Origin of the sequence: Burkholderia guangdongensis, from assembly GCF_013403875.1 — a bacterium.
Lineage (GTDB): Bacteria > Pseudomonadota > Gammaproteobacteria > Burkholderiales > Burkholderiaceae > Burkholderia > Burkholderia guangdongensis.
In genome coordinates, this window is sequence record NZ_JACBNX010000001.1 from 514,109 (window position 1) to 571,090 (window position 56,982).

At 68.5% G+C, this 56,982-nt stretch carries 49 protein-coding genes and 1 pseudogene (2 of these 50 only partly in view); 32 read left to right on the forward strand and 18 right to left on the reverse strand.

Annotated elements, in window-relative coordinates:
* From HZI36_RS02225 to HZI36_RS02235, 3 genes are all read left to right on the forward strand, one after another.
* Positions 1-311, forward strand: partial view of an acetamidase/formamidase family protein gene (locus tag HZI36_RS02225; RefSeq protein WP_246326930.1) — the end only. 916 nt of this gene lie to the left of the window's left edge; 311 of the gene's 1,227 nt are visible here — the last part of the coding sequence; the start codon falls outside the window, past its left edge; the stop codon is at positions 309-311.
* 93 nt (positions 312-404) lie between these two features.
* Positions 405-1,745, forward strand: coding sequence for an MFS transporter (locus HZI36_RS02230; RefSeq protein ID WP_179400961.1), 1,341 nt, complete (start codon positions 405-407; stop codon positions 1,743-1,745).
* Between the two features lie 62 nt (positions 1,746-1,807).
* Positions 1,808-2,740 (forward strand): fumarylacetoacetate hydrolase family protein, encoded by a 933-nt coding sequence (locus HZI36_RS02235; protein ID WP_179400962.1) that lies wholly within the window; start codon positions 1,808-1,810, stop codon positions 2,738-2,740.
* A 69-nt stretch (positions 2,741-2,809) separates the two neighbouring features.
* On the opposite strand, the gene HZI36_RS02240 is transcribed toward HZI36_RS02235, so the two are convergent.
* Positions 2,810-3,664 (reverse strand): helix-turn-helix transcriptional regulator, encoded by an 855-nt coding sequence (locus tag HZI36_RS02240; RefSeq protein ID WP_179400963.1) that lies wholly within the window; start codon positions 3,662-3,664, stop codon positions 2,810-2,812.
* Positions 3,665-3,893: 229 nt separating this feature from the next.
* Here HZI36_RS02240 and HZI36_RS02245 point away from each other — a divergent pair, with 229 nt between their 5' ends.
* Positions 3,894-4,685: an alpha/beta fold hydrolase gene (locus HZI36_RS02245; protein WP_179400964.1), complete on the forward strand. Its 792-nt coding sequence runs from the start codon at positions 3,894-3,896 to the stop codon at positions 4,683-4,685.
* Here HZI36_RS02245 and HZI36_RS02250 read toward each other — a convergent pair.
* On the reverse strand, positions 4,642-6,522 hold the full coding sequence (locus HZI36_RS02250) for a sensor histidine kinase (protein ID WP_179400965.1): 1,881 nt from the start codon (positions 6,520-6,522) through the stop codon (positions 4,642-4,644). The genes HZI36_RS02245 and HZI36_RS02250 overlap by 44 nt on opposite strands.
* 29 nt (positions 6,523-6,551) lie before the next feature.
* A complete protein-coding gene (locus HZI36_RS02255) occupies positions 6,552-7,232 on the reverse strand; it encodes a response regulator (RefSeq protein ID WP_179400966.1) in 681 nt (226 codons plus the stop codon).
* Positions 7,233-7,813: 581 nt separating this feature from the next.
* Here HZI36_RS02255 and HZI36_RS02260 point away from each other — a divergent pair.
* The gene (locus HZI36_RS02260) at positions 7,814-8,068 is read left to right on the forward strand and encodes a hypothetical protein (RefSeq protein WP_179400967.1); all 255 of its coding nucleotides are present in this window, start codon (positions 7,814-7,816) and stop codon (positions 8,066-8,068) included.
* Between the two features lie 22 nt (positions 8,069-8,090).
* On the opposite strand, the gene HZI36_RS02265 is transcribed toward HZI36_RS02260, so the two are convergent.
* Genes HZI36_RS02265 through HZI36_RS02280 form a run of 4 tightly spaced genes read right to left on the reverse strand, consistent with a single transcriptional unit; the run spans position 8,091 to position 13,141 of the window.
* Complete coding sequence (locus HZI36_RS02265) at positions 8,091-8,444, reverse strand: DUF3579 domain-containing protein (protein ID WP_179400968.1); 354 nt, start codon at positions 8,442-8,444, stop codon at positions 8,091-8,093.
* Positions 8,445-8,455: 11 nt separating this feature from the next.
* On the reverse strand, positions 8,456-9,829 hold the full coding sequence (locus HZI36_RS02270; protein ID WP_179400969.1) for a sigma-54-dependent transcriptional regulator: 1,374 nt from the start codon (positions 9,827-9,829) through the stop codon (positions 8,456-8,458).
* A complete protein-coding gene (locus HZI36_RS02275; RefSeq protein ID WP_179401063.1) occupies positions 9,819-11,816 on the reverse strand; it encodes an ATP-binding protein in 1,998 nt (665 codons plus the stop codon). The genes HZI36_RS02270 and HZI36_RS02275 overlap by 11 nt, the downstream gene beginning before the upstream one ends.
* A complete protein-coding gene (locus tag HZI36_RS02280; protein WP_218883571.1) occupies positions 11,813-13,141 on the reverse strand; it encodes a 2-hydroxycarboxylate transporter family protein in 1,329 nt (442 codons plus the stop codon). Before HZI36_RS02280 ends, HZI36_RS02275 begins: the two co-directional genes overlap by 4 nt.
* Positions 13,142-13,533: 392 nt before the next feature.
* Between HZI36_RS02280 and HZI36_RS02285 the strand changes: the two genes are divergently transcribed.
* The 8 genes and pseudogenes from HZI36_RS02285 (at position 13,534) to HZI36_RS02320 (ending at position 23,286) form a co-directional block, all read left to right on the forward strand.
* A complete protein-coding gene (locus HZI36_RS02285; RefSeq protein WP_179400971.1) occupies positions 13,534-14,475 on the forward strand; it encodes a MurR/RpiR family transcriptional regulator in 942 nt (313 codons plus the stop codon).
* Positions 14,472-15,470, forward strand: a pseudogene (locus HZI36_RS02290) (isoaspartyl peptidase/L-asparaginase family protein); the annotation flags it as partial. The gene HZI36_RS02285 and the pseudogene HZI36_RS02290, both read left to right, overlap by 4 nt.
* 110 nt (positions 15,471-15,580) lie before the next feature.
* Positions 15,581-17,608, forward strand: coding sequence for a dipeptide ABC transporter ATP-binding protein (locus HZI36_RS02295; RefSeq protein ID WP_246326931.1), 2,028 nt, complete (start codon positions 15,581-15,583; stop codon positions 17,606-17,608).
* Between the two features lie 127 nt (positions 17,609-17,735).
* On the forward strand, positions 17,736-19,298 hold the full coding sequence (gene gsiB, locus HZI36_RS02300; protein WP_179400973.1) for a glutathione ABC transporter substrate-binding protein GsiB: 1,563 nt from the start codon (positions 17,736-17,738) through the stop codon (positions 19,296-19,298).
* A gap of 116 nt (positions 19,299-19,414) precedes the next feature.
* Positions 19,415-20,335 (forward strand): glutathione ABC transporter permease GsiC, encoded by a 921-nt coding sequence (gene gsiC / locus HZI36_RS02305; RefSeq protein ID WP_179400974.1) that lies wholly within the window; start codon positions 19,415-19,417, stop codon positions 20,333-20,335.
* A gap of 79 nt (positions 20,336-20,414) precedes the next feature.
* Entirely contained in the window at positions 20,415-21,314 is a 900-nt protein-coding gene (gene gsiD, locus HZI36_RS02310) for a glutathione ABC transporter permease GsiD (RefSeq protein WP_179400975.1), read from the forward strand.
* Entirely contained in the window at positions 21,314-22,462 is a 1,149-nt protein-coding gene (locus HZI36_RS02315) for a P1 family peptidase (RefSeq protein ID WP_179400976.1), read from the forward strand. Before gsiD ends, HZI36_RS02315 begins: the two co-directional genes overlap by 1 nt.
* A complete protein-coding gene (locus HZI36_RS02320; RefSeq protein WP_179400977.1) occupies positions 22,459-23,286 on the forward strand; it encodes a M55 family metallopeptidase in 828 nt (275 codons plus the stop codon). The genes HZI36_RS02315 and HZI36_RS02320 overlap by 4 nt, the downstream gene beginning before the upstream one ends.
* Positions 23,287-23,615: 329 nt before the next feature.
* Here HZI36_RS02320 and pcaG read toward each other — a convergent pair whose 3' ends face one another.
* Together pcaG and pcaH are read right to left on the reverse strand one after the other, a co-directional pair.
* Positions 23,616-24,209: a protocatechuate 3,4-dioxygenase subunit alpha gene (gene pcaG, locus HZI36_RS02325; RefSeq protein WP_179400978.1), complete on the reverse strand. Its 594-nt coding sequence runs from the start codon at positions 24,207-24,209 to the stop codon at positions 23,616-23,618.
* Positions 24,210-24,212: 3 nt separating this feature from the next.
* Complete coding sequence (pcaH, locus tag HZI36_RS02330) at positions 24,213-24,920, reverse strand: protocatechuate 3,4-dioxygenase subunit beta (protein ID WP_179400979.1); 708 nt, start codon at positions 24,918-24,920, stop codon at positions 24,213-24,215.
* A gap of 103 nt (positions 24,921-25,023) precedes the next feature.
* On the opposite strand from pcaH, the gene pcaQ reads away from it, so the two are divergent.
* From pcaQ to HZI36_RS02345, 3 genes are all read left to right on the forward strand, one after another.
* The gene (gene pcaQ / locus HZI36_RS02335; protein WP_179400980.1) at positions 25,024-26,013 is read left to right on the forward strand and encodes a pca operon transcription factor PcaQ; all 990 of its coding nucleotides are present in this window, start codon (positions 25,024-25,026) and stop codon (positions 26,011-26,013) included.
* 130 nt (positions 26,014-26,143) lie between these two features.
* Positions 26,144-26,392 (forward strand): type II toxin-antitoxin system Phd/YefM family antitoxin, encoded by a 249-nt coding sequence (locus HZI36_RS02340; protein ID WP_179400981.1) that lies wholly within the window; start codon positions 26,144-26,146, stop codon positions 26,390-26,392.
* Positions 26,382-26,663: a type II toxin-antitoxin system RelE family toxin gene (locus tag HZI36_RS02345; RefSeq protein ID WP_179400982.1), complete on the forward strand. Its 282-nt coding sequence runs from the start codon at positions 26,382-26,384 to the stop codon at positions 26,661-26,663. The genes HZI36_RS02340 and HZI36_RS02345 overlap by 11 nt, the downstream gene beginning before the upstream one ends.
* A gap of 13 nt (positions 26,664-26,676) precedes the next feature.
* Here HZI36_RS02345 and HZI36_RS02350 read toward each other — a convergent pair whose 3' ends face one another.
* Both HZI36_RS02350 and HZI36_RS02355 read right to left on the reverse strand, forming a co-directional pair.
* Positions 26,677-31,116 (reverse strand): DEAD/DEAH box helicase, encoded by a 4,440-nt coding sequence (locus tag HZI36_RS02350; RefSeq protein WP_179400983.1) that lies wholly within the window; start codon positions 31,114-31,116, stop codon positions 26,677-26,679.
* A gap of 146 nt (positions 31,117-31,262) precedes the next feature.
* Positions 31,263-31,787: a metal-dependent hydrolase gene (locus tag HZI36_RS02355; RefSeq protein WP_179400984.1), complete on the reverse strand. Its 525-nt coding sequence runs from the start codon at positions 31,785-31,787 to the stop codon at positions 31,263-31,265.
* 124 nt (positions 31,788-31,911) lie between these two features.
* Between HZI36_RS02355 and HZI36_RS02360 the strand changes: the two genes are divergently transcribed.
* The 4 genes from HZI36_RS02360 to HZI36_RS02375 all read left to right on the forward strand — a co-directional run bounded on the left by HZI36_RS02360 (position 31,912) and on the right by HZI36_RS02375 (position 34,956).
* Positions 31,912-32,166: a type II toxin-antitoxin system HicA family toxin gene (locus tag HZI36_RS02360; RefSeq protein WP_179400985.1), complete on the forward strand. Its 255-nt coding sequence runs from the start codon at positions 31,912-31,914 to the stop codon at positions 32,164-32,166.
* Positions 32,163-32,501, forward strand: a complete 339-nt coding sequence (locus tag HZI36_RS02365; protein ID WP_179400986.1) for a toxin-antitoxin system HicB family antitoxin — start codon at positions 32,163-32,165, stop codon at positions 32,499-32,501. The genes HZI36_RS02360 and HZI36_RS02365 overlap by 4 nt, the downstream gene beginning before the upstream one ends.
* A 165-nt stretch (positions 32,502-32,666) precedes the next feature.
* Positions 32,667-33,587, forward strand: coding sequence for a polyphosphate kinase 2 (gene ppk2 / locus HZI36_RS02370; RefSeq protein ID WP_179400987.1), 921 nt, complete (start codon positions 32,667-32,669; stop codon positions 33,585-33,587).
* 76 nt (positions 33,588-33,663) lie between these two features.
* A complete protein-coding gene (locus tag HZI36_RS02375) occupies positions 33,664-34,956 on the forward strand; it encodes a D-amino acid dehydrogenase (RefSeq protein ID WP_179400988.1) in 1,293 nt (430 codons plus the stop codon).
* A gap of 91 nt (positions 34,957-35,047) precedes the next feature.
* Here HZI36_RS02375 and HZI36_RS02380 read toward each other — a convergent pair whose 3' ends face one another.
* Both HZI36_RS02380 and HZI36_RS02385 read right to left on the reverse strand, forming a co-directional pair.
* Complete coding sequence (locus HZI36_RS02380; protein ID WP_179400989.1) at positions 35,048-35,638, reverse strand: YigZ family protein; 591 nt, start codon at positions 35,636-35,638, stop codon at positions 35,048-35,050.
* Positions 35,639-35,721: 83 nt separating this feature from the next.
* On the reverse strand, positions 35,722-36,897 hold the full coding sequence (locus tag HZI36_RS02385) for a porin (protein WP_179400990.1): 1,176 nt from the start codon (positions 36,895-36,897) through the stop codon (positions 35,722-35,724).
* Positions 36,898-37,217: 320 nt separating this feature from the next.
* Between HZI36_RS02385 and HZI36_RS02390 the strand changes: the two genes are divergently transcribed.
* From HZI36_RS02390 to HZI36_RS02400, 3 genes are all read left to right on the forward strand, one after another.
* Positions 37,218-38,078 carry a MurR/RpiR family transcriptional regulator gene (locus tag HZI36_RS02390; protein WP_179400991.1) on the forward strand — a complete coding sequence of 287 codons (861 nt, stop codon included), beginning with the start codon at positions 37,218-37,220 and terminating at the stop codon, positions 38,076-38,078.
* Positions 38,079-38,269: 191 nt separating this feature from the next.
* Positions 38,270-39,622, forward strand: coding sequence for an aspartate aminotransferase family protein (locus HZI36_RS02395; RefSeq protein WP_179400992.1), 1,353 nt, complete (start codon positions 38,270-38,272; stop codon positions 39,620-39,622).
* 45 nt (positions 39,623-39,667) lie between these two features.
* Positions 39,668-40,222 carry a carboxymuconolactone decarboxylase family protein gene (locus HZI36_RS02400; RefSeq protein WP_179400993.1) on the forward strand — a complete coding sequence of 185 codons (555 nt, stop codon included), beginning with the start codon at positions 39,668-39,670 and terminating at the stop codon, positions 40,220-40,222.
* Positions 40,223-40,273: 51 nt separating this feature from the next.
* Here HZI36_RS02400 and HZI36_RS02405 read toward each other — a convergent pair whose 3' ends face one another.
* Positions 40,274-41,194 (reverse strand): LysR family transcriptional regulator, encoded by a 921-nt coding sequence (locus tag HZI36_RS02405; RefSeq protein WP_179400994.1) that lies wholly within the window; start codon positions 41,192-41,194, stop codon positions 40,274-40,276.
* A 494-nt stretch (positions 41,195-41,688) separates the two neighbouring features.
* On the opposite strand from HZI36_RS02405, the gene HZI36_RS02410 reads away from it, so the two are divergent.
* On the forward strand, positions 41,689-43,008 hold the full coding sequence (locus HZI36_RS02410; RefSeq protein ID WP_179400995.1) for a citrate-proton symporter: 1,320 nt from the start codon (positions 41,689-41,691) through the stop codon (positions 43,006-43,008).
* A gap of 15 nt (positions 43,009-43,023) precedes the next feature.
* On the opposite strand, the gene HZI36_RS02415 is transcribed toward HZI36_RS02410, so the two are convergent.
* The 3 genes from HZI36_RS02415 to HZI36_RS02425 all read right to left on the reverse strand — a co-directional run bounded on the left by HZI36_RS02415 (position 43,024) and on the right by HZI36_RS02425 (position 47,355).
* Entirely contained in the window at positions 43,024-44,037 is a 1,014-nt protein-coding gene (locus HZI36_RS02415) for a zinc-dependent alcohol dehydrogenase family protein (RefSeq protein WP_179400996.1), read from the reverse strand.
* 177 nt (positions 44,038-44,214) lie between these two features.
* The gene (locus tag HZI36_RS02420) at positions 44,215-45,852 is read right to left on the reverse strand and encodes an amidohydrolase (protein WP_179400997.1); all 1,638 of its coding nucleotides are present in this window, start codon (positions 45,850-45,852) and stop codon (positions 44,215-44,217) included.
* Positions 45,853-46,047: 195 nt separating this feature from the next.
* Positions 46,048-47,355 carry an ArgE/DapE family deacylase gene (locus tag HZI36_RS02425; protein ID WP_179400998.1) on the reverse strand — a complete coding sequence of 436 codons (1,308 nt, stop codon included), beginning with the start codon at positions 47,353-47,355 and terminating at the stop codon, positions 46,048-46,050.
* Positions 47,356-47,507: 152 nt separating this feature from the next.
* On the opposite strand from HZI36_RS02425, the gene HZI36_RS02430 reads away from it, so the two are divergent.
* The 4 genes from HZI36_RS02430 (at position 47,508) to HZI36_RS02445 (ending at position 50,929) form a co-directional block, all read left to right on the forward strand.
* Positions 47,508-48,434, forward strand: coding sequence for a LysR family transcriptional regulator (locus HZI36_RS02430; RefSeq protein ID WP_179400999.1), 927 nt, complete (start codon positions 47,508-47,510; stop codon positions 48,432-48,434).
* 145 nt (positions 48,435-48,579) lie between these two features.
* Positions 48,580-48,861, forward strand: coding sequence for a hypothetical protein (locus tag HZI36_RS02435; RefSeq protein ID WP_179401000.1), 282 nt, complete (start codon positions 48,580-48,582; stop codon positions 48,859-48,861).
* A gap of 185 nt (positions 48,862-49,046) precedes the next feature.
* Positions 49,047-49,442: a TraR/DksA family transcriptional regulator gene (locus tag HZI36_RS02440; RefSeq protein ID WP_179401001.1), complete on the forward strand. Its 396-nt coding sequence runs from the start codon at positions 49,047-49,049 to the stop codon at positions 49,440-49,442.
* A 119-nt stretch (positions 49,443-49,561) separates the two neighbouring features.
* Positions 49,562-50,929, forward strand: a complete 1,368-nt coding sequence (locus tag HZI36_RS02445; RefSeq protein ID WP_179401002.1) for a nicotinate phosphoribosyltransferase — start codon at positions 49,562-49,564, stop codon at positions 50,927-50,929.
* Here HZI36_RS02445 and ald read toward each other — a convergent pair.
* Positions 50,926-52,053 carry an alanine dehydrogenase gene (ald, locus tag HZI36_RS02450; protein WP_179401003.1) on the reverse strand — a complete coding sequence of 376 codons (1,128 nt, stop codon included), beginning with the start codon at positions 52,051-52,053 and terminating at the stop codon, positions 50,926-50,928. The two genes, HZI36_RS02445 and ald, sit on opposite strands and share 4 nt — an antisense overlap.
* Before the next feature lie 317 nt (positions 52,054-52,370).
* On the opposite strand from ald, the gene HZI36_RS02455 reads away from it, so the two are divergent.
* The 4 genes from HZI36_RS02455 to HZI36_RS02470 form a co-directional block, all read left to right on the forward strand.
* Positions 52,371-53,114, forward strand: a complete 744-nt coding sequence (locus HZI36_RS02455; protein WP_179401004.1) for a gluconate 2-dehydrogenase subunit 3 family protein — start codon at positions 52,371-52,373, stop codon at positions 53,112-53,114.
* Positions 53,114-54,892 (forward strand): GMC family oxidoreductase, encoded by a 1,779-nt coding sequence (locus HZI36_RS02460; RefSeq protein ID WP_179401005.1) that lies wholly within the window; start codon positions 53,114-53,116, stop codon positions 54,890-54,892. Before HZI36_RS02455 ends, HZI36_RS02460 begins: the two co-directional genes overlap by 1 nt.
* The gene (locus tag HZI36_RS02465; protein WP_179401006.1) at positions 54,889-56,343 is read left to right on the forward strand and encodes a c-type cytochrome; all 1,455 of its coding nucleotides are present in this window, start codon (positions 54,889-54,891) and stop codon (positions 56,341-56,343) included. Before HZI36_RS02460 ends, HZI36_RS02465 begins: the two co-directional genes overlap by 4 nt.
* Before the next feature lie 133 nt (positions 56,344-56,476).
* Positions 56,477-56,982: the beginning of a cation:proton antiporter domain-containing protein gene (locus HZI36_RS02470; protein WP_179401007.1), read on the forward strand. Its footprint extends 1,231 nt past the window's final position; 506 of the gene's 1,737 nt are visible here — the first part of the coding sequence; its start codon is at positions 56,477-56,479; its stop codon lies beyond the right edge, outside the window.

Genomic DNA, 56,982 nt, shown 5'->3' on the forward strand with positions numbered 1-56,982 from the left:
AGCTCGACGGCCCGATGGCGGAGACGCCCGAGCACTGGATCGGCTTCGGCTTCGCTGACGGCAGCCTCGACGCCGCGCTCGTAGCATGCATCCGGCAGATGATCGGCTGGATGTCGGCCGCGACCGGCATCGAGCCGGTGGACTGCTATGGAATCCTGAGCGTGTCGGGTAGCTTCCGCATCACGCAGTACGCGCACCAGACGCGCACCGTCTACGCGACGGAGCCGCCGAAGGGCGTGCACTGCATGCTGCCGAAGGAGATTTTCACGGCCGAGATGCTGCAGCGCCTGTCGGCTTACACGCGCGCGTGACGGCGCGCTCTTTCCGGTATTCACAAGGCGCGGCCGCGCCGGCGTTTCGCCGCTTCGGCGAGCCGCCCGGCGCACGCCGCAGGAGATGAAGTGATGGAATTCAAGGATCGAAAGGCCCCCGTTGCCGAGGACCTGTCGCCGGCCGGCGGCGCGAGCCGGATCGTCGCGCTCGTGGTCTGCTTTCTCGTCGTCGTGCTCGACGGCTTCAACACGACGTCGATCTCGTTCGTCGTGCCGACGCTCGCGCGCGACTGGCATCTCGCGCCGGCCGCGTTCACGCCGGTGTTCGTCGCGACGAACGTCGGCGCCGCGATCGGCTTCATCGTCACCGGGCCGCTCGCGAACCGCTTCGGCCACCGCGCGGTCGGGCTCGCGAGCGTCGCGCTGTTCGGCGCCAGCACGCTGCTGACGATGTATGCGGGCAGCGTCGCGCTGCTATCGGCGATGCGCGTGCTGGCCGCGATCGGCCTCGGCGCCGCGCTGCCGATCGCGATCACCGCGTCGGCGTCGATTATCGGCGCGAAGCACAAGGTTGCCGCATCGGTGCTCGTGACGACCGGCATGTCGGTTGGCGCGGTGATCGGCGGCGTGATTGGCGGCCCGCTGATGCACGACTTCGGCTGGCGGTCGGTGTTCGTGATCGGCGGCGTGCTGCCGTTCGCGGTCGCGCCCGCGTTCTACCGGATCCTGCCCGCGACGGCGGCAACAGCGGCCACCGCGGCAACAGCGGCCGCGGGCGGCCCGCACGCGGCACCGCGCGTCGCGAATCCGCTGCGCGCGCTGTTCGCGAACGGTTTCGCCGGCTACACGTGCGTGCTCTGGCTGTTCTCGTTCCTGATCTTCATGGATGTCTACGCGCTGATGTTCTGGTTCCCGACGCTGCTGCTCGCGTTCGGCTTCTCGCTCGAGCAGGCGCCGGCCGGAATGGCCGCGTTCAGCATCGGCGGCCTGAGCGGCAATCTGCTGATGACGGCCGCGGTGGCCGCGATGACGGTCGCCGGCCGGCTGCGCGTGAAGTCGGCGCTGACGGTCGGGATCGTCTGCGTGATCGCGAGCATCGCGGCGCTGAGCCGGGTCGCGTTGCCGGCGCCGGCCGTGCTGCTCGCGATCGGCGTGATCGGCGCGGGGCTCGTGAACGGGATCATGGGACAGACCGCGCTCGCCGTCGCGTTCTATCCGTCGAGCCTGCGCGCGACCGGCGTCGGCTGGGGCCATGCGATCGGGCGCGTCGGCTCGTTCGTCGGTCCGGCGATCGGCGGCGCGCTGCTCGCGACCGGCTGGGCGCCGCGCAGCATCGTGCTCGTCGCGATCGGGCCGGCACTCGCCGCGATCGTCGTGCTCGGCGCGCTGGCGCTCGTCGGGCGCCGGGCGGGCGAGCCCGACGCGCAATCGGATGTGCAAGCGGACGCGCAAGCCGCGCCGGCCGGCCATTGAAGCGGCGACGAAATGTGCTCAATCACCTGATCACCCAATCAACCGAAGGAATCACCTGAATCATGAAAATCATCGCTTACTCGGACGCGGGCAAGATCGCGCTTGGCGTCGTCACCAGCGACCTGCATTTCCTCGCCGTCGCGGACGTCGCGCCGGATCTGCCCGCGCGCCTGATCGAGATCCTCGAGATGGACGGCGGCCTCGACCGGCTGCGCGCCGCGGTCGCGGGCAAGGTGGGCGACCGCCTGCTCGCGGACGTGACGCTGAAGCCGTTCCTCGACCGCCCGAACGCGATGTGGGCGCTCGCGCTGAACTTCAAGAGCCACATCGCCGAGACCGGCCTGCACACGAACCCCGACTATCCGCATCTGTTCATGCGCACGCCGGCGTCGTACGTCGGCGCGCTCGAGCCGATCGTCGCGCCGCCGGAAGCGGTCGCGCGCGCGTTCGACTACGAAGGGGAGCTCGGCGTGATCGTCGGCAAGTCGGGGCGCTACATCCCCGTCGAGCGCGCGATGGAGTACGTCGCCGGCTACACGTGCCTGAACGAAGGCTCGGTGCGCGAGTATCAGATGCACAACCGGCAGTTCGGACTCGGCAAGAACTTCGAGGCGTCGGGGTCGTACGGGCCGTGGCTGATGACGCCGGACGAGTTCGGCGACCCCGGCAAGCACTGGGTGCTCACGCGGATCAACGGCGTCGTGCGGCAGCGCGCGCCGCTCGACGACATGCTGATCGATGTTGCACGCACGATCAGCTATCTGAGCCAGGGCTACCACCTGCGGCCCGGCGACCTGATCGCGATGGGCACGCCGGGCGCGCTGCCGCCGCAGCCGGACGACGCCGAGGGCCGCGACCTGTCGCGCCAGTACGGCCCGTTCCCGACGCCCGGCCTCGTGCACATGCGGCCCGGCGACTGGGTCGAGGTCGAGATCGACGGGCTTGGCGTGCTGCGCAATCCGGTGATCGCGGATCCGGCGCACCTGCTCGGCTGATCGGCGCCGGGCACTTCGGGCGCGTCTGGCGCGTCGGTCCTGTCAGTTCCGTCGGTTCTGTCAGCCCCGTCAGTCGCGCCGCTCGGGGTCGAGCATCACCGAATGCCGGCGGAACTCGCTCGGCGGCACGCCCATGTGCTGCGCGAAAAAGCGCGTGAAGTGGCTGTGCTCCTCGAAGCCGAGTTCGTACGCGATATCGGCGAGCGGCCGGTCGCTCGCCGCGAGCAGGCGGATCGCATGCGACATCCGCACCCAGTCGATGTAATGCTGCGGCGAGATGCCCATGCACTGTCGGAACTGCTCGAAGAAGCGCGAGCGCGACAGCCCGACCTCGGCGGCGACCTCGGCGACCGTCGGGTTCGCGGTCGGCGCGCGCTTGATGAAGTCGAGCGCCTTGCGGATCCGGAAGTCGACCTGGCGTGTCGTCAGCGCGATGCGCGTCGTCAGCGCGGGATCGGCGAAATCGCGGCCGAGCGCGACGATCAGATCCTCGAGGATCGGCAGGCAGCCGGCGTCCTGCGCGACGAGATGGTTCGTGATCGCGGCCGACAGGCGGTCGACGTGGTGCCGCACTTCGGGCGTGACGACGACGAGCCGGTGCGCAAAGATGTCGGCCGGGCTGCCGTCGGCGAGCCCGAGCCGCGTGCGCAGCCACGGTGGTTCGATCACGAGCGACAGGATCAGCGACGGCGTGTCGTCGTTCGCGCCTTTCGCATGCTCGATCCAAGGGTTCAGGCAGATCGCGCGGTCGTCGGTCAGCATCAGCTCCTCGGCGCCGACGCGGAACCGGCAGTCGCTGCCGCCGAGCTTGAACAGGAACTGGTATTGCGAGTGCGCGTGGGCGACGAGCGGCCTGCTGATGAAGTTCACCGTGGCCCGGCCGAATTCCCCCTGCAGAATCCAGACGGGCTTGTCTGCTTCCATTGCTGTCGCCATGTCGACCGGTCTCCGACGTCGCTGTGATCCACGCGAAACGCGTACTTCATCAAACGCGCGGCGGCGCGTCAATTGGGGAAAAACGCACGACAAATCCGGACGATCGGGTAAGCCGCCGCTGCATTCGATCATCGCGGCCGCCGCCCGCTCCAGTAGAGTAAGGCAACCGGGCGCGCATCGCGCGGCCCTGACGATCGAGAACGACGAGAGGCGATAGATGACAGCATGGTTTGAACGCGAAGGTATCCGCTTCGCATACGAAGAGTCCGGCCCGACACATGCGCCGGTGATCGTTTTCAGTCACGGGTTTCTGATGGACGGCGCGATGTTCCGGCCGAACGTCGACAAGCTGAACGACGTATTCCGCTGCATCGTATGGGATCAGCGCGGCTTTGGCGCGACCGGGCCGACCGATCGTGCGTTCAGCTACTGGGATTCCGCGCGCGATCTGATCGCGCTGCTCGATCATGCCGAGATCGCGTCCGCGTCGCTCGTCGGCATGTCGCAGGGCGGGTTCGTGTCGATGCGCGCCGCGCTGCTCGAGCCGGACCGGTTCCGTGCACTCTCGCTGATCGCGACGCGCAGCGATCTCGACGACGCGTCGGTCACGGCGTCGTTCGAGCAGCTGAAGGCGGAGTGGGCGCGCAACGGCGCGACCCACGTCGCCGCGAATCTCGCCGCGTTCCTGCTCGGGCCGGACTATCCGGCATCCGCATGGACCGACAAGTGGCTGGCGATGTCGCGCGAGCACTTCGCGCAGCCGGTCGACGCATTGACGTCGCGCGACGACATCACCGCCAGGCTCGGCGAAATCACGCATGCGTCGCTCGTGTTCCATGGCACCGCCGACGCGGCGATCAGCCCGCGATGCGGCGCCGAACTCGCCGAGCGGCTGCCGAACTGCAAGGGGCTCGTCCACGTGGAAGGGGCGGGGCACACGCCGAACCTCACGCATCCGGACGGCGTCAATCCGGCGCTGCGGGATTTTCTGATGCGGTATGCGCGCTGACATAACGCGTCCGTGGAATCGTGAGCGTCACGACCGTCTCGCCCGGCGCCGAGCGAACCTCGAGCGTCGCGCCGAGCCGGCTGGCGCGCGCGCGCATGCTCGTCATGCCGATGCCGGCGTGCGATGCGTCGCCGCTCTCGACGAAACCGATGCCGTTGTCGCGCACGACCAGCACGAGGCCGTCGTCCGCGCGAATCTCCACGTCGACGCGGCTCGCGCCGCTGTGCTTGAACACGTTGGTCAGCGCCTCCTGCAGGATGCGTATCAGGTCCAGGATGCGCGACGACGGCAGCATGCATTGCTCGAGCCCGGACAGCCGCCACGTGCAAGCCGCGTCCTGCGTCTCGAACAGCCGCGTGAAGCGATGGCGCAGCGACGCGATCTGATCCGCGAGCGTCATGTTGCCGTGCTGCTCGCTCGTCGTCGAATCGATGATCAGGCGCAGGTCGTCGCGCAGTTCCTTCAGAATCGACAGGAATCGATGCGGCGGAATTGCATGCGGCGTCCGCTCGAGCGCGATGATGCTGCCGACGAGCGTCGGGCCGAGCCCGTCGTGAAGATTGTGCGCGAAGCTCAGGCGTTCGCCGAGCCGCGCGTGCGCGACCTCGAGCTGATGCTGGCGCTGCAGCGTCTCGGTGAGTTCGCGGCGTGTCGTTTCGACGGTGCGAGTCAGATCGTCATTGAACGCCTCGATCCGCCGCAGGTTTATCAGGTGCCGGCGGCCGAGCACGAGCGCCATGCAGATCGTCAGGATCTGGATCGTCAGGCCTCCATAATAGACGTTGTCGCGGAAAATCCCGAGAAGCGTCAGCAGATCGTGACCGCCCGCCAGCACGAAGATGGCGACGCAGGCGGCGAGAATCCGGTGCTCGGTGTTGCCGTTGCGGTACGCGTAAACGAGAAACGTCAGCGAGGTCGCGAAGTAGTGCAGTGCCTGTCCGACGACGAGCGCATCGCGCACGTTTTCGACGCGCGCATGCGGTGTCGCGAGCAGCACGCCGCTCGCCAGCACGACGGCGCCCCACAGCGCACGTTCGTAGCGCGGCCACCGCCGGCCGCAGAGACGCAGGATGAAGATCGTGTAGAGCGCGCTGTAAGCGAGCAACGCAATCGTGTTCGCGATTTCCCAGCCGTCGGTGCTCGATAGCGGCCAGGTGCTGGTTGCCGTCTGGTTGATCTGCACCGCGCTCCACGCGAGCAGCATCGCCCCGAACCAGCCGTAAAGCGTTTCCCGGCGGCGCATCAGCCACATCGCCAGGAAAAAGCAGCTGAGCGTCACGGAGATCGCGAGACTGAACCAGTGCGATGCGAGCCGCATCCGTTCCGCGCGCTCGTAGCGCGCCTGTATCTCCATGGGCGATCCGAGCGTGACGGGGCCGAGGCCGCCCTGATACTCGGCCATGCCCGACACGCGAAACAGCAGCGTGTTCTCGCCGTCGTGCAGCAGCGCGGCCGGCAGCAGCAGATAGCGCGGCGTGTTCCACTCGCGGGACAGCGGCTCGGCGAGGTCGGCATCGCGCCGCATCAGCGTGCCGTTCAGATAGATCGCGCCCGCCATGTTCAGGTAGTCGAGCATCATCGCGACGGGCCGGCCGTCGCTCGGCCGTCGCCAGGTCAGCCGGTACCAGACGACGCCGTCGAACGCCGGCCAGCGCGCGGACCAGATATCGGGCAGCGCAACCGGGCCCCAGCCGCTCGCCGGCGGCAGGTCGTCGCGCAGGTCCGGCGGCGCCCAGCCGGCCGGCGTCTGTGCGCGCGCGGCTTCGACCCTGACGATCGCGGGCATGCTGTCGGCGCCTGCTGCGTGCGCGACCGTCCACGGCGCGAAGAGGAGCATGAAGAGCAGCGCGCAGATCAGCGCGCAGATCAGAACAGCAAGCCCTGCGAGCGCGCTTCGTAGACGGCCTGCGTGCGCGAATTCACGGCAAGCTTCTTGTAAATGTTCTTGATGTGGCATCCGACGGTCAGTCTGGAAAGAGAGAGCACTTCCGCGATTTCGCGGTTCGTCAAACCTTTGGATACGAGCGTCAGGATTTCGATTTCCCGCCGGCTCAGCGGCGGGGGAGCGGTCTTGGGCGGCGCGGCCGGCGGCGACGGCTTCACGTCGATCAGCGCGAGAATGCGCCGCGCGATGAACGGGTCGATCGGCGCGCCGCCGCGCAGTGCGCTGCGAATCGACAGCGAGATCTCGAGTTCGTCGCGTTCCTTGAGCACGTAGCCGGTCGCGCCGGCCTGCAGCGCCGTCATGATCGCCTGCTCGGTGCTCCACGTCGACACGACCAGGATCGGCAGCGCCGGATCGTGCTCGTGCAGCAGGCGGATCAGGTCGATGCCGCTGCCGTCCGGCAGGCCGATGTCGATCAGCGCGATCGCGAACGCCTGGTCGGCGAACAGCGCCCGCGCTGATGCGAAGCGATCGGTGAACACGAGGGCGTCTTCGGCATAGCCGAGAGACACCAGAACGTCGCGCAGCCGCGTCTGGGCAAGCGGCTCGTCTTCGACGACGAGCACGGGGCTGGGCAGCAACGAATCGTGGTGGTCGGACATCGTGGCGTGTGGTGCGCTGAAAGTGCGCTGAAATATTGCGGCGGAGGCTCGGGGTGTGGCCCGGCTGCTGCCCTGCCGGCCGGTATTCGCGTGCTCATACCGGTTCTTTCCGGAAGAATACAGGCAAAACCTCGGGCCGCGAAAGTAGGCAGCAACCGGGAGAGCCGCCGGGGGCCGCCGCTCGGCGAGCCGCCGGGAGAGCCGCCGGGAGAGCCGCGATAGGGGAATTACCTCATTCGCGGTATTCCCGACGCCGGACCCGGCGCGTAGATTGGCTCGCGAATGGTGAACGACCGTCGAGGGTGACGTAAAGACGATCGGGCCGGTTCGTCGTCGATACCGAATTTATTTCGGAAAACAAATTAATCACTCGATGCCGGCGCCTGAAGTGCGCTGAGATCGAGCCATGCCACGGTGTCCGTCGCGGAGCCGGTGGCGCGAGTCTTGCGTGCATTCCTGGTAATCCGTGCTGGCGGGCGCTCAGTTCGTGACCGTACAGGAAAAAAGCGCCGCGCTTTGCCGCAAGGCAAGGATCGCCAGCCGCAGCGCCGCCGACGCGGCGAGACAGGAGGGGCGAGGCCATGAACGATCGCAGCCATTTCGCGCCATGCCGGGGGCGCCTGCACCGGTTCGCCCGAGCGGCGATCGCCGTCGGCATCGCGTGCGTCGTGCTGGTCGTCGTTTTCTGGCCGCGTGGAAGTTCGGACGGCACACTGGCCGTCGATCTGGCCGGCGAGCGTTGCGAACTCACCAACATGTTCGTCGGCGACCAACTGATTCGCACCTACTCGGCCTGCCGTCCACTCGCAACTCGCGACGCCGGCGCGCCGAGATGAGCGGCACGGCGAACCGCGCGCGTCAGGCCTGCGCCCGCGCCAGCGATGGCGAAACGGAGAACAGCGGGGCGGTCTGCTCGTCGACCGGCAGTTCGTTGTCCGCGGCGAAGCGCATCACGAACTCGAACGCGTCCGGGCAGATCGACCGCAGCTCGTCCGACACGAACAGGCATTTGATCCCGCCGGACACGATCGGCATCGCGAGCCGCGTCGACGCGATGTGAAGCCCCGGCCGCCGTTCGCCGACGAACAGCGTGATGACGCCCATCAGCCGCTCGCCCCAGTCTCCGGGGCGGAATACCTTCTGGCGGTGCGTGATTCCTTTGATCAGATAGCCGGAAATCTGGCCTTGCGTCGTGAGATTGATGCGATCCATGTGTGCGCTGGTTATGCGTCCCCGTCTTCGCGTTGCGAATCCCGGGCCGCGATCTTCAATTGGCGGAGCTTGTGATAGAGCGTCTTCTTCGGCATCCCGAGGTCGACGCTTGCGTCGGCGACGTTGCCGTGATGGCGGCGCAGCATGTCCTCGATCAGCATCCGCTCGAAATACGCGAGCTGCTCCGCGAGCGTGCCGCCTTTCGCGGCACCCGCGCCCGCGCTCGTGCCGGCCGACAACAGGCTGTCGCCGGTCAGCCCGAGCACGAAGCGGTCCGCGACGTTCTGCAACTCGCGCACGTTGCCGGGCCATGGGTGCGTCATCAGCTCGGACACCTGCGCGGCGGACACGACCGGCGCCGTCGTGCCGAAGCGGCGCGCGGCCGCGAGCACGAAGTGCTCGAACAGCAGCGGCACGTCCTCGCGCCGCTCGCGCAGCGGCGGCAGCTCGATCTGCGCGACGTTCAGCCGATACAGCAGGTCCGCGCGGAAGCGCCCGTCGGCCGACAGCTCGGCCAGGTCGGCCTTCGACGCGGCGACGATCCGGCAGTCGACCGGAATCAGCTCGTTCGCGCCGAGCCGCTCGACCACGCGCTCCTGCAGCACGCGCAGCATCTTGATCTGCAGCGGAATCGGCATCGTCTCGATCTCGTCGAGAAACAGCGTGCCGCCGTTCGCCCACTCGACCTTGCCGACGCGTTTCTTGATCGCGCCGGTGAACGCGCCCGCCTCGTGGCCGAACAGCTCGCTCTCGAACACCTGTTCCGGCAGGCCGCCGCAGTTGAGCGCGACGAAATGCGCGTCGCGCCGCCCGCCGAAATCGTGCAGGCTGCGCGCGATCAGCTCCTTGCCGGTGCCGGTTTCGCCGGTGATCAGCACCGACACGGACGTATCCGCGAGCCGCAGGATCTTCTTGCGGACGTCCGCGATCGCCGGCGACTTGCCGAGCACCAGCGCCTCGATGCCCTGCCAGTTGCGCAGCGACGCCCGCAGCCCCTCGACCTCGAGCGTCAGGCGGCGCTTCTCGACCGCGCGGGCCACGCGGCCCGCGATCACGTCGGACGAGAACGGCTTCTCGATAAAATCGTATGCGCCGACGCGCATCGCGCCGACCGCCGTCGAAATGTCCGCGTGCCCGCTGATCAGCACGACCGGGATCTGCGCGTCGATCGCCATCACGCGATCGAGCAGCTGCAAGCCATCGATGCCGGGCATCCGCACGTCCGACACGATCACGATCGGCGCGCCCGGCGCGACGTCGGCGAGCGCGTCGGACGCCGACGCGTACGCGCTCACCGCGAACCCGGCCAGCGCGACGGCCTGTTCGACGCCGATCCGGACGTTTTCGTCGTCCTCGACGACCAGCACCCGAATCTCATCTTCCATGCTCTGTCCTTTGCGGCTCGGCCGCCGCGAATTCGATAGTGAAGCGGGCGCCGCCGTCGTCGAGGTTGGTCGCGGAGATCTTCGCGCCGAACCCTTCGACGATCCGCGACGTGATCGCGAGCCCGAGCCCGAGGCCTTGTCCGCGCGGCTTCGTCGTGACGAACGGCTCGAACAGGTGCGCGAGCATGTCCGGCGCGATGCCCGACCCGCTGTCGTCGATCGTGAAGCGCACGCGGCCGTGCGAATCGGGCTCGCTCGCATCGCTCGCATTGATCGTGATCACGCGCGTGCTCGCGTCGCGAACCGCGTCGAGCGCGTTGCCGAGCAGATTGACGATGACCTGTTGCAACTGGCTCGATTCCGCATAGACGGTCGTGCCGGGCGGAATCCGCACGTCGAGCCGCACCGCCTCGTCGCGGATCCGCGATTCGTAGATGAGCCGCGCGTGCGACACCGCTTCGGCGAGCGACACCGCGACCCGCTCGATGTCCGGCTTGCGCGCGAACGTCTTCAGCTCGCCGGTGAGCACCGCCATGCTGTCGACGAGGCGGCCGATGCGCTCGAGATTCGCGAGCGCCTGCGCGGGCTGATTGCGCTCGAAGAACGTGCGCGCATTGTCGCAAAGGGTGCGGATCGCGACGAGCGGCTGGTTCAGCTCGTGCGTGAGGCCGGCCGCCATCTGGCCGAGCACCGCGAGCTTGCCCGCGTGCACGACTTCCTGCTGCGTCGCGCGCAGCCGTTGCTCAGTGCGCTCGCGCTCGGCGATCTCCCGCTGCATCCGCTCGTTCGCGGACGTCAGCGCGGCGGTGCGCTGCGCGACGGTCGTCTCGAGCTGGTCGTTCGCGCGACGCAGCGCATCCTGCGCGTTGAGCTTCTCCGCGATCGTCCGGCGGCGCTGAACCGCGTACAGCGCATAGAGCGCGGCGATCAGGAACGCGCCCGTCACGAACAGGAACGCGACGCGCTGCTGTCGCCGCGCGCCGGCGGTGTCGAGCAGCACCATGATCGTGTCGCCGCCCTGCGGCGCCGGGCGCGACATCACCAGATAGCGGGCGGTGCGGCCCGCGCGGCGCAGGTCCGGGAACACGCCGAGCCACGCGACGGCGTTCCAGTCGCCGACCCGCCGATGCGCGAGCGCCTCGACCGTGCGGCCCGCGTATTGGCGCGACGCCTGGATGTCGTGCTGCTGCTGCGCGGTCATCGCGCGCAGCGCGGTGAATTTCCATTCCGGCTCGGTCGAGATCACGATCACGCCGTTGCCGTCGACGACCATCGCCGCCTCCCCCGGCATTCGCCACGCGGATTCGAGCGCATCGACGCTGACCTTGACGGCCGCCGCGCCGATTGCCTTGCCGCCGTCGCGCACGACGCTCGCGAAGTACAGCCCGGGGATGCCGGTGTTGGTGCCGATCCCGAAGAAGCGGCCGCTGCCGTGCGCGAGCGCGTCCTGGAAGTAAGGGCGGTACGACACGTTGGTGCCGACGAAGCTGACCGGCTGGTTCCAGTTGCTCGCGGCGATCACCGAGCCGCGCGCGTCGATCACGTCGACGGCGCCGCTGCCGGCATCGCGGTTCACGGCTTCGAGATAGGTGTCGACCGTGTGGGTCAGGTCGGGCGCGTCGTGTGGCGACGCGTTCGCGTCATGTGGCGACGCGTTCGCGTCATGTGGCGACGCCTGCGCGTCATGCGGCGACGCCTGCGCATCATGTGGCGACGCCTCCGCGTCGTGCTCCGACGCCTTCAGCAACGCGCGCACGCTGTCCTGGCGCGCGACGAGCGCGGGCATCATCTCGAAGCGCCCGAGCTCGCTTTTCAGGCTGGCGGAGTAGAGGTCGAGCCGGTGCGCGCCGACGCCGGCGAGCGCGTCGATCGCGCGGTCCCATGCGAACTCGACCGCGGCGGCGGTCACGCCGACATACAGCGCGGCCGCCGCCGCCCATCCCCACCACGCGATTCCCTTGTAGCGCTTCTGCACGTTCCCCCTTATCCGCCGAAATGCGCGAGCAGGATCAGCGTCACGGTGACGACGATCGCGCCGCCGATACGCGTGGCGATCTGCGCGAACGGCATCAGCTGCATCCGGTTCGCGGCGGTCAGGATCGCGACGTCGCCGGTGCCGCCCTGGCCGCTGTGGCACGCGTTCACGATTGCGGTGTCGATAGGGTACATCTTCATCAGGCGCCCGACCACGAAGCCCGTGCCCATCAGCGTGACGACGGTCGCGACGATCGTCACGACGTTGACGAGCGTGAACGCGGCGGTCAGCTTGTCCCACGGCGTCATCGCGACGCCGATCGCGAACAGCAGCGGATACGTGACCGCGGTCGAGAAGAACTTGTAGACGACGAACGCGCCTTCCTGCAGCGGCGGCGACACCGCGCGCGCGAGCTTCACCAGCACCGCGAGGAACAGCATCGCGACCGGCGCGGGCAGCCCGAACAGCTTGTTCGCCATCAGCCCGACCAGGTACAGCGTGATCGCGGTGATACCGGCCGCCGCGATGTGGCTGACGTCGACGTGGCCGCGAATCTCCTCGTTCGACGACGCCATTTCCTCGCTCTCGCCGACTTGCAGGCGGCCGTTGCCGGTCAAATGCGGGAAGCGCTTGCCGAGCATGTCGAGCGCGCCGGACAGGATGATCGCGGTCAGGCTGCCGAGCATCACCGGCGGCAGCACCTGCGCGAACAGCCCGCCTTGCGCGACGTGCATGATCTCCGAGTAGCCGACCGACAGCGGGATCGCGCCTTCGCCGACGCCGCCGGCCATGATCGGCACGACGATGTAGAGCAGCGTGTGCTTCACGCCGAGCCCGAGCGCGGCGCCGACCGCGGTGCCGACGATCGTCGCGGCGATCGTGCCGGCCGCGAGCGGGATGAAGATCTTCAGGAAGCCCTGGATCAGCACGCGCCGGTCCATGCTCAGAATGCTGCCGACGATGATCGACGCGATGAACAGGTACAGGAAGTTCGTCGACTTCGTGAACTCGACCGTGAGGCTCTGCACCGGCTTCGGCAGCACGTGGTAGTAGACGAGCGCCGACGGCACGAACGTCGCGAAGATCGCCGCCGCGCCGATATTGCGCAGAATCGGCAGGCGCTTGCCGAGTTCGGCGCACGTGAAGCCGCAGAACGCGAGCACCGCGATCGCCATCGAGATTTCGCCGGGCACTTTGCCGGTGATCGCGAAGCCGGCGATCAGCGCGAGCAGGATGAAGTACACCGGCAGCGGAATGATGCCGATCCGGATTTCCATCAGCTTCCACCAGCCTTCCGGCCAGAAGCGAGTGTTGCTTGCTGAGGGCTGCTCGGGCAGCGATTGGGGTGACGCGGATGCGGGTGCGCTGGTCTGCACGGGGTGTCTCCTTCGTTTTCGGTGCCGCTTGGCGGGCGCCGTCGGTACTTGCTTTGGGAAAGGTTTGTGCAACGGCCTGAAGACCGCCTGGACATCTATAGAGCACGGCCCGTGCCAGCTTCATCGGACGCTTGATAATTTTTATAACACATTGATTTTTATGCATTTGTTTGCGGTGTGCGGTGCTCGGCCAGCAGGTGGCGAGCCGAAAATTCGGAATCGACGCGATCGGCAGGCTGAAATTTCAGCCTGCCGATCGCGCCCCGGGATTTCCCTGATCTGATGAAAATTTATTTTTTCTCGCGTATCCATTGTGTAAATTAAGTTTCATCGCCTCTGTCGATTCCGACCGCATGCTCACACCCCGCCTGCCGAATACATCCGATGCCGAGCCGCCGATCGCCGCGCGCATCGGCGCGGCGATGCCGTCGCTGACGCCGATCCACCGGCGCATGGGCGAATACGTGCTCGCGAATCCGTTCCGCGCGGCGACGATGCGGATCGACGAGCTCGCGAGCGCGGTCGGCGCGTCGGTCGCGACCGCGAACCGCTTCGCGAGGGCGCTCGGCTTCGACGGCTACCCGGCGATGCGCGCGGCGCTCGTGCGCGGCTTCGAGGCGACGCTCGCGCCGGTCGAGCGGCTGCGCTCCGCGCAAGAGCAGGAGCCCGGGGTGCGCGGCGGCGTCTGGGTCGATGCGGTGTTCGATCAGGCGATCGCGAACCTCGAGGCGACGCGTGCGCAGCTCGATCCGTCGAACGTCGACGCGGCGGTCGAGGCGATCGTCGCCGCGCGCCGCGTGTTCGTCCTCGGCGCAGGGTCGAGCGCGTTCCTCGCCGGGCTGATGGAGCACGGGCTGGCGATCTGCCACGACGACGTACAGTCGCTCGCGCTGCTCGGCGGTCCGTCGCATGCGGCGCGGCGCCTGTTTACGGCCGACGCGCGCGATCTCGTGATCGCGATCGCGGTGCCGCGCTACGTCGAGGACACGATCGAGCTCGCGCGCCGCGCGGCCGCGCGCGGCGCGCCGGTGCTCGCGCTGACCGATGGCCCCGAATCGCCGCTCGTGCCGTTCGCGACGCTGAAGCTGTACGTGAAGGCCGAGCGGCGCTTCGCGGCGATGTCGGAGGCGGCGGTGCTCACGTTGATCGAGGCGCTGATCGACGCGGTCGCGCTGCGCACGCAGCGCTCCGCGAAGGCTGCGGCCGACATGACCGAGTTCGTGCTGCCGTGGCTCACGCAGCCGCAGGCGGCGTTGTCTTCTTCTCCTTCTCCCGATTCGACGAAATCATCATGACCGGAACACCGATCGTCGCGATTCATGGCGGCGCAGGCACGATCCTGCGCGACGCGATGAATACCGAAACCGAAGCGCAGTACCGCGCCGAACTGACCGCGATCCTGCGCGCCGCGCAGGCGGTGCTCGCCGAAGGCGGCAGCGCGCTCGACGCGGTCAGCGTCGCGGTGCGGATGCTCGAGGACTGCCCGCTGTTCAATGCGGGGCGGGGCTCGGTATATACGGCGGAAGGCCGGCACGAGCTCGACGCGGCGATCATGGACGGCGCGACGCTCGCGGCCGGCGCGGTCTGCTGCGTGACGCGCGTGCGCAATCCGGTGCTCGCCGCGCGCCGCGTGATGGAGGCGAGCGAGCACGTGATGTTCGCGGGGCAGGGCGCGGACGCGTTCGCGGCCGCGCAGGGGCTCGAACTCGTCGAGCCTGGGTATTTCGCGACCGAATCGCGGCACGAGCAGTGGGTGAAGGCGCGCGGCGTCGCGGGCACGGTGCTCGACCACGACGCCGCGACGCTCGCGTTCGGCGACGGCGCCGCCGAGCGCGCGCCGGAGCCCAAGCCCGAGCCGATCGACCCGGACCGCAAGCTCGGCACCGTCGGCGCGGTTGCGCTCGACTGCCGCGGCCATCTGGCGGCCGCGACGTCGACGGGCGGGATCACGAACAAGCAGCCGGGCCGCGTCGGCGACACGCCGATCATCGGCGCCGGCTGCTATGCGGACGACGCGACGTGCGCCGTATCGTCGACCGGCACCGGCGAGATGTTCATCCGGCTCGCGACCGCGCACGACGTCGCCGCGCAGATCGCCTATCGCGGCGCGTCGCTCGCCGACGCCGCGCACGACGTCGTGATGAACAAGCTGCCGCGCATCGCGGGCCGCGGCGGGATCATCGCGGTCGACGCGCAGGGCAACGTCGCGATGCCGTTCAACACCGAAGGGATGTACCGCGGCTATGCGCGCGTCGGCGAGGCGCCGGTCACCGGGATCTATCGCGGTGACGGTGGCGACGACGACGACCGCGACAACCGCGACGACCGCGACGATCCAGCCGGGCCGCGCGGGACCTGACCCGCGCCGACCCGAGTTCACCCGTATCGAGGAGAGCACGCATGACTTCGAGCCGAACGCCGTCCGACCGGGGCCTGCCCGATTCACTGGCTGATTCGCTGCCCGACTCGCTGCCCGACTCGCTGCCCGATTCGCGCGTGATCGCGGTCGACGATCTGTCCGTCGCCTTTCGCCGCGAAGGCGGCGCGTTCGACGCGGTGCGCGGCGTGTCGTTCCACGTCGATCGCGGCGAGACGCTCGCGATCGTCGGCGAGTCGGGCTCCGGCAAGTCGGTCACGTCGCTCGCGCTGATGCGGCTCGTCGAGCACGGCGGCGGCGCGATCACGAGCGGCCGGATGACGTTCCGGCGGCGCGGTGGCGCGCTCGTCGATCTCGCGCGCGCGTCGTCCGCGACGATGCGCACCGTGCGCGGCGCCGACATCGCGATGATCTTCCAGGAGCCGATGACGTCGCTGAACCCGGTGTTCACCGTCGGCGACCAGATCAGCGAGGCGATCGCGCTGCACCAGTCGAAGAGCGCGTCGGCCGCGCGCGCGGAGACGCTGCGGCTGCTCGATCTCGTGCGAATTCCGGAGGCGCGCCGCGTGTTCGCGCGCCATCCGCATCAACTGTCCGGCGGGATGCGCCAGCGCGTGATGATCGCGATGGCGCTGTCGTGCCGGCCCGCGCTGTTGATCGCCGACGAGCCGACCACCGCGCTCGACGTGACGATCCAGGCGCAGATCCTGCAACTGATTCGCGGGCTGCAGGACGAGATGAACATGGGCGTGATCTTCATCACGCACGACATGGGCGTCGTCGCCGAGGTCGCCGATCGCGTGCTCGTGATGTATCGCGGCGAGAAGGTCGAGGAAGGGCCGTCCGACACGATCTTCGCGGCGCCCACGCATCGCTACACGCGCGCGCTGCTCGCGGCGGTGCCGCGGCTCGGCTCGATGAACGGCACCGATTTGCCGGCGAAGTTTCCGCTGCTGAGGGTCGAAGGAGGGGCCGCGGGCACGGCCCCCACGGCCGCCGAAACGCCCGCCGCCGCCGTCGCGGAGGACGCTCCCGCCGCTCCCGCCGCTCCCGCCGCTCCCGCCGCGGCCGCCGTGCCGATCGAGCCCATCGCGCAGCCGAGCGTCGATCCCGATGCGCGGCCGATCCTGCGCGTGCGCGACCTCATCACGCGCTTCCCGGTGAAAAGCGGCTTCTTCGGCCGCGTGTCGCAATACGTGCACGCGGTCGAGCGAGTGAGCTTCGAGCTGCGCGCGGGCGAGACGCTCGCGCTCGTCGGCGAGTCCGGCTGCGGGAAGTCGACGACCGGCCGCTCGCTGCTGCGGCTCGTCGAATCGCAGAGCGGCTCGATCGAGTTCGACGGCCGCGACATCAGCGCGTTGAAGGGCCACGAGCTGCAGGCGCTGCGCCGGAACATCCAGTTCATCTTCCAGGATCCGTTCGCGTCGCTGAACCCGCGCCTGACGGTCGGCTTCTCGATCATGGAGCCGCTGCTCGTGCACGGCGTCGCGAGCGGCAAGACCGCTCAGGCGCGCGTCGACTGGCTGCTCGACAAGGTCGGCCTGCCCGCCGACGCGGCGAACCGCTATCCGCACGAGTTCTCCGGCGGCCAGCGCCAGCGGATCGCGATCGCGCGCGCACTCGCGCTGAACCCGAAGGTCGTGATCGCGGACGAGTCGGTGTCGGCGCTCGACGTGTCGGTGCAGGCGCAGATCGTGAACCTGATGCTCGACCTGCAGCGCGAGCTCGGCGTCGCGTATCTGTTCATCTCGCACGACATGGCGGTCGTCGAGCGCGTCAGCCATCGCGTCGCGGTGATGTATCTCGGCCAGATCGTCGAGATCGGCCCGCGCCGCGCCGTGTTCGAGGCGCCGCGGCATCCCTATACGAAGAAGCTGATGAGCGCGGTGCCGGTCGCCGATCCGGCGCGCCGCCACGCGCCGCGCCAGCTCGCGGCGGACGAGATCCCGAGCCCGATCCGCGCGCTCGGCGACGAGCCCGTCGTCGCGCCGCTCGTCGCGGTCGGGCCCGATCACTACGTCGCCACGCATCGCGTCGGCGGCGCGTACTGACGCGCGAGGTGCGGCGATGGACCGCAGCTGCGCGAAAGCCAGGAACCGGCGATTCTTTCCCGAGCGGGCGTCGTCGCTGCGCCCGTCTTCTCACGCGGTATCGAATCCTTCACAGGAGCCAAGCACAATGAACAAGCCGCATTCGTTCCCGATGTTCCGTCCGCGCGCGCTGATCGTCGCGGGCGCCAGCGCGTTCGCGCTGTCGGCCGCGCTGCCCGCGTACGCGCAGCAGAACGTGGTGGTGGCCGTGTACTCGACGTTCACGACGATGGATCCGTACGACGCGAACGACACGTTGTCGCAGGCGGTCGTCAAGTCGTTCTACGAGGGGCTGTTCGGCTTCGACAAGGACATGAAGCTCGTCAACGTGCTCGCGACCGGCTATGAAGCGTCGCCCGACGCGAAGGTCTACACGATCCACCTGCGTCACGGCGTGAAGTTCCAGGATGGCACCGACTTCAACGCCGAAGCGGTGAAGGCGAACTTCGATCGCGTGACCGATCCGGCGAGCAAGCTCAAGCGCGCCGGCCTGTTCCGCATCATCGAGAAGACCGAGGTCGTCGATCCGTACACGGTGAAGATCACGCTGCGCGAGCCGTTCTCGGCGTTCATCAACACGCTCGCGCATCCGTCCGCGGTGATGATCTCGCCCGCCGCGCTGAAGAAGTGGGGGCATGACATTTCGCTGCATCCGGTCGGCACCGGGCCGTTCGAGTTCGTCGAGTGGAAGCAGACCGACGACATGAAGGTGAAGAAGTTCGCCGGCTACTGGAAGAAGGGTTATCCGAAGGTCGATTCGATCGACTGGAAGCCCGTCGTCGACAACAACACGCGCGCCGCGCTGATCAAGACCGGCGAGGCGGATTTCGCGTTCACGATTCCGTTCGAGCAGGCGGCGGACCTGAAGGGCAATCCGAAGGTCGATCTGATCGAGGCGCCGTCGATCATCGAGCGCTATATCTCGCTGAACACGCAGCAGAAGCCGTTCGACAATCCGAAGGTGCGCCAGGCGCTCAACTACGCGATCAACAAGGAGGCGCTCGCGAAGGTCGTGTTCGCGGGCTATGCGACGCCGGCGACGGGCGTCGCGCCGGTCGGCATCGACTTCGCGGCGAAGCTCGGGCCCTGGCCGTATGACCCGGCGAAGGCGCGCGCGTTGCTGAAGGAGGCCGGCTATCCGAACGGCTTCGATTCGACGCTGTGGTCCGCGTACAACCACACGACCGCGCAGAAGCTGATCCAGTTCGTTCAGCAGCAGCTCGCGCAGGTCGGCGTGAAGGTGCAGGTGCAGGCGCTGGAGGCGGGCGAGCGCGTCGCGAAGGTCGAGAGCGCGCCGGATCCGGCGACCGCGCCGGTGCGGATGTACTACAGCGGCTGGTCGGCGTCGACCGGCGAGGCGAACTGGGCGCTGTCGCCGCTCGTCTCGTCGGCGTCGTTTCCGCCGAAGCTGTACAACACCGCGTACTACAAGAACAGCCAGGTCGACGACGATCTGGCGAAGGCCCTCCAGACGACCGACCGCGCGAAGAAGACCGCCCTCTACGCGGACGCGCAGAAGCAGGTCTGGAGCGACGCGCCGTGGATCTTTCTCGAACAGGAGAAGATCGTCTACGCGCGCAGCAAGCGTCTGCACGGGATGTACGTGATGCCGGATGGCAATTTCAATTTCGACGATATCTCGGTGAAGTAAGCGCGGTCATAAGCACGTTTGCGGGCGCGCTTGTAAGTGCGTTCGTCAGCGTGCTTCTCGCGCGCTCCAGCGCCGACGGGAAGCTTCCGCCGGCGCGCCGTCCCGGTGGGTGCCCTATGCTGAATTTCATCGTCAAACGCCTGTTCGGTCTGCTGCCGACGCTCGCGATCGTCGCGGTGCTCGTGTTCCTGTTCGTGCACCTGCTGCCGGGCGATCCGGCGCGGCTCGCGGCGGGCCCCGAGGCCGACGACGCGACCGTCGCGCTCGTGCGCGCGGACCTCGGCCTCGACAAGCCGCTGCCGACGCAGTTCACGAACTTCTTTCTGCGGATGACGCACGGCGACTTCGGCAAGTCGACGCGCAGCAAGCGGCCGGTCACGACCGAAATCGGCGAGCGTTTCATGCCGACGCTGTGGCTGACGCTCGACAGCATGGTCTGGTCGACGCTGTTCGGGATGGGGATCGGGATCGCGTCGGCGGTGTGGCGCAACCGCTGGCCGGACCGGATCGGGATGACGCTCGCGGTGTCCGGCATCTCGTTTCCCGCGTTCGCGCTCGGGATGCTGCTGATGGAGATCTTCTCGGTGAAGCTCGGCTGGCTGCCGGTCGTGCCGGACGGCACGTGGAAGAGCTACGTGCTGCCGTCGCTGACGCTCGGCGCGGCGGTGGCCGCGGTGATGGCGCGCTTCACGCGCGCGTCGTTCGTCGAGGTGCTGAACGAGGATTTCGTGCGCACCGCGCGCGCGAAGGGCGTGCACGAGCCGATGGTCGTGCTCAAGCACTGCCTGCGCAACGCGATGATCCCCGTCGTGACGATGATGGGGCTGCAGTTCGGCTTCCTGCTCGGCGGCTCGATCGTCGTCGAGGCGGTGTTCAACTGGCCGGGGCTCGGGCGCCTGCTCGTCGATTCGGTGACGATGCGCGACTACCCGGTGATCCAGGCGATCGTGCTGCTGTTCTCGCTCGAGTTCGTGCTGATCAACCTGATCGTCGACGTGCTGTACGCGGTGATCAACCCGACCATCCGTTTCAAGTGAAATTTCCAGTGACGTTTTCCGCGCAGTTTTCAGTGCAGTTTTCAGCGCAGTTTTCAGTGAACGTGACAAAGAGGCCCGCATGAACGCGACCGTTCCTTCCGCGCCCGCCGCTCCGCCCGCATCGGCGCCGATCCGCACGCCGTGGCGCGAATTCTGGCGCAAGTTCCGCAAGCAGCACGTCGCGCTCGTCGCGGCCGCGTTCGTGGTCGTGCTCGTCGTGCTCGCGTTCGTCGGCCCGCACATCGTGCCGTACGACCCGGAGAACTATTTCGACTACGACGCGCTGAACGCGCCGCCGTCGGCCGCGCACTGGTTCGGCGTCGACGCGCTCGGCCGCGACATCTTCAGCCGGATCGTCGCCGGCACGCGGATCTCGCTCGCGGCCGGCTTCTTCTCGGTCGCGCTCGGCGCGCTGATCGGCACGTTCTTCGGGCTGCTCGCCGGCTACTACGAAGGCTGGTGGGACCGGATCACGATGCGCATCGCCGACGTGCTGTTCGCGTTCCCCGGGATCCTGCTCGCGATCGGCGTCGTCGCGATCCTCGGCAACGGGATGATCAACGTGATCTGCGCGGTCGCGATCTTCAGCATTCCGGCGTTCGCGCGGCTCGTGCGCGGCAACACGCTGTCGCTGAAGCACATGACCTATGTCGAGGCCGCGCGCAGCATCGGCGCGTCCGACTGGACGATCCTCACGCGGCACATTCTGCCGGGCACGGTGTCGTCGATCGTCGTGTACTTCACGATGCGGATCGGCACGTCGATCATCACCGCCGCGAGCCTGTCGTTCCTGGGCCTCGGCGCGCAGCCGCCGACGCCCGAGTGGGGCGCGATGCTGAACGAGGCGCGCGCGGACATGGTGACCGCGCCGCATATCGCGATCTTCCCGAGCCTCGCGATCTTCCTGACCGTGCTCGCGTTCAACCTGCTCGGCGACGGGCTGCGCGACGCGCTCGACCCGAAGCTGGAGCGGCGCTGATGACGGGCGCGACGTTCGACGCGGCGCTGCGCTGCGGCGCGCTGCCGGCCGGGCCGCGCGGCACGATCGCCGACGTGCCCGGCGTGACGGTCGGGCACTGCACGCTCGACGACGGGCCGGTGCAGACCGGCGTGACGGTCGTGAAGCCGCATCCGGGCGACGTGTATCGCAGCAAGGTGCCGGCCGGCGCGGCGGTGATCAACGGTTTCGGCAAGAGCGTCGGGCTCGTGCAGGTCGACGAGCTCGGCGTGCTCGACACGCCGATCGCGCTGACGAACACGTTCGCGGTCGGCGCGATCGGCGAGGCGCAGATTCGCGCGGCGATCGCCGCGAATCCGTCGATCGGCCGCGACTGGCCGACCGTGAATCCGCTCGTGTTCGAGTGCAACGACGGCTATCTGAACGACCTCCACGCGTTCGCGGCGACCGCCGATCATTACGCGGCCGCGCTGCGCGACGCGTCGCGCGACGTCGTGCGCGGCGCGGTCGGCGCCGGGCGCGGGATGTCGTGCTTCGACCTGAAGGGCGGGATCGGCTCGGCGTCGCGCGTCGCGGTCGCGGCGGGGCGGCCATATACGGTCGGCACGCTCGTGCTCGCGAACTTCGGACGGCTGCCGATGCTGACGCTCGGCGGCGTGCCGGTCGGGCGGATGGTCGCCGGACGCGACGCTGCTTCGGCCGCGGCGGCTGCCTTGGCTGCTTCGACTGCTTCGACTGCTTCGACTGCTTCGACTGCCTCGGCGGTGGTTGCGCCGCCGCCCGAGCAGGGCTCGATCATCATGCTGCTGGCGACCGACGCGCCGCTCGACGCGCGCCAGCTTGCCCGGCTCGCACGCCGCGCGGCGGCGGGGCTCGCGCGCACCGGGTCGGTGTATGGCCACGGCAGCGGTGACATCGCGCTCGCGTTCTCGACCGCGTACACGATTGCACACGACGCGCGCACCGTCGCGTTGTCCGCGCTGCTCGCGGACGCGACGCTCGATCCGCTGTTCCAGGCGGCGGCCGACGGCGTCGAGCAGGCGATCGTCGACGCGTTGATGTCCGCCGTCACGGTCGCGGGCCGCGACGGCCACGTGCGCCGCGCGCTGCGCGACGCGATCCCCGATCTCGACCGCGTTCTCGCGGAAGGCTCTCCCTCTCGCCCATGAAAATCCTCATCTCGACCGACATCGAAGGCGTCGCCGGCGTGTTTGCCGCCGAGCAGGTGCGCGCCGGCAATCCCGAGTACGAGCGCGCGCGGCGCTGGATGACCGCCGAGGCGAACGCGGCGATCGAAGGCGCGTTCGCGGGCGGCGCGCAGGCGGTCTGGGTCAACGATTCGCACGGCGGCTTCCGGAACCTGCTGCCCGACGCGCTCGACGCGCGCGCGCGCGTGATTCTCGGCAAGCCGCGCGTGCTCGGGATGATGGCGGGGCTCGAAGCGCGGCCCGATCTGGTGTTCATGATCGGCTACCACGCGAAGTCGCAGACGCGCGGCGTGCTCGCCCACACGATCAACAGCAGCGCGTTCACGCAGGTCTGGCTGAACGGCGTCGAAGTCGGCGAGGCGGGGCTCTACGGCGCGCTCGCGCGCGAGCATGGCGCGCACGTCGCGCTCGCGTCCGGCGACGACGTGTTCGCGCAGGAGACGCGGCCGCTTTTCCCGGACGCGCATTTCGAGACGGTGAAGACGGCCGGCGGCGCATCGACCGGCGACACGCTGACGCCGGCGGCCGCGTGCGCGCGGATCCTGGCGGCCGCGCGCGAGACGGTCGAGCGCGCGTGGGCGGCTGGTATGCGTGCGGAGTCGCACCGGCCGGCGCCCGCGACCTGCACGCTGCGCGTGCAGACGGCCGCGTTCGCGGACCTGTTCGCGGTGCTGCCGACGCTCGAGCGCGTCGATGCGGTCACGCTGCGTTTCGGCGGGGAGTCGGTCGAGTACGTGGTGCGCACGCTGAACAGCCTGTCGGCGATGTCGTTCATGCTGCGGTGACGGGCGTCGTATGCGACGGCACAAAAAAAATGCGCGCTGCCGAATCGCTTGGCTAGCGCGCTGAAAGGCACTCGGTTCGGCGACGGCACGCGGACCGGTAGGGTTCCCGCTGCCGGCGTCAATTGATTCTCTGCGTGATTCAATGTGAAGGATTGGCCGCGTTTAGCATAGGCGAATGCGTATAAAAAGCAAGAGAAACATCTGGTACGAACGGCCGTGAAGGGACGTAAACAAGAACGTAAACGACCGCGCGCGACTCAGCCGAAGCCGTCGTCGCGCGCAATGAGAGACTGAAGCGGGGACGGAAGCCGGCAGGCGCCGGCTTCCGGTCACACGTCGAAGAACACCGTTTCGTCCGCGCCCTGCATCCGGATGTCGAAGCGGTAGATCGGGCGGGCGCCCGCCTGCGCGACGCGCTTCGCGACGAGCGTCGCGCGACGCTCGGCCGGCACCGCGTTCAGCACCGGATCGGCCGCGTTCGCGGCGGCTTCGTCGTCGAAGTACACGCGCGTGAACGCATGCGAGAGAATCCCGCGCAGCATCACCGTCACGTTGACGTGCGGCGCGTCTTCCGGCGAAATCTTGCCGGGCTTGACCGTCTCGACGACGAAGCGCTGCTGCGCGTCGGTGCCGGTACCCACGCGGGCGAAGCCGTTGAAGCCGGTTTTCGCGATCTCGTCGCGCGAGGCCGGATAGTGGCCCGTGCTGTCGGCTTGCGTGAACTCGAGCACCGCGTCGCCGACGACCTGGCCGTCGCCGTCGAACACCTGACCGATGATCAGCACGTGCTCGCCGGCCGCTTCGGGCGCCGCGATCGTCGGCGAAAACAGGCTCTTCAGATCGTAGTTGTACTGCTGCGGGCAGAGGCCGTACGCGAAGTACGGGCCGACCGTCTGCGAGGGGGTTTGTTTCAGCGTCGTCATCGCTCAGCGCTCCATCGGGGTGGCGTCGCGGCCGCGCAGCACGATGTCGAATTCGTAGCCGAGCGCGTAGCCTTCTTCGGTAATGTCCATCGAGAAGCGCGAGATCAGGCGATCGCGCGCTTGTTCAGGCGTGCCCTGGAAGATCGGGTCGTAGGCGAGCAGCGGATCGCCCGGGAAGTACATCTGCGTGACGAGGCGCGAGCCGAAATAGTCGCCGAACAGCGAGAAATGGATGTGGTTCGGGCGCCACGCGTTCGGATGGTTGCCCCACGGATACGCGCCGGGCTTGATCGTCAGAAAGCGATAGCGGCCTTCGCCGTCGGTGATGCAGCGGCCCGCGCCGAGGAAATTCGGGTCGAGCGGCGCGTCGTGCTGGTCGGTCTTGTGCACGTAGCGGCCCGCGGCGTTCGCCTGCCAGACCTCGACGAGCGTGTTGCGCACCGGCTTGCCGCCTTCGTCGAGCACGCGGCCCGTGACGACGATGCGCTCGCCGAGCGGCTCGCCGTTCTTCACCGCGTTCTTCGTCAGGTCGTGATCGAGCGCGCCGAGATCGTCGGTGCCGTAGACGGGCACGTACTGATCGCGCAGCTTTTCCTTCAGCGGAATCAGCGGCTTCGTCGGGCCGCGCTTCACGGACGAACGGTAGTCGGGATGGATGTAGGCCGGGTGCGACGGCCAGTCGCGCGGCGTGAGGATCGTGGGCGAATCCATTCAGTGTCTCCTCGTGGTGTCCGGGATCGGATGAACAGCACTTTAGACAATCCGGAAAGTTATGCAAAATGATGTTTTATCGCGAATCGTATAACGGACCGTTATGCAAAATCGTATCCCCGACGGCCGGGTGAAATTCCGGCATCTGCAGTGCTTTCTGGCGGTCGCGCAGTTCGGCGCGGTGCAGAAGGCGGCCGAAAGCCTGTCGATCACGCAGCCGGCCGTGTCGAAGACGATCGCCGAGCTCGAGGCGATCCTCGGCGTGAAGCTGTTCGAGCGCGGCCGGCACGGCGCGCAGCCGACCCGCGAAGGGCAGCTGTTCATCCCGCATGCGAGTGCGTGCGTGCTCGCGCTGCGGCAGGGCGTCGGGCTGCTCGCGCACGAGAGCGGCGGCGCGGCCGCGACGCTCGAGATCGGGATGCTGCCGACCGTCGCCGCGTCGCTCGCGCCGCCGGTGATGAAGGCGCTTGCCGCGCAATGGCCGCGCGTCGTCGTGCGGCTCGCGACCGCGTCGAACGCGGAGCTGCTCGAAAAGCTGAAAGCGGGCGCGATCGAATGTGCGATCGGGCGGCTGTCGGAGCCGGAGCGAATGGTCGGCCTCGCGTTCGAGCAGTTGTACAGCGAGCCGCTCGTCGCGGTCGTGCGCGCCGGGCATCCGCTGCTCGCGAGCGCCGCGCCGGCCGCCGAGCTTGCGCGGCATCCGGTGGTGCTGCCGCCTTACGGCACGATGATCCGCCAGTCGGCCGAGCAGCTGCTCGGCGCGTGCGGCGCGCCGCCGCTCGATTCGTTCGTCGAGGTGCTGTCGGTGTCGGTCGCGCGCGCGCTCGCGCTGCAAAACGACGCGGTCTGGTTCGTGCCGCTTTATGCGGCCGAGGCCGATCTCGCGGATGGCGCGCTCGCGCGCGTGCCGCTGCCGGCCGCGAGCACCGACGAGCCGGTCGGGCTGATTCTGCGCACCGACGCGCAGCCGTCGCCGGTCGCGCGCACGCTGATCGACGCGGTCAGGGAGATTGCGCGGGAGAGGCTGGCTGGGCGCATGGCGAAGAAGGCAAGGGGGCGGCGGCGGACGATGCGTGAGTCGGGGGCCGAGTGAGGGTAGCCATCACGTGCGTCAGGCTAAACTGATGAGTCCTTTTAATAGTGCTTTTAAGGGTGCTATTGAATGTGCTTTTAATCGTACTGAAATGGAGTAGAATAGCCGCCTGATCGATGAAGGAGTCGCCATGCCGCATAGAATCCTTGCCAATGTCACCGCGAGCGTTTCCGAGCTGAAAAAGAACCCGATGGGGACGGTTGCGGCGGGAGACGGTTTTCCGGTGGCGATCCTGAACCGGAACGAGCCGGCCTTCTACTGCGTGCCGGCGAAGGCGTGGGAGGCGCTGCTCGAACGCCTCGAAGACATCGAAGACAACGTGATTGCCGATACGCGAGCGGGCGAGAAGGTCGTGAAGGTCAGCCCGGATGCGCTTTGAACTCGGTTTTCTCGAATCGGCGCTGAAAGAGTGGAAGAAGCTCGACCGCCCCGTTCGGGACCAGTTCAAGGCCAAACTGCTCGAACGCCTCGACCATCCGCGCGTGCCTGCGGCCAAGCTCCACGGGCATGCCGACCGCTACAAAATCAAGTTGCGCAGTAGCGGATTTCGTCTTGTCTACGAGGTTCGCGACGCGGAGGTGATCGTCATCGTCGTCGCGGTCGGCCGGCGCGACCGCGACGCGGTCTATCTCGCCGCCGCAAAGCGCTAGCTGCCCGGGACACTCACCGCCGCCGCGCAAGCCTCACCCTTGCATCTTCCCGCTCGGCGGCCGACAGATCCGCCGAGTAACGAAACTCCCCCGCGACGAGCGACGCGACCGGCACGCCGTCGCGGAACAGCACGCGATTGCCGGCGAGCGCGGGCACCTTGTCGCCGGACAGCAGCGTGCCCGCGAGATTCAGCGGGTCCGCGCCGCTCACGCAGACGAACTGCCCGTCGCCCGGCTGCCGGCGCATCTCGCGCAGCACCGGAATCGCTTCCGGCAGCGCGAACTGTTCGCCCGCGAGCCCCGCGACGAAACGTCCGCCGCGAATCTCGCCGCGCGCTTCCAGCCGCTGCAGCACGCGCGCGAGCTCGCGCCAGCTCGGCAGCCAGTCCGCCTCGCGTTCCAGCAGGCGCCAGAACACGACGCCGTAGCGGCGCAGCAGCGTCCACGCGACATGCTCGAGCGCGTCCGGATCGGTGGCCGGCGGCCCGCGTCGCGACGTCGGCGCATCGACGGCGGCCGGTGCCGCGGGCCGCTGCACGAGTGCCCAGCGGCCCGCGTCGTCCATCCCGCCGATCAGCGCGCCGCCGCGCCGCGTGCGCGGCGCGTACGTCGCGCTGCGCTTCACCGCCGGACGCAGCAGCGCGCGCAGTCCCGCGAAGCTGTCCGCGTTCGCGAGCCCCGCCGATACGAGCTCGCCGAGCGCCTGCTCGAGCTCGACCGGCAGCAGATGCAGCGCGTCGACGAGCGCGTCGAAGAACATCGCGCCATGCGCGGCGAGCGCGTCGCGCACCTGCGTCGCGCGCGCGGACAATGCCGGCTGCGCGTCCGGATCGCGCAGTGCCTGCCACGCGGCGAGATCGCGGCGCGGCAGCAGCACGATCGGCGTCGTCTTGACCGGCGTGCCCGCCGCACGCGCCGGCGTGCCGATCCGCGTCCACACGAGCCGGCCCGATCGGCACAGCTCGTCGAGCCCGCCCGCCATATAGTCGGTCAGCCGCGCGGGCAACAGCGCGTCTTCCCATGCGCCGGCCGCCGCCTCGAACCCTTCGAGCTGTTCGACGACAGCCACGAGCGCGTCGCGGCCGGTGCCGTGCGTGTCAGGCGTCAGGCGCTGCCAGTGCAGCAGGAAGCGCATGAAGTCCGCGCGCTCGACCGGCTCGATCTCGCGGCGCAGCCGCTTCACCGTATAGCGATGGATCCGCGCGAGCAGATGCCGCTCGCACCATTCGTCCGCGGCCGCGCCCGGCGTGAAGCGGCCGCGCATCACGTAGCCTTCGCGCTCGAGCGCCGCGAGCGCGATCGATGCCGCCGCCGCCGGCACGCCGAGCGGCCGTGCGATCGCATCGAGCGCGAGCGGCCCGAAGCCGGTCAGCCGCGCGCGGATCACGTCGACCAGCGCCGCGTCCGCTTCCCACTGCGTCGCGCACGCGTCCGGCACTTTCAGCGCGGGCGTCGTGCGCGCATCCGGATGCAGCGCGCGGACGCACGTCACGCGCTCGACCGGCACCCACAGCGCGGCGCCGTCCTTTGAGACGAACCGCGTCGCGCGGCGGCGCACGGCCAGCTCGGCGAGCCACGCGTGCCAGCCGTCGTGAGCGTGCGCCTCGTCGTCGGCGATGCACGCGAGCGTCAGCAGCGCGTCGTGCATCTCGTCGGCGTCGCGCACGAGCGGCCACGCCTCGTCGCGCACCGCGGCGATCGCGTCCGCGTCGAGCGCGCCCAGATCGTCCGCCGACGCCGGATCGCTGTAGCGCCGCGCGAGCACCGCCTGCGTGCGGCGTTCCTCGAGCGGCGCGTCGTCGAGGAACGCATACGGCTTCGCGTTCAGGATCTCGGCCGCGAGCGGCGACGGCGCGGGCAGGTCGCGCGCGACGAGCGTCACGTCGCCGGCCTCGATCCGCCGCAGCAGCGCGAGCCAGCCGTCGGTGTCCATCGCGTCGTGCAGGCAGTCGTCGAGCGTCTGCGCGACGAGCGGATGATCGGGAATCTCGCGCTCGCCGACGAGGTTTTCCGCGCACGCGACCTGATCGGGGAACACGGTCGCGAGCAGATCCTCGCTCTTCATCCGCTGCAGCTGCGGCGCGGTCCGCTTGCCGCCGGTGAAGCGCGGCAGCGCGAGCGACGTCGTCGCGTTCCAGCGCCAGCGCACCGCGAACATCGGCGCGTCGAGCAGCGCCTGGATCAGCACGTGCTCGGCGCTCGACGCGCGCAGATAGCGCCACACCTCGTCGAGCGGGAAGCTGTGCGCGAGCGACAGCGACAGGATGATCGCGTCGTCGGTCGCGGCCGCCTGCAGCTCGAAGTTGAACGTGCGGCAGAAGCGCTTGCGCAGCGCGAGCCCCCACGCGCGATTGATCCGGCTGCCGAACGGCGTATGGATCACGAGCTGCGTGCCGCCCGATTCGTCGAAGAAGCGCTCCATCACGAGCGTGTCGTGTGTCGGCAGCGTGCCGAGCGCCGCACGGGCGCGCGCGAGGTAGTCGCCGATCTGGCGCGCGGCGTTGTCGGACAGGCGGAGCTCGCCGGTGAGCCAGCGCAACACGGGGGCGACGCGGCTCGCGGGTTCGGTGGAGACGGAGCGGGTGGGCGCGTCGGCCGCGTCGGTTCCCGCACCGACCGGATTCGCGCCGATTGCCGATGCGCGGCCATTGCCGAGCAGCGCGTCGACCTGCGCATACAGCCGCCCGACCGCGGCCGACAGCTCGTCGCTGCGCCCCGGCGCCTCGCCCAGCCAGAACGGGATGTTCGGCGCTTCGCCGCGCGCGTCCTCGACGCGCACGCGGCCGGTCTCGATCCGGATGATCCGGTACGACTGGTTGCCGAGCTGGAACACGTCGCCGGCCAGGCTCTCGATCGCGAAATCCTCATTGACCGTGCCGACCTGGATCCCCTGCGGCTCGAGCAGCACCGTGTAGTCGCCGGTGTCGGGGATCGTGCCGCCGGACGTCGTCGCGGTCATCATCGCGTTGCGCCGTCCGCGCACGGTGCCGCCGACGATGTCGCGATGCAGATACGCGGCGCGCACGCCGCGCCGGCTGCTGAAGCCTTCGGCGAGCATCTTCAGCACGTCGTCGAAGCGCTCGCGCGGCAGCCGCGCATACGGCGACGCGCACGTGAAGCGGCGGTAAAGCGCGTCCTCGTCCCACTCGCGGCACGCGACCTCGGCGACGATCTGCTGCGCGAGCACGTCGAGCGGCGCGTCGGGAATCTTCAGCGTGTCGAGCTCGCCGCGCCGCACGCAGTCGAGCAGCGCCGCGCATTCGACGAGCTCGTCGCGCGACAGCGGAAAGAGCCGCCCCTTCGGCACGCCGCCGACGTGGTGGCCCGAGCGGCCGACGCGCTGCAGGAACGGCGCGATCCCGCGCGGCGAGCCGACCTGCACGACGAGATCGACGTCGCCGATGTCGATGCCGAGCTCCAGCGACGCGGTCGCGACGAGCAGCTTCAGCTCGCCGCGCTTCAACCGCTGCTCGGCGTCGAGGCGGTGCTCTTTCGCGAGACTGCCGTGATGCGCGGCGATCGCGTCGCGGCCGAGGCGGTCCGCGAGATGGCGCGCGACGCGCTCGGCGACGCGCCGCGTGTTCACGAACACGAGCGTCGTCCGGTGCGCGGCCGCGAGCTCGGCGATGCGGTCGTACACCTGCTCCCAGACGTCGGTCGCCATCACCGGCTCGAGCGGCACGCGCGGCAATTCGAGCGCGAGATCGCGCTCGCGCGCGTGGCCGGTGTCGACGATCGCGCAGTCGCGCGGCGCGTCGGCCGGGCCGCCGACCAGGAAGCGCGCGACCGCGTCGATCGGCTTCTGCGTCGCGGAGAGCCCGATGCGCGGCAGCGCGCGGCCGACGAGCGCGTCGAGGCGTTCGAGCGACAGCGCGAGATGGCTGCCGCGTTTGCCCGACGCGAGCGCGTGAATTTCGTCGACGATCACCGAACGCACGCTCGACAGCATGTTGCGTCCGGACGTCGACGACAGCAGCACGTACAGCGACTCGGGCGTCGTCACGAGGATGTGCGGCGCGCGCTTGCGCAGCGCCGCGCGCTCGGCCTGCGTCGTGTCGCCGGTGCGTACCGCGGTGCGGATCGCGGGCACCGGCAGGCCGAGCCGCGCGAGCGATTCGGAGATGCCGGCGAGCGGCGCATCGAGGTTCACGTGGATGTCGTTCGACAGCGCCTTCAGCGGCGACACGTAGACGGTCAGCGTCGCGTCGGGCAGCGTGCCGCCGTGCGCGAGCGCGTTGCGCACGAGTTCGTCGATCGCGCACAGGAACGCGGTCAGCGTCTTGCCGGAGCCGGTCGGCGCGGCGACGAGCGTCGAGCGGCCCGCGCGAATGAGCGGCCACGCGAGCGCCTGCGCGCCGGTCGGCGCGGCGAACGTGCGGTGGAACCAGTCGGCGACGGCCGGGTGGAACACGTCGAGCACGCTGGTGGCGGGGCGGGTGACGGTGACGTCCATCGGAACGGAGAAGGGGCCGGAGCGAAGAGGCCGATCGGAATCGTCAGTGTGCCAGAGGCGGGCGAAGTCTGCGGCGCATCGCGCGGACTGGCCCGCGGACCGGCCGCCCAGGGCCTGCGCAAGCCGGTTATTGGCGTGAACAGACCCTACGCATTCGCCAACCACCCGAGCCAATACCTGAACGGCAGCATGTGCCCCCACGCCGCGTGCGCGAACCACAGCGCGCCGGCCCACGCGGTCGCGACGACGATCAGATCGCAATGCCCGCTCTTCCATAGCTTCAGCGAATGACGCCGCCAGATCCACGGCACGCCGAGCGGATTCGGCCAGTCGGCGAGCAGGTGCATGATGCCGCCGCACGCGAAGCCGAGCAGCGGCGCGGCCCACAGCGGAGACGGGCGGTGCGCGAGCGCGTGCCATGCGAATGCGAGCATCGCGATCCAGCCGATGCCCCAGTGTGTGACTGTGCGATGCGTGATCCACAGGCGGCGCGCGCGGCTCCACCACGCGACTTCGAGCCAGTCGGGCGCCGTGCCGCCGGCGACGCCGGCCACGAACGCGGCGGCGCAGCCCACGTGCCACGGGCCGGCCGCGCCCGATTGCGCGACGAGAACCGCCGCGATCAGACCGGCCGCGAAGCCGGTCGCGTGATGTGCATGATGCGATGCCATGGCGAACGAAACGGAAAACCGTGTTGCGTGAAAACGAAGGGGCGCTATCTTCGCAGATCGTTGCGATCTTGTGTATGTCGTCGGTGGATTGGTATTGGTGTCAAAAAATGGTATCGTTCTCGGCATGAAATCCAAACACGAAAAGACGCTCAGGCTGATCTTCTCTCGTCCAACGCCGGCGGGTGTCAAGTGGACGGATGCTGTTGCGCTGATGGGCGAATTAGGCGCGGAGATCGAGGAGCGGGAAGGATCCCGCGTGGCGATTTTCCTGTTCGGGCAAGTCACTGTGATGCACCGGCCGCACCCGTCACCCGACATGGACAAGGGCGCAGTGGCATCGCTGCGGAAGTGGTTTGAGGAAAATGGGGTGAAGCCGTGATCAACATCATGAACATTGGCGGCCAGAAGGCCGTGATTTCCTACGATTCGGAAATGGAGATGTTCCGAGGTGAGTTCGTTGGCCTAAACGGGGGAGCCGACTTTTACGCGATGGACGTCGCTGGTCTGCATCGCGAGGGGGAGCTGTCGCTGAGGATCTTCCTGGAGGAGTGCGAGCGGCGGCATGTCGATCCGCACAAGCGCTTTTCCGGCAAATTCACGCTGCGCGTATCGCCGCAGACCCACGAAGCCGCGTCGATCGCCGCGGCTGCGCGTGGCGTGAGCCTGAATCAATGGGCGGTGGATGTGCTGGAGCAGGCCGCGACGGCGAATTGATCGCCGTCGAAGTGAAAAGCGCCGTGCAAGACGGGGCATTGGGAAACCCTCAAACGCTCCGAAGCATGACACCCGACGCGCTGTCATCACGTTGTCACATCGCCGCTCGCCCCGACTGAGATAATGGAGCGCATTTGCCCGCGCGAGCGAATCGAAGGAGGCTCCATGAGCGAACACGACACCCGCGAATCGATGCACACGCGCCAGCGCCGTCTCGAGGAGGATCTCGTCGACGCATACGACGAGGAACTCGAGATGGAGTTCGACGATCGCCGCTTCGAGTCCGACGACCTGCTGTTCACGCGGGAGCGGCGCGAGGCGCGCAAGCGCTATTTCCAGGAGTTGTTCCGGCTGCAGGGCGAGCTCGTGAAGCTGCAGGACTGGGTCGTCGACACCGGGCACCGGCTCGTCGTGATCTTCGAAGGCCGCGACGCGGCCGGCAAGGGCGGCGCGATCAAGCGGATCACGCAGCGGCTGAATCCGCGCGTGTGCCGCGTCGCCGCGCTGCCCGCGCCGAACAATCGCGAGCGCACGCAGTGGTATTTCCAGCGCTACGTCGCGCATCTGCCCGCGGGCGGCGAAATCGTGCTGTTCGACCGGAGCTGGTACAACCGCGCGGGCGTCGAGCGCGTGATGGGCTTCTGCTCCGACGATGAATACGAGGAATTCTTCCGCTCGGTGCCCGAGTTCGAGAAAATGCTCGTGCGCAGCGGCATCCAGATCCTCAAGTACTGGTTTTCGATCACCGATTCGGAGCAGGAGGTGCGCTTCCAGAACCGCATCAACGATCCGCTGAAGCAATGGAAGCTGAGCCCGATGGACCTCGAGAGCCGGCGGCGCTGGGAGGCGTATACGGCGGCGAAGGAAGAGATGCTCCAGCGCACGCATATCCCGGAGGCGCCGTGGTGGGTCGTGCAGGCGGTCGACAAGAAGCGCGCGCGCCTGAACTGCATCCATCATCTGCTGAGCCAGGTGCCTTACCAGGAGGTGTCGCGCAAACCGGTCGAGCTGCCGCAGCGCGTGCATCATGAGGACTATATCCGCCGGCCGGTGCCGGAGAGCATGATCGTGCCGGATATCTACTGATCGGCTAGTTTGGTGCGTGTGACGATCGGCTTTTTTGCGTCATTTGCGCGTTGCGCGGCGCAGCACGGGAGCAGCCATGCGAGTCGTTGTATTGGGAAGCGGTGTCGTCGGGGTGACGTGCGCGTACTATCTGGCGCGCGCGGGGCATGAAGTGACCGTCGTCGATCGCGAGGCCGGCCCGGCGCTCGAAACGAGCTTCGCGAACGCCGGCCAGATCTCGCCTGGCTACGAGGCCCCGTGGGCCGCGCCCGGCGTGCCGCTGAAAGCGGTCAAGTGGATGTTCCAGAAGCACGCGCCGCTGGCGATCCGCCCCGACGATGCGGACAAGCAGTTCCAGCTTCAATGGATGTGGCAGATGTTGCAGAACTGCACGGCCGAGCGCTATGCGGTGAACAAGGGCCGCATGGTCCGGCTCGCCGAATACAGCCGCGACTGCCTGCAGACGCTGCGCGCCGACACCGGTATCCAGTACGAAGGCCGCACCGGCGGCACGCTGCAGGTGTTCCGCACGCAGCAGCAGTTCGACGGCGCCGCGAAGGACATCGCGGTGCTGAAGGAAGCGAACGTGCCGTACGAACTACTGATGCCGGCCGATCTCGCGCGCGCCGAGCCGGCGCTCGCGGCGACGGCGCACAAGCTGACGGGCGGCCTGCGCCTGCCCGGCGACGAAACCGGCGACTGCCAGCTGTTCACGACGCGCCTCGCCGCACTCGCCGCGGAGCTCGGCGTGACGTTCCGCTACGACACGGTGATCGACAGCCTCGTTGTCGAGGGCGGCCGTGTCGTCGGCGCGCGGCACGGCAGCAAGCTCGTGCATGCGGATGCGTTCGTCGTCGCGTTCGGCTCGTACTCGACGAAATTCCTGTCCGGTATCGCGAAGATCCCGGTCTATCCGCTGAAGGGCTACTCGATCACCGCGCCGATCGCCGACGAGGCGCGCGCGCCGGTGTCGACCGTGCTCGACGAAACGTACAAGATCGCGATCACGCGCTTCGACAAGCGCATCCGCGTCGGCGGAATGGCGGAGATCGTCGGCTTCAACAAGGAATTGCGCGAAGCGCGCCGCGAGACGCTCGAGATGTGCGTGAACGATCTGTTCCCGGGCGGCGGCGACACATCGAAGGCGACGTTCTGGACCGGCCTGCGCCCGATGACGCCGGACGGCACGCCGATCGTCGGCCGCACCGCGTTGCCGAACCTGTTCCTGAACACCGGCCACGGCACGCTCGGCTGGACGATGTCGTGCGGCTCGGGGCAACTGCTCGCCGACCTGATCTCGGGCAAGCCGCCGGCGATCCGATACGACGATCTGAACGTGTTCCGATACGCGGACGAGTCGGCGGCGCCGGCGGATTTCGATCTGAACTGACGGCCGCTGTCGGCCGTTCCGCCGTCTTTTTGCGCGTGCTTCGACGCGCTTCGTTTCACTCGATCCGGCGCCGTCAGTCTCAGCCTCAGCCTCAGTCGAAGTCGGAAAACCCCGCGCGCCCCTGCGTGATGTCGACGAGCGTCGCGCGCGCGGCGTCGGCGGCGGTCTCGGGCAGGCGAATCGCGAGCCTGACCGTCATGCCGTACGCGCTGTCGACGAGCTCATACCCCTGCTGCTCGATCCAGCGCCGCACGCGCGCCTCGTCCGGATAGCTCATCTCGATCGCGAGGCGGGTCAGCGCGATCCGCTCGACGCGCTCGGCATCGATCAGCGCGGCGGCGATCGCGTCCGTGTACGCGCGCACGAGGCCGCCCGCGCCGAGCTTCACGCCGCCGTAATAGCGCACGACGGCACCGAGCACGCCGTCGAGATCGTGATGCCGCAGCACTTCGAGAATCGGCCGGCCCGCGGTGCCGGACGGCTCGCCGTCGTCCGACATCCCCGACTGCCCGCCCGCGAGCAGCGCCCAGCAGACGTGCGTCGCGGCCGGGTGTTCGTCGCGCAGGCGCTGCAGCGCCTGCATCGCCGCGCCGCGGTCGTCGACCGGCATCGCGTACGCGATGAAGCGGCTCTTGCGGATCTCGAGCTCCGCGATTTGCGTGGTGGGTAAGGTGTAAGTCACGTTGATCGGCGTAGAGGTGCGCGTGATTATAGTCGCGCGCCGATCCTGATCCGGTTCCGTCGCGGGGCGACGGAACCGGACACTCAGAACACGTGCCGGATACCGACCGACGCGCCGAGCTGGCCGGTCGAGCCCGGCGTCATGTAGTACGTCTGCGCGCCCGACGGCAGGTAATAGCCCACCGACTGCCCGCTCGGCGTATAACCGACGTTGTCCCAGTTCAGCGACGCGAAGCGCGAATACATGAATGACGCATAGACGTCGGTCGCCTTCGACAGGCTGTAGTCCGCGATCGCAAGCCATTGCTGCGGCCCCTTCGGCTTGACGAGTGTGCCGTTGACAGTCGCGTGCTTGATGTCGTCGTAGTAGTACGCGACCGTGAAACGCGCGGCCGGCGTGGCGGTCCACGTGACGCCGGCCCAGTACATGTCGTCCTGGTGCGGCGAGTACAGCGGCGAACCCGACGACGGCGCGAGCGTGTTGCCCCAGCGGTAGCCGGCCACGAACTTCAGCGAATCGAACGTATAGCGCAGCCCGACGGTCGCGCGCATGTCCTTCGCGAACGTGTTCCCGCCGGACGCGCCGACGAACTCGGCCACATTCAGCTCGTTCACGTTGTCGAAGCCCAGGCCGACACCGAAGGCCGCGCCAGAGTACGACAGGCCGACGCCATAGCCCGATCCCGCGGCGGCCGACCCGGCGCGCCCGCCGAACGACCAGTGCGCGGACACGTACAGCGGGCCGAACTGGCCTTCGTACTTCGCCATGTTGTTCTCACGGAAGTTCGCGCCGGCCATCGCGACGACCGGCTCGAACTCGGGCGAGTAATAGGTTGGGGTGTAATCCGCCAGCGCGACGAACATCGACGTGTATTGCCGGCCGAACTCGAGCTTCTGGGTACCCTTGCCGCTGCCAAGGCCGACGAATGCCTGCCGGCCGAACAGCAGGCCGCCGTTGCCGAGCGCGCCGTTGTCCGGATTGAACTGGTTCTCGAGGGTGAAGAACGCGGAGTAGCCGCCGCCCAGATCCTCCGTGCCGCGCAAGCCGAAACGGGAGCTGGCGATGCCGGCCGGGTTCATCTGAAATTGCCGGCCCGACGCGCCGGGGATGATCGTGCCGTTGTTCGTGCCTTGTACGTGATTGACGAACTGGATGTCGGTCGTCACCATCCCGTAGAGCGTGACGGACGACTGCGCATGCGCGCCGCTCGCCAGTGCCGTGGCTGCGGCCGCGATGGCGGCCAGATAACGCTTCTTCATGTCTCCTCCAATTTTCATTGCGACGGGTGCGGATGCACCCGTCGGGATCGTGGTAGGGTACGTCGCCGCGAATAATCTCAGAGATTAATTTGTCGCTCAATCCGTTGAAATACGGTGTTGTTTTTTGGCAATATCTTGTGTTGTAATCCTTAAAAGTATTTGTTTTTATTGAGATTTTAATTTCGTCTTACCGTATGAATGAAAAGGCGTGGGAAATTAATTCGATAGATTAAATAACCGGAGTGATGCCCCGGTGATAACATTCGTTGTCGTCCCGTTCAGCCCAGCCCATCCTCGCCGGCGCCCGCGCCACCGTTCGCATGCCTGACAGTTTCGACCAGCTCGCGGCCCTGATCCGCACACGCTTTTCCGAGCTCAGCCCGCAATTCCAGGCCGGCGCGGCGTTCCTGCTCGACCATCCCGACGAGGTTGCTGTATCGTCGATGCGCAAGGTTGCCGAGCGCGCGCAGGTGCAACCCGCGTCGCTCGTGCGCCTGTCGCAGCAACTGGGATTTCCCGGCTGGAACGAGTTGCGCGACCTGTTCGTCCAGCGCGTGCGCACGCGTCCGGAACCGCTGACGAGCCGCGCGCGCACGCTCGTCAACGCAAGCGCGAAGGATGCGCTCGCGCGCGATCTGCTCGCCGCGCACCAGCACAACCTCGACGCAACCGCCGCGCACAACGTGCGCGCGACCGTCGAGGCCGCGCGCCTGCTGCGCCGCGCGTCGCACGTGCACGTCGCCGGGTTCCGCTCGTGCTATCCGGTCGCGTTCGGCTTCGTGTACGGATATCGGCTGTTCCGTTCGTCGGTGTCGCTGCTGACCGGCGAAGCCGGGACGCTGGAGATGCAGCTTCGCGGGATCGAGCGCGGCAGCGCGACGGTTGTCGTCAGCTTCGCGCCTTATTCGGTCGAGGCGGCGCGTGTCGCGGAAGCCGCGCAAGAAAGCGGCAGCAAGCTGATCGCGATCACCGACAGCGCGGTGTCGCCGATCGCGCTCAATGCCGACAGCACGCTGATCTTTTCTCACGACAGCCCGTCGTTCTTTCCGTCGCTGGTCGCCGCGACCGCGATCGCGGAGAGCCTGGTCGCGCATCTGCTCGCGCTGGAAGGCGCGGACGCGGTGCGGCAGCTCGAAATGGCCGAGCAGGCACTGCATGCGAAGGGCGCGTACGTGCCCTGACACGTCGGTCAGTCCGTATTCTTCCTATTTTTTTCTGGTTTCGGGCGTGGCGAATCGCCCGGGCGAGTTTGCGCTCACAATGACAACAAATGTTGTTGTATCATCGAGTTTTTGAATCGTGTGTTGATTGATCGCGCGGCCGCCGACGAAGCGAAACGAAACGTTCATGCCGCCACGCTCAGGAGAATCGCATGACCACCACAGTCTTTCACCGGATGCCGAAGCAGTCGCTGCCGGTCGCCGTCGCCGGCGACGGCATCGAGATCATCGACGCCGCCGGCAAGCGCTACATCGATGCGAGCGGCGGTGCGGCCGTGTCGTGTCTCGGGCACAGCAACGCGCGCGTGATCGACGCGATCAAGCGCCAGGCGCAGCAGCTGCCGTATGCGCATACGTCGTTTTTCACGACGCAGGTCGCGGAGGAACTCGCCGATCGCCTGGTTCGAAGCGCGCCGCCGGGGCTCGGCCACGTGTATTTCGTGTCCGGCGGATCGGAGGCGATCGAGGCGGCGCTGAAGCTCGCGCGCCAGTATTTCGTCGAGATCGGCGAGCCGCAGCGGCGCCACCTGATCGCGCGGCGGCAGAGCTATCACGGCAACACGCTCGGCGCGCTCGCGATCGGCGGCAACGCATGGCGGCGCGAGCCGTTCCTGCCGCTGCTGATCGACGCGCATCACGTGAGCCCGTGCTACGCGTATCGCGAGCAGCGCGCCGACGAGACCGAGGAAGCGTTCGCGCAGCGCCTCGCCGACGAACTCGAGCAGAAGATTCTCGAACTCGGCCCGCGGACCGTCGCGGCGTTCGTCGCGGAGACGGTCGTCGGCGCGACCGCGGGCGCGGTGCCGCCGGTGCGCGAGTATTTCCGGAAGATCCGCGCGGTCTGCGACAAGTATGGCGTGTTGCTGATCCTCGACGAAATCATGTCCGGGATGGGGCGCACCGGCTATCTGTTCGCGTGCGAGGAAGACGGTGTCGCGCCCGATCTGCTGACGATCGCGAAGGGGCTCGGCGCCGGCTACCAGCCGATCGGCGCGACGCTCGTCAGCGACCGGATCTACGATGCGATCGTCGGCGGATCCGGGTTCTTCCAGCACGGGCATACGTATCTCGGCCACGCGATCGCTTGCGCGGCGGCGCTCGAAGTGCAGCGCGTGATCGCCGACGACGATCTGCTGCCGAACGTGCGCGCGCGCGGCGAGCAGCTTCGCGCGCTGCTGCGCGAGCGCTACGCGGCCGATCCGCATGTCGGCGACGTGCGCGGGCGCGGGTTGTTCGTCGGCGTCGAGCTCGTGCAGGATCGCGCGACGAAAGCGCCGTTCGATCCGCAGCTGAAGCTGCATGCGGCGATCAAGCGCGAAGCGATGCAGCGCGGGCTGATGGTCTATCCGATGGGCGGCACGGTGAACGGCGCGATCGGCGATCATGTGCTGCTCGCGCCGCCGTTCATCTGCACGGCGGCCGACATCGAGCGGATCGTCGATCGCCTGGCTGACTCGATCGAAAGCGCGATCGACGGCGCGCTCGTCGCGGCCGGCGCACGCTGAGCCGTTCCGCCAACCCTTTCTTTCACGATTTCACGAGACCGACCGATGACCGACCGTCTGCCTTCATTCGACATGTCACGCGCGACCGACGAGCAGAAGGCCGTGCTCGACGAAATCCTGTCCGGCCCGCGCGGCAACCTGAACGGGCCGTTTCTGGGCTGGATCCACAGCCCGGAGCTTGCGCAGCACGCGCAGCGGCTCGGCGCGTTCTGCCGCTACCGCACGGGGTTGCCGCTGCGACTGTCCGAGCTTGCGATCCTCGTGACCGCATCGCGCTGGCACGCACAGGCGGAGTGGCACATTCACCATCCGATCGCGCTGGAAGCGGGCGTGCAGCCCGAGGATGCCGACGCGATCCGCGCGGGCCGGCGCCCGGCGTTCGCCGATCCGGACGACGCGCTGATCCACGATTTCGCGACCGAGCTGTACGACGCGAAGCGCGTGTCGGACGCGACGTACGCGAAGACGGTCGAGCGTTTCGGGCACGAAGTCACGATCAACCTCGTCGGGCTGCTCGGTTACTATGCGCTCGTCGCGATGACGCTGAACGTGTTCGGGATGCGCGCGCAAGGGCAGACGAGCCTGCCGTTTCCGGAATAACCGTGCCGCGCGAACGGGCGGGGCGCGCGGCGGCAGGCCATCATCGACATGTCACCTGACGTGCCGGTCCTGGATCGTGAGCCGGCAGACCGTGGCGAGCGCAAGCAGATTCGGATCGCGCTCGCGGCGGTGCAGGAAGCTGAGTCCGATCGTCTGGCGCACGTCGTACTGCGCGGATAGCGGGATCAGCATGATCTTGTGCGCGAACAGGTCGCGCACGCGCCCCGGCAGCAGCGCATAGCCGACACCGCCGCTGACGAGATTGATCAGGGAGAAGATGTCGCTGACCTTCATCGCGACGTTCGGCGAGAAGTCGGCGATCCGGAACGCATCGGCGAAGCCCTGCGACGTCGCGAAGCCTTCGGCGAGCGACACGAACGGCTCGTCGCGGCACTGGCGCAGGTCGATCGCGTCGTATTGCCCGTACGCGGAGCCGACCGGCGCCGCGAAGAAGATCCGATCCTCGAACAGCGTGAGCGATTCGATCTCGGGGTCCGGCGGCGGCACCGCCATCAGCGCCGCGTCGATCGTGCCATGCTTGAGCTTGTCGAGCAGATCGGCGTTCGAGCCGAGCACGAGCTCGGCCTGCAGATCGGGGCGCCGGCCCTTCAGGCCGATCACGACCTCCGGCACCGCGCGGATCGTCAGCGAGTAGAGCGAGCCGATCTTGAGCTGCTCGGCGCCATAGCCGGCGGCCTCGCGCGTCGCGCGCACGCCGTCGGTCATCGTCTTGATCACGTCGCTCGCGACTTCGGCCAGCACCTGCGCGGCGTCGGTCGGAATCAGGTTGCGCCCCTCGTGACGAAACAGCGCGCAGCGCATCCCTTCCTCCAGCGAGTGCAGCGCGCGGTGCACGCTGACGGTGCTGACGTCCAGCGCCTCGGCCGCCTTGGCCAGACTGCCGGCTGCCATGAACGCGAGGAGGACCTCGAGCTTGCGGAAGGTGATCTCTTCGTTGACGCGATAGCGCATGGGGAGGCGGCCGGATGCAAAGTGGCGGAAATTCTGCCTGAGAACCGCATTCGGCGACAAGCGGACTGAAAGCCCCGCGATCCCGCGCCGACCGCGCCGACGGGGACAGCACGCGAATCCTGCCGCGTTCGTTCCCCGCTTCGTTACTTCCGACGTAACGCCGCAACCCGCATCCGGCCGGGCCGCGTCGCCCCGAAAGCCACGCGCGTCGGGCGATCGGGGCCGGAGCAGGGCGGCCGGGCGGGCCGCGAACATTTAATCGGAGGCTAATGCTTGCATCGTCAGCGTAATTGATGCGCCGATTCTACCTACCTATCATCAGTCGACGCCCGGCGAATGCCGGCGGGAGACACGCGTGGCGCGAGCCGCGCGGCGGCGCGCGTTCCATCGGGCGCGGCCGCATCAATATAAATGGCTGCACGGCTGCGAACGCGATCCCGGCTGCATCGGCGATGCGCGGACGCGCCGCTTCCGGAGGCCGTAGGAGAAACAACATGCACGCTGGCTCTAGTGGAATCTCTCGCAACCGACAGGTCGCCGCCGCGGTCGTCGGCAACGCCCTCGAGTGGTACGACTTCATCGTCTACGGCTTCTTCTCCGGCATCATCGCGAAGCTGTTCTTTCCCGCCGACAGCCAGTACGCATCGCTGTTGATGTCGCTCGCGACGTTCGGCGTCGGCTTCTTCATGCGTCCGATCGGTGGCATCGTGCTCGGGCTCTATGCGGACCGCAAGGGCCGCAAGGCCGCGATGCAGTTGATCATCCTGCTGATGACGATCGCGATCGCGCTGATCGCGGTCGCGCCGCCGTACGCGGTGATCGGCCCGGCCGCGCCGGCGATGATCCTGATCGCGCGCCTGCTGCAAGGCTTCGCGACGGGCGGCGAATATGCGAGTTCGACGTCGTTTCTCGTCGAAGTCGCGCCGCCGCACAAGCGCGGCCTGTACGGCTCGTGGCAGATGATCGGCCAGTGCCTCGCGGTGTTCTGCGGCGCGGGCATGGGCGCGATCATCACGCAGGGGCTGCCGGCGTCGGCCGTCGACGGCTGGGGCTGGCGCGTGCCGTTCGCGATCGGCTTGCTGATCGGTCCGGTCGGGCTGTGGATCCGTCGGCACATGGAGGAAACCGAAGCGTTCCGCGAAGCGAGCCGCGAGGCCGGGCCGGCGCCCGTCAGCCTGGCGCAGGCGCTGCGCGACAATGGCCGAGGCGTGTTCGTGTCGATCACGATGACCATTGCCGGCACCGCCGCGTTCTACGTGATGCTGGTGAACATGCCGGGCTTCGTGCATAGCCAGTTCGGGCTGCCGCTTCATGAAGTGTTCAAGGTGCAGATGATCGCGGTTGCGCTGCTGACGCTGATGAATCCGTTGTCGGCCGCGCTGTCGGATCGCATCGGGCGCCGTCCCGTGCTGCTCGGCAGCATTCTCGTGCTGATGCTGACGATCTATCCGCTATTCTCGTGGCTCGCCGCCGCGCCGAGCATCGGGCGTCTTGCGGTGATGCAGATCACGCTGTGCGTGTTCATCGGCATCTCGTTCGGTCCCGCGCCGAGCGCGCTCGCCGAGCAATTCACCACCCGCACGCGCTCGACCGGGATCGCGTTCGGCTATAACTTCGCGGTGATGCTGTTCGGCGGTTTCGCGCCGTTCATCGTCACGTGGCTGACCCATGCGACCGGCTCGCCGGCCGCGCCTGCCGGATATGTCGTGTTCGCGTCGCTGATCGGCGTCGTCGGGACGCTGATGATGCGCGAGGGCGCGCACGCGGTCGTCGAGCGCCGGCGGTTCGAGCGGAATGCGGCCGTCCGGGGGTGAGACGGCCTTTTGATTTCAGATCGTCAGCGCGATCTTGCCGAAATGCTGGCCGGCCTGCTGGAAGCGGAACGCGTCGGCGATATCGTCGAGCGCGAACGTGCGGTCGATCACCGGCCGCAGCGGCAGCGTGTCGAGCGCGCGCACCATGTCGATCTGATGGCGCCGGCTGCCGACGCCGAGCCCGTGCAACCGCACCTGGCGCGACAGCAACGCCTGCGTGCTGATCGGCCCTTCGACGCCGGTCAGCACGCCGATCACCGCGACGTGTCCGCCGACCCGCACCGCCCTGACCGACTGCGCGAGCGTGCCCGGCCCGCCGACCTCGACGACGTGATCGACACCGCGGCCGTTCGTGATCTCGAGCACGTTGCGCGCCCATTCCGGATGGCGCCTGTAATTGACCAGATGATCCGCGCCGAGCGTGCGCGCGCGTTCGAGCTTGTCGTCGGACGACGACGTGACGATCACCGTCGCGCCCATCGCCTTCGCGAACTGCAGCGCGAAAATCGACACGCCGCCGGTGCCGAGCACGAGCACGGTATCGCCGGCCTTCAGCCCGCCGCTGACGACGAGCGCGCGCCACGCGGTCAGTCCGGCCGTCGTCAGCGTTGCCGCTTCCGCGTGGCTGTAGCCGCGCGGCACATGCGTGAACGCGGTGGCCGCGGCGACGACCGCTTCGCGCGCATAGCCGTCGACGCCGTCGCCCGGCGTGAGCGCGAAGCTGCCGACCGGGGTTGACGGCTCGCCGTCGAGCCATTGCGGGAAGAACGTCGACACGACCGAATCGCCGGCCGCGAACTCGGTCACGCCGGGCCCGACCGCTTCGACGACACCGGCGCCATCGGACATCGGAATCCGGCCGTCTTCGGTGCGGATGTAGCCGAACACGACCGCGAGATCGTGGAAGTTCAGCGAGCTCGCATGGAGCCGCACGCGGATTTCGCCGGGGCCGGGCTGGCCGGGGTCGGGGAGGTCGGCGACGGTCAGGCAGTCGAGCCCGGCGGGCTGATGCAATCGGATGGCTTTCATTGAGACTCCCGTGAGAAGGCCCGTGCCAGCGTCGCGCGCGGCGCTGGGGCCGGTGCGGCAGATGCTACCGGGATTTCCCGAGGGTCTCAAGAATGCGGCCGGCGACAGAACGCCGCAGCAGGCGGGCGCGACGCCAGCTCGCGTAGCCGGAGCGAGTCGACGCTCTGCCACCCATCCTCAACCGTCGAACCCCGGATCGCGGTGCACTTCCTCGCCGCCGAGCAGCGTGAGCAGCACCTGCGTGCCGGCGATCTCGTAAGGCGAGATGTCGTACAGATTGCGATCGAGCACGATCAGGTCCGCGTATTTGCCGACGCTGACACTGCCGGTGCAGTCTTCGCGCCACGCGGCATGCGCGGCGTTGATCGTGTAGCCGCGCAGTGCGTCGTCGATGCCGATCCGGTGCTGCGGCGTATGCGCGGGATCCGTTTCGCGCGCGTCCAGCTTCTGCCGCGTGACCGCGGTTTGCAGAATCTGGAATGGATCGTAGGTCGTCACGCCCCAGTCGCTGCTGACCATGCACGTGACGCCCTGGCGGATGAACTCGCCGATCGGATAGGCCCAGCAGGCCCGCTCGGGCCCGAGCATCGCGTTCATGATCGCGTCGGCTTCTTCGTGCGGCTGCGCCCACAGCGTCTGGAAATTCGCGAGAATGCCGAGCGACCTGAAGCGCGGAATGTCCGCCGGATTCACCACCTGCAGGTGCGCAAGCTGATGGCGCGAGTCCCACTTGCCGTTCTGGCGCATCGCGTGCTCGATGCCGTCGACCGCCGCGCGCACCGCGCCGTCGCCGATCGTGTGCACGTGAATCTGAAATTTTTCGCGGTCGAACGCGGCGAAGTATTCGTCGATCTGCGCCTGCGTGAACATCAGCTCCGCATTGCCGCCGGTATCGGCGCGCGGCTCGATCAGCGCCGCGGTGCCATTTTCGAGCACGCCGTCGAGGAAGAACTTCGCCGAATGCAGCGACACGCGGTCGCCGTGATAGGTGCGGCGCAGATCGATCAGCTCCGCGACCTGCTCGTCGAGCGGCTTGTGCGCGAAGATCTTCGACGTCGCGCGCACGCGGACGGTCAGGTCGCCGCGCTCGTACGACGCCTGATAGTTCTGCATGTAGTTGCGATTGACCATCGCATCCAGCACGCCGGTGATCCCGCGGCGATTGAATTCCTTGCTGTAATGCCTCATCGCCTCCAGGTATTCGTCGCTCGTATAGCCGGGCGCGACGCGGTTCATCGCCCAGATCGCGTCCTCGACGAGCCAGCCCTTCGGGCTGCCGTCCGGCAGGCGCACGTAGCTGCCGTTCTCGGGGTCGGGGCTGCCCGGCTTCACGCCGGCGATCTCGAACGCCGCGCTGTTCGCCCAGCCGTTGTGATAATCGGTCGCGAAGATCAGCGCCGGGCGCCCGCCCGTCACGCTGTCGAGGCGCTCCTTCGTGAGCACGTCCGGCCCGAAGATGCTCGGCGAAAAGCCGACGCCGCGGATCCACGGCTTGTTCGGATGCTGCTCCGCGAACGCGCGGATGCGCGCGAGCAACTCGTCGACCGTGGCCACGTCGTAAAGCGATGCGTTGTGGTAAAGGTCCGCGCTGCTCAGCTGGAAGTGAACGTGCGTGTCCTGCAACCCCGGCAGCAGCAGACGCCCTTGCGCATCGATCCGGCGCGTGCCCGCGTTCGCGAGGCGTTCGACGTCCTCGTTGCTACCCACGGCGACGATGCGCCCGTCGCGTATCGCGACGGCTTCCGCGCGAGGCTGCCGGCTGTCCATGGTCCGAATGTCCGCATGGGTGATGATCAGGTCGGCCGATTCAGACATGGTGTCTCCGATTCTCCATAGATTGAGGGGCCGTCCCTGGCGGGCGGCTTCGTATTGAACTGAAAAATGTAGCCGGACGAAATCGGCCGGTCTGCCCCGTCGGCGGGGGGGCACGGCGCGCTCAACCGTCGACGCGCGAAGTCGCCGGGGCCGAGCGGGGCGGGCGTGAGGATGCGTATGCGGAAAACGTGCGCGTCATTCGATCCGGTTCAGCCCGCACCAGCGCGCGATGAACCACGCGATCACGGTCGTCACCTGCAGCACGTCGCCAATCGCCACGGATTCATCGATCCCGTGGATGTTCTGGCCCGCCGGGCCGTAGCAGAGCGCGGGCGTCGTGCCGTACAGGTTGAAGAACTTCGCGTCGGTCGTACCCGCGAACGCGACGAACTCGGCGGGCGCGTCGGTGACGTCCGCGTGGCATTCGCGCAGCGTGCGGATCAGCGGGATGTCGCGGTCGAGCGCGAAGCCGTCGGACTTGAAGCCCCGGTTCGTGACCGACCAGCGGAACGCGTGCCGGTTCGGATGCGCGTCGAACGCTTCGCCGATCGCGGTCTTGACCGCGTCGATCGCGATGTCGGCGGTCATCCCCGGGTAGTAGCCGATCCGGATTTCCGCGTGGCAGCGCGTCGCGACCGACGACGCCCATTCGCCGCCGTTGATCACGCCGAGGTTGAAGTTGATCGGATGATGCATGTCCGCGAACCGGTGATGGCGGCAGCACGGCTCGTTCCATTTCGCCTCGAGCCGCTTGATCGCCTGGTACAGATACCAGACGAACTCGATCGCGCTGCAGCCCTTGGTCGCGGTCGCCGCGTGCGCGGGCAGGCCGCTGACGTCGAGCTCGAGCCACGCGACGCCGGCCTGCGCGTCCATGATCGTGCCGTCGGTCGGCTCCGGAATGATCGCCGCGTCGGCTTCGTAGCCGCGCACGAGGCACGCGAGCGCGCCGTTGCCCGTGCATTCCTCCTCGATCACCGACTGCAGGTAGACGGGCGCGGCCGGCTCGTAGCCGAGCTCGCGCAGCAGCCGGAACGCCATCGTGTACGCGACGATGCCGGCCTTCATGTCGCCGGAGCCGCGGCCGTACAGGCGGCCGTCGACGACGGCCGGCGCGAACGGCGCTCGGGCCCACAGCGTTTCGTCGCCGACCGGCACGACGTCGATGTGGCCGTTCAGGATCAGCGAGCGGCCGTGCGTGCCGTGCTTCGGCCGATGGATGCCGACGACGTTCGGACGGCCCGCGTAATCGTCGAGCGCCGGCGAGTAGCCGGGATGCTTCGCGATTTCGTCGACGTCGATCTCGAACGCGTCGATCTCGAGGCCGAGCGACGCGAAGACCTCGCGCATGTACGTCTGCGCGGGGCCTTCCGCGCCGCGCAGCGACGGATAGGCGACGAGGCGCGACAGCATCGCGACGACGTCGTCGCGCAGGGCATCGACGTGGCCCTTCAGTGTGTCGACGGTCAGATCGGCCAGCGCGGCGGGCGCGAGGGTGCTCATCGGGTGTCTCCTTTCGAACGGGATGGGCGGGGCGCGATGATCGTAGCCACACGAAATGATGCAATCCAATGCGAAATTATCCGGTTGACGATGCAACTCACGCATAATAGGCCGCATCACCCGCCGCACGTGCTTTTGCACAGGACGCTTCGATGGACATCCGCAAACTTCAGCACGTGGTCGCGCTCGCCGACACGCTGCATTTCGGCCGTGCGTGCGAGCAGGTCAATCTGAGCCAGCCGGCGTTTTCGCGCAGCATCCGCGCGCTCGAGGACGAGCTCGGCGTCGCGCTGTTCGAGCGCGACGCGCACGGCGTGCAGATCACGCCGTACGGGCAGACCGTCGTCGCGCGCGCGCGGCGGATGCTGTTCGACGCGGTGCAGATGCGCGACGAGCTGCACCACATGACGCAGGGCGGCTACGGCGAAGTGACGGTCGGCCTCGGCGCGACGCCGGCGCGGCTGCTGGCCGCGCGACTGCTCGAGGAAGGCAGCCGGCTCGTCGACGGCTCGCACGTGCGGATCCGCCGTGGCGCGACCGAGCGGCTGCTCGCGATGCTGAACGACGGGCTGCTCGACTTCTTCTGCGCGGACATCGCGCCGCTCGACGTGCTCGAGGATCGTGGCAACCTCGAAATCCGTCCGCTGCCCGAATGGCCGGTCGGATTCTTCTGCCGGATCGATCATCCGCTGCCGCCGGAGCAGGCCGTGTCGCTGAACACGCTGACGCGCTATCCGATCGCGAGCACGAGCCTGTCGCCGTTCGCGCTATCGAATCTGCAGCGCGCGTCGGCGCTGAAGGTCAGCTTCGCGACGCGGATCACGATGGAGAGCGACAGCCTCGAGGACATCGTGCTCGCGACGATGCGCAGCGACGCGGTGCTGCTCGCGAGCCGTCCGGTGGTGTGGAGCGAGTTGCGCGACGGCAAGCTGCGGGAGATCGGGATTGCGCCGCCGCTCGGCGGCCGGGGCGGCCGGTTCGGGATCGTCACGCGCGCGGGCGCGAAGCCGACGCCGCTCGCCGCGCGGCTGACCGGGATCGTCGCCGACACGTTCGACCGGTTCGCGCAGGCATTCTGATGTCGCGGTCGCGCGCCGGCGGCGAACCGTGTGACGAATCGCCCGCGGGCGAACGAACGCGCGCGGCGTGTGCCCGGGATCACAGCGCTGTCGAACGCCGCTCGTACACTGGAGCGATGAGCGAGCGCCGGACCGGGGGAACGCGATGACATGGAGCGAAGAGGACGAACTGGAGTTGCGCCACATCGACGCGATGATCGGGCAGCTCGGCGAACTCGATCCCGGCGCGCGCGCCGCGTCGTCGACCGTCGTGCTGCAGACCGCGTACTGGCGGGCGCGCGTCGATGCATTGCGGCGCAAGCAGCCGGACAACGGCCGCGCGGCGATGCTCGTGAAAGCGCTGCTTGCCCGGCTCGACGCGCTCGATGCGCGGCCGCGCGGCGACGCGGATACCGTGCGCGCGCGCCGACGCGGCCGCCGCGCGTGACCGTCGGCGCGTGACCGTCGGCGCGAGCACGGCGGCGCGAGCACGTCGGCGCCGACCGGCCGTGCGATCCGGCACGGCGTGCGCGGCGTGCGGTAAGCGCGCGCCGGCGCCCATCGCCATTGCGCCGGCAACGGCGTACGATGGTTGCTTGCGGTGCGACCCGGCGATCCGCGAAAGGAGTGGCGATGACGACGCTCGACGAACGGCAGTTGCAGACGCTTCACCAGCGTCTGGACGACAGCGAGCGCACGCTGCGCGCGGAGATCCACGCGAGCGAGCGCCATCGTGCGGACGAATCGTATGCGAATCTCGCGGGCGCGTCGCCGGACGAAGGGGACGAGGCGAACGCGGACCTGTTCGTCGACGTCGATCATGCGCTGATCGGCCTGAAACTCACGGAACTGCGTGCGGTCGAGCGTGCGTTGCAACGCATGCGTGTCGACAGCTACGGCCAGTGCGCGGACTGCGACATGCCGATCGACTATGCGCGCCTGCTCGTGCGGCCGACCGCCGAGCGCTGCGCACACTGCCAGCAGCGCCACGAGCGCTACTACGCGACGATGCCGCGCTCGTCGCTATAGCGCACGGCACGCGTGTCGAGCGACGCACGCGACGCGGCGGCTTTTCGGGGGCGGTACGCGCGCGGCGCAGCGGCGTACGATGTCGGAGACGCCACGCCAAGCCACGCGGAGGAAGCGCGATGACCGTGCGTGATTTCGGCGACGACGGCGGCGATTGTGGCGACGGCGGCGTGCTGCTCACCGATCTGTACGAGCTGACGATGCTGCAGGCGTACTTCGACGCCACGATGAACGCGCCCGCGAGCTTCGAGTTCTTCGTGCGCGCGCTGCCGCCGGCGCGCAACTTCCTGATGGCCGCGGGGCTCGCGCCGGTGCTCGACTATCTCGAACGGCTGCGCTTCGGCGCGGCCGACCTCGACAGGCTCGCGCGGACCGGGCGCTTTCGCGACGATTTCCTCGCGTCGCTCGCGGACCTGCGCTTCACCGGCACCGTGCACGCGATGCCGGAAGGCACCGTCTGCTTCGCCGACGAGCCGATCGTACGGATCACCGCGCCGCTGCGCGAGGCGCAACTCGTCGAGAGCCGCGTGATGAATCTGCTGCACTACGCGACGCTCGCGGCGAGCAAGGCCGCGCGCGCGGTGCTCGCGGCGCCGGGGCGGTTGCTCGTCGATTTCGGGCTGCGACGCGCGCACGGCGCGGAAGCGGGGCTGCTGTCCGCGCGCTCGAGCTATCTGGCCGGCTTCTCCGGCACCGCGACCGTGCTCGCGGGACTGCGCTACGGCATCCCGATGTTCGGCACGATCGCGCATGCGTACGTGCAGGCGCACGGCGACGAAGCGCGCGCGTTCGAGCATTTCGCGCGCGCGCAGCCGGACAACGCGGTGCTGCTGCTCGACACGTACGACACCGAGCGCGCGGCGCGAATCGTCGTCGACGTCGCGCGCCGGCTCGCGCGCGACGGGATCGCGATCAAGGGCGTGCGGATCGACAGCGGCGATCTGGCCGAGCATGCGACGCGCGTGCGCGCGATCCTCGACGCGGGCGGCCTGGCGCACGCGACGATCTTCGCGAGCGGCAATCTCGACGAATATGCGCTGCGCGATCTGCTCGACCGGCACGCGCCGATCGACGGCTTCGGCGTCGGCACGCGGATGAACACGTCGGCGGACGCGCCGTATCTCGACTGCGCGTACAAGCTCGTCGAATACGCGGGTGTGCCGCGCCGCAAGCGCTCGGAGGGGAAGGCGACGTGGCCGGGCCGCAAGCAGGTGTTCCGCCGCCGCGACGCGAACGGTTGCATCGCGGGCGACTGTGTCGCGCTCGACGGCGAGCACGCGGACGGCGACGCGCTGCTCGCGCCCGCGATGATCGACGGCAGGCGGCTCGCGGCGCCGTCGCTCGACGCGAGCCGCGCGCATGCGGCGCGGGAGCTCGCGACGCTGCCGGCGCGCTCGCGCGCGCTGACGGACGCGGCGCCGGTCGACGTCGCGATGTCGCCGGCGCTCGACGCGCTCGTGCGGCGGATGGATGCGGACAGCGCCTAAGCCTGCGCCGGCGCGAGCAGTTGCTCCGCCGGCAGATACGGCTGCCCGAGCGCGAGCGCGACGGCCTCGTGCGTGATGTGCCCGTCGCAGACGTTCAGGCCGCGGCGCAGATGCGGGTCGTCGGCGAGCGCGCGTTTCCAGCCCTGGTCGGCGAGCGCGAGCGCATGGCCGATCGTCGCGTTGCCGAGCGCGAACGTCGACGTGCGCGCGACCGCGCCCGGCATGTTCGCCACGCAGTAGTGGACGACGCCGTCGACGACGTAGGTCGGCTTCGCGTGCGTGGTCGGATGCGACGTCTCGAAGCAGCCGCCCTGATCGATCGCGACGTCGACGACGACCGCGCCGTTGCGCATCCTCGCGATCATCTCGCGCGTGACGAGGCGCGGCGCCGACGCGCCCGGGATCAGCACCGCGCCGATCACCGCGTCGGCGTCGAGCACCGACTGCTCGACCGTGTGCGCGCTCGAGCACAGCGTCGTGATCCGGTTGCCGAAGATCAGGTCGAGCTCGCGCAGCCGGCCGACGTTGCGGTCGATCGCGGTCACGCGCGCGCCCATCCCGACCGCGATCTGCAGCGCGTGCGTGCCGACGACGCCCGCGCCGAGCACGACCACGTGCGCGGCCGCGACGCCGGGCACGCCGGCCAGCAGCAGGCCCATCCCGCCGGCGGGGCTTTCGAGATGCGCGGCGGCGACCTGCACCGACATCCGCCCGGCGACCTCGCTCATCGGCGCGAGCAGCGGCAGGCCGCCGCCGGGGCCGGTGACGGTCTCGTACGCGATGCACACCGCGCCGGACTTCACGAGCGCGGCCGCCTGCTTCGGATCGGGCGCGAGATGCAGGTACGCGTAGAGAATCTGGCCGCGCCGCAGCATCGCGCACTCGGCCGGCTGCGGCTCCTTGACCTTCACGATCATGTCCGCCTGCGCATAGACGTCGGCCGCGGTGTCGCACAGCGTCGCGCCCGCGGCCGCGTAGTCGTCGTCCGGCAGGCCGATCGCGGTGCCGGCCGTGCGCTGCACGAGCACCTGATGGCCGTGTCGCGCGAGTTCGCGCGCGCCGGCGGGCGTCAGGCCGACGCGGTATTCATGGTTCTTGATCTCCTTCGGCACGCCGACCAGCATGGGTCACCTCCACGCGTCATTGTTGTTGTCGGGCGCGGCGCGTTCCGGGCGGCGCGTCATCCCGTTTTCGCGAGCGCTCCGGCGGGCGCGGCGGGGTGGGGCGACATGGCCCGCGCCGCGCTTCGATAGCGGGAATCGAGGATGAAAGAAGCGTAATAGCGCGCCGATGGAAGTCAAGGGCGGGATCACGGTAGATCGACGGCCGCGCCGCTGCGCTTGCCGTTTGCCGGAGCAACGATTAACGTATAAAGGGTCACGACGGTGAATCCGTCGTATCCCGCGGCGCCCGGAGCGGTCCCAACGATCATCATCCGACTATGACCACGCCCCCCGAAAAACCGAGTTCGCGCCGCCAGTTCCTTCGCACGTCGGTCGCGCTCGTGCCGATCGCGTCGCTCGCCGGCTGCGACCGGCATGCTTCCCCGTCCGCCGGCGGCGCGCCGTCGTCGGCGTCATCGTCGGCCAGCGCGCCCGCTGAAGCGCGCGACTACAAGCCGGCGTTCTTCGACGCGAAGGAATGGGCGTTCGTGCAGGCCGCGGTCGACCGGCTGATTCCCGCCGACGCCGAAGGGCCGGGCGCGCTCGAAGCCGGCGTGCCCGAATTCATCGACCGGCAGATGGACACGCCATACGCGCACGGCGCGACCTGGTACATGCAGGGGCCGTTCCAGCAAGGTGTGCCCGAGCTCGGCTACCAGCTGAAGCTCGTGCCGCGCGACCTGTACCGGCTCGGTATCGCGGCCGTCGACCGCTTCTGCGAGAAGACCCACGGCAGCGCATTCGCGAGCCTCGACGCGGGGACGCGCGACCAGGTGCTCGGCGCGCTGGAGAAGGGCGGCGCGCCGATCGACGACGTGCCGCCGGCCGTGTTCTTCGCGCAACTGCTGCAGAACACGCACGAAGGCTATTTCTGCGATCCGGTCCATGGCGGAAATCGCGGGATGGCCGCGTGGAAGATGATCGGCTTTCCCGGCGCGCGCGCGGACTTCATGGATTTCGTCAACCAGAACGGCAAGCCGTATCCGTACGGGCCGGTGTCGATCAACGGGGAGCGCAGCTGATGGCCGCGCAGAAGAAGCCGCCCGTCGATGCGGTGATCGTCGGCTTCGGCTGGACCGGCGCGATCCTCGCGAAGGAACTGACCGAAGCGGGGCTGAAGGTCGTCGCGCTCGAGCGCGGCGAGTATCGCGACACGTATCCGGACGGCGCGTATCCGAACACGATCGACGAACTCACGTACAACATCCGCAAGAAGCTGTTCCTCGACCTGTCGAAGACAACCGTGTCGATCCGCCACACGAGCGCCGACACCGCGCTGCCGTACCGCCAGCTCGCGGCGTTCCTGCCGGGCGAGGGCGTCGGCGGCGCGGGGCTGCACTGGTCCGGCGTGCATTTCCGCATCGCGCCCGAGGAGCTGCGGCTGCGCAGCCATTACGAGGAGCGCTACGGGAAGAAGTTCATCCCCGAAGGGATGACGATCCAGGACAGCGGCGTCCGCTACGACGAGCTCGAGCCGTACTTCGATTTCGCGGAGAAGGTGTTCGGCACGTCGGGCCAGGCGTACAAGGTCAACGACCGGATCGTCGGCGACGGCAACGTGTTCGAGGCGAACCGCAGCGACGGCTTCCCGTTGCCCGCGCAACTGAACACGTATTCCGCGCAGCGCTTTTACGACGCCGCGAAGTCGATCGGACTGCATCCGTACCGGCTGCCGTCCGCGAACACGTCGGGGCCGTATACGAACCCGTACGGGGTGCAGATGGGCCCGTGCAACTTCTGCGGTTTCTGCAGCGGCTACGCGTGCTACATGTACTCGAAGGCGTCGCCGAACCTGAACATCCTGCCCGCGCTGAAACAGACGCCGAACTTCGAGCTGCGCACGAAGTGCCACGTGCTGCGCGTCGATCTCGACGACACGAAGACGCGTGCGACCGGCGTCACGTACGTCGATCCGTCGGGGCGCGAGATCGCGCAGCCGGCCGATCTCGTGATCGTCGCCGCGTTCCAGTATCACAACGTGCACCTGCTGCTGCTGTCGGGCATCGGCAAGCCGTACGACCCGGTGTCGGGCGAAGGCGTCGTCGGGCGCAACTTCGCGTACCAGAACCTGTCGACGATCACCGCGTTCTTCGACAAGGACGTGTACACGAACCCGTTCGTCGGCGCGGGCGGCAACGGCGTCGCGGTCGACGACTTCAACGCGGACAACTTCGACCACGGCCCGCTCGGCTTCGTCGGCGGCTCGCCGATGTGGGTGAACCAGGCGGGCGTGAAGCCGATCAGCGGGATCGCGACGCCGGCCGGCACGCCCGCGTGGGGCAGCGCGTGGAAGAAGGCGGTCAAGGACCACTACGCGCACACGATCTCGATGGACGCGCACGGCACGAACATGGTCTACCGCGACGTCTATCTCGATCTCGATCCGACCTATCGCGACGCGTACGGCCAGCCATTGCTGCGGATGACGTTCGACTGGAAGGACAACGACATCAAAATGGCGCACTACGTGACTGACCAGATGAAGAAGATCGCGCAGGCGATGGGGCCGAAGGCGATCGGCGTCTATACGCGCGAGTTCGGCGCGCGCTTCGACACGCGCCGCTATCAGACGACGCACCTCGTCGGCGGCGCGGTGATGGGGATGGATCCGAAGACGAGCGTGCTGAATCGCTACCTGCAGTGCTGGGACGTGCACAACGTGTTCGTGATGGGCGCGTCCGCGTTCCCGCAGGGGATCGGCTACAACCCGACGGGGCTCGCGGCGGCGCTCGCGTACTGGTCGGCGCGCGCGATCCGCGAGCAGTACCTGAAACATCCCGCTCCGCTGGTGAGCGCATGAAGACGATCGTGACAGGCATCGCGTGCGCCGCGCGTGCGCGACGGGTGTCGCGCGCGATCGCATGCGCGGCGGTCGGGCTCGCGGCGGCGGCTGCATTCGGGGCAGCCGCGGCGTCGGCGGCGGTCGCGGCATCCGGCACCGTGCCTGCCGTACCTGCTGCGCTAGCTGCGCTTGCCGTGCCTGCCGTGCCTGCCGCGTCTGCGTCCGACCCGCTCGTCGCGCGCGGCGAATACCTCGCGCGCGCGGGCGACTGCATCGCGTGCCATACCTCGGCGGGCGGCAAGCCGTTCGCGGGCGGCCTGAAGTTCGCGACGCCGATCGGCGGGATCTATTCGACGAACATCACGCCCGATCCGGACACCGGGATCGGCCAGTGGACGCTCGACGACTTCGACCGCGCGCTGCGCTCGGGCATGCGCAAGGACGGCGACACGATGTATCCGGCGATGCCGTATCCGTCGTACGCGCGGCTGACCGGCGACGACGTGAAGGCGCTGTATGCGTACTTCATGCGCGGCGTCGCGCCGGTGCATCAGGCGAACCGCAGGGTCGACATCGTCTGGCCGCTGTCGATGCGCTGGCCGCTCGCGATCTGGCGCAAGCTGTACGCGCCGGCGCCGAAGCCGTTCGATGCGAGCGCGTACCCGGATGCGATCGTCGCGCGCGGCGCGTATCTGGTGCAGGGGCTCGGCCACTGCGGCGCGTGCCACACGCCGCGCGCGCCGACGATGCAGGAACGCGCGCTGACCGACGCGGATGGCCCCGACTATCTGGCGGGCGGCGCGGCGGTCGACGGCTGGGTGCCGACGAGCCTGCGCGGCGAGCAGCGCACCGGGCTCGGCGGCTGGACCGACACATCGATCGTGCAGTTCCTGAAGACGGGCCGCACGCTGCATACGGCCGCGTTCGGCGGGATGACCGATGTGGTCGTCCACAGCATGCAGCACATGACCGACGAGGATCTGGCCGCGATCGCGCGCTACCTGAAGACGCTCGCGCCGCGCAATCCGGACGGCGCGCCGTACCAGTACGATGCGGCCGTCGCGCAGGCGCTGCGCGCGGGCGACGCGAGCGCGCGGGGCGCGGCGGTCTACCGCGACAACTGCATGGCCTGCCACCGCAGCGACGGGCGCGGCTACACGCGCGTGTTTCCGGCGCTCGGCGGCAACCCGGTCGTGCAGGACGCCGATCCGGCGTCGCTGATCCACGTCGTGCTCGAGGGCGCCGCGCTGCAGGGCACGCTCACCGCGCCGTCGACGTTCACGATGCCGGCGTTCGGCTGGCGGTTGTCGGACGAGGACGTGGCCGACGTCGTCACGTTCGTGCGCACGAGCTGGGGCAACGCCGGCGCGCCGGTCACGGCCGCGCAGGTCGCGAAAATCCGCAAGACGGTGCCGGCGACGCGTCCGGAGCCGCCGCCGGGCGCGCGCTACCCGCAAGCGACGGGCTGAGCGGTCGGCGGGCGGCGGCACGGCGCTCGCCCGCGGTGCTCGCCGAAGTACTCGCCCGAAGTACCACCATTTCCCGGCGCGATCCCTTATCCTCTCTACCTTACTAAACGTTTACGTTGCCAAGGGAGAGGGGATGCCTCATGACGTCAGCCTGATTGCGCTGCTCGCGGCCGGTTTTGGTCTCGCGATGCTGTTCGGATACCTTGCATCGCTGCTGAAGATGTCGCCGCTCGTCGGCTATCTGCTCGCCGGCATCGTGATCGGGCCCGGCACGCCCGGATTCGTCGGCGACGTCGCGCTCGCGCAGCAGCTCGCCGAGATCGGCGTGATGCTGCTGATGTTCGGCGTCGGCCTGCATTTCTCGCTCGGCGATCTGCTCGCGGTGCGCAAGATCGCGCTGCCCGGCGCGATCGTGCAGATCACGGTCGCGACGCTGCTCGGCGGTGCGCTCGCGCTGCTGTGGGGCTGGAACATGGGCGCGGCGCTCGTGTTCGGGCTCGCGCTGTCGGTTGCGAGCACCGTCGTGCTGCTGCGCGCGCTCGAAGGGCGCGGGCTCGTCGAAACCCTGAACGGGCGGATCGCGATCGGCTGGCTCGTCGTCGAGGATCTCGTGATGGTGGTCGTGCTCGTGCTGCTGCC

Coding starts and splice junctions, on each gene's coding strand:
- HZI36_RS02390 (WP_179400991.1), top strand. CDS start 37,218: ATGCCTGACAGTTTCGACCAGCTCGCGGCCCTGATCCGCACACGCTTT.
- ppk2 (WP_179400987.1), top strand. CDS start 32,667: ATGAGCGAACACGACACCCGCGAATCGATGCACACGCGCCAGCGCCGT.
- gsiB (WP_179400973.1), top strand. CDS start 17,736: ATGAACAAGCCGCATTCGTTCCCGATGTTCCGTCCGCGCGCGCTGATC.
- HZI36_RS02355 (WP_179400984.1), bottom strand. CDS start 31,787: ATGGCATCGCATCATGCACATCACGCGACCGGCTTCGCGGCCGGTCTG.
- HZI36_RS02440 (WP_179401001.1), top strand. CDS start 49,047: ATGACGACGCTCGACGAACGGCAGTTGCAGACGCTTCACCAGCGTCTG.
- HZI36_RS02265 (WP_179400968.1), bottom strand. CDS start 8,444: ATGGATCGCATCAATCTCACGACGCAAGGCCAGATTTCCGGCTATCTG.
- HZI36_RS02360 (WP_179400985.1), top strand. CDS start 31,912: ATGAAATCCAAACACGAAAAGACGCTCAGGCTGATCTTCTCTCGTCCA.
- ald (WP_179401003.1), bottom strand. CDS start 52,053: ATGCTGGTCGGCGTGCCGAAGGAGATCAAGAACCATGAATACCGCGTC.
- HZI36_RS02375 (WP_179400988.1), top strand. CDS start 33,664: ATGCGAGTCGTTGTATTGGGAAGCGGTGTCGTCGGGGTGACGTGCGCG.
- pcaG (WP_179400978.1), bottom strand. CDS start 24,209: ATGACGACGCTGAAACAAACCCCCTCGCAGACGGTCGGCCCGTACTTC.
- HZI36_RS02410 (WP_179400995.1), top strand. CDS start 41,689: ATGCACGCTGGCTCTAGTGGAATCTCTCGCAACCGACAGGTCGCCGCC.
- pcaH (WP_179400979.1), bottom strand. CDS start 24,920: ATGGATTCGCCCACGATCCTCACGCCGCGCGACTGGCCGTCGCACCCG.
- pcaQ (WP_179400980.1), top strand. CDS start 25,024: ATGCAAAATCGTATCCCCGACGGCCGGGTGAAATTCCGGCATCTGCAG.
- HZI36_RS02415 (WP_179400996.1), bottom strand. CDS start 44,037: ATGAAAGCCATCCGATTGCATCAGCCCGCCGGGCTCGACTGCCTGACC.
- HZI36_RS02420 (WP_179400997.1), bottom strand. CDS start 45,852: ATGTCTGAATCGGCCGACCTGATCATCACCCATGCGGACATTCGGACC.
- HZI36_RS02245 (WP_179400964.1), top strand. CDS start 3,894: ATGACAGCATGGTTTGAACGCGAAGGTATCCGCTTCGCATACGAAGAG.
- HZI36_RS02320 (WP_179400977.1), top strand. CDS start 22,459: ATGAAAATCCTCATCTCGACCGACATCGAAGGCGTCGCCGGCGTGTTT.
- HZI36_RS02430 (WP_179400999.1), top strand. CDS start 47,508: ATGGACATCCGCAAACTTCAGCACGTGGTCGCGCTCGCCGACACGCTG.
- gsiC (WP_179400974.1), top strand. CDS start 19,415: ATGCTGAATTTCATCGTCAAACGCCTGTTCGGTCTGCTGCCGACGCTC.
- HZI36_RS02285 (WP_179400971.1), top strand. CDS start 13,534: ATGCTCACACCCCGCCTGCCGAATACATCCGATGCCGAGCCGCCGATC.
- HZI36_RS02260 (WP_179400967.1), top strand. CDS start 7,814: ATGAACGATCGCAGCCATTTCGCGCCATGCCGGGGGCGCCTGCACCGG.
- HZI36_RS02445 (WP_179401002.1), top strand. CDS start 49,562: ATGACCGTGCGTGATTTCGGCGACGACGGCGGCGATTGTGGCGACGGC.
- HZI36_RS02345 (WP_179400982.1), top strand. CDS start 26,382: ATGCGCTTTGAACTCGGTTTTCTCGAATCGGCGCTGAAAGAGTGGAAG.
- HZI36_RS02255 (WP_179400966.1), bottom strand. CDS start 7,232: ATGTCCGACCACCACGATTCGTTGCTGCCCAGCCCCGTGCTCGTCGTC.
- HZI36_RS02400 (WP_179400993.1), top strand. CDS start 39,668: ATGACCGACCGTCTGCCTTCATTCGACATGTCACGCGCGACCGACGAG.
- HZI36_RS02230 (WP_179400961.1), top strand. CDS start 405: ATGGAATTCAAGGATCGAAAGGCCCCCGTTGCCGAGGACCTGTCGCCG.
- HZI36_RS02405 (WP_179400994.1), bottom strand. CDS start 41,194: ATGCGCTATCGCGTCAACGAAGAGATCACCTTCCGCAAGCTCGAGGTC.
- HZI36_RS02295 (WP_246326931.1), top strand. CDS start 15,581: ATGACTTCGAGCCGAACGCCGTCCGACCGGGGCCTGCCCGATTCACTG.
- HZI36_RS02385 (WP_179400990.1), bottom strand. CDS start 36,897: ATGAAGAAGCGTTATCTGGCCGCCATCGCGGCCGCAGCCACGGCACTG.
- HZI36_RS02455 (WP_179401004.1), top strand. CDS start 52,371: ATGACCACGCCCCCCGAAAAACCGAGTTCGCGCCGCCAGTTCCTTCGC.
- HZI36_RS02315 (WP_179400976.1), top strand. CDS start 21,314: ATGACGGGCGCGACGTTCGACGCGGCGCTGCGCTGCGGCGCGCTGCCG.
- HZI36_RS02395 (WP_179400992.1), top strand. CDS start 38,270: ATGACCACCACAGTCTTTCACCGGATGCCGAAGCAGTCGCTGCCGGTC.
- HZI36_RS02425 (WP_179400998.1), bottom strand. CDS start 47,355: ATGAGCACCCTCGCGCCCGCCGCGCTGGCCGATCTGACCGTCGACACA.
- gsiD (WP_179400975.1), top strand. CDS start 20,415: ATGAACGCGACCGTTCCTTCCGCGCCCGCCGCTCCGCCCGCATCGGCG.
- HZI36_RS02350 (WP_179400983.1), bottom strand. CDS start 31,116: ATGGACGTCACCGTCACCCGCCCCGCCACCAGCGTGCTCGACGTGTTC.
- HZI36_RS02250 (WP_179400965.1), bottom strand. CDS start 6,522: ATGCTCCTCTTCGCGCCGTGGACGGTCGCGCACGCAGCAGGCGCCGAC.
- HZI36_RS02435 (WP_179401000.1), top strand. CDS start 48,580: ATGACATGGAGCGAAGAGGACGAACTGGAGTTGCGCCACATCGACGCG.
- HZI36_RS02270 (WP_179400969.1), bottom strand. CDS start 9,829: ATGGAAGATGAGATTCGGGTGCTGGTCGTCGAGGACGACGAAAACGTC.
- HZI36_RS02460 (WP_179401005.1), top strand. CDS start 53,114: ATGGCCGCGCAGAAGAAGCCGCCCGTCGATGCGGTGATCGTCGGCTTC.
- HZI36_RS02240 (WP_179400963.1), bottom strand. CDS start 3,664: ATGGAAGCAGACAAGCCCGTCTGGATTCTGCAGGGGGAATTCGGCCGG.
- HZI36_RS02465 (WP_179401006.1), top strand. CDS start 54,889: ATGAAGACGATCGTGACAGGCATCGCGTGCGCCGCGCGTGCGCGACGG.
- HZI36_RS02340 (WP_179400981.1), top strand. CDS start 26,144: ATGCCGCATAGAATCCTTGCCAATGTCACCGCGAGCGTTTCCGAGCTG.
- HZI36_RS02235 (WP_179400962.1), top strand. CDS start 1,808: ATGAAAATCATCGCTTACTCGGACGCGGGCAAGATCGCGCTTGGCGTC.